The sequence below is a fragment of the Lactiplantibacillus daoliensis genome (assembly GCF_005405005.1).
GTDB classification, from domain to species: Bacteria; Bacillota; Bacilli; order Lactobacillales; family Lactobacillaceae; genus Lactiplantibacillus; species Lactiplantibacillus daoliensis.
On the sequence record NZ_BJDH01000012.1, the window covers coordinates 1 to 47,248 of the forward strand.

The following is a 47,248-nucleotide window of genomic DNA, read 5'->3' on the forward strand; positions in this document are numbered from 1 at the left end:
CATAAAATATGAATATTAATGAAAATACTGATTTAATAGGATTTATCGTGTGGCTAATTTGTTCTTGCAATTTGGGAAATAAAACTAATAGGAACGGCAATCGCCATTTTTTAATAAAAGCATTGTAAGACAAAATTTTATGTTCTCCCTTTTAATAAATCGTATATTAAATGATAAGTTATAACTGCATTAAATGTCAATTTAATGATTAATTAATAATCCGATTAAATTTTGTAATGTTAAAAACGATTTGTAATTATTCCCGTTGAATGTTGCGGTATAAAGGCTTTTAGTGCAAATGTGATTATTGTTTGTATTCAGATTGAATCTGAGATTAATATCTAGAGACTCCCTAAGGGCTTTAATTATACGATAACTTAATATTTATTTATCGCGATGTTTTGGACGATTGGAGTTTAAAATGGAATCACTTCTGGAAGATTGAGGTTGTGGAGATGATTTTTGATAATAAGTGAAGATAAATTCAAATTCCGATTCAAGACATTCATTCAATTCTAAGTATGAATTTCTTCCGCTTCACGTTACAATAAGAACAGCAATTATCGAAAATCTATTCACAAGGGATGTTAACGTATGAACGACGATGGTATCACAGTTTTTCCAGCAGATTATAATTCTTCGTACCATCTGATTCTGAAGCGGGGGACTGAACATTACGCTTATTACTACTTTAAAGTGGATAAACTTGATCAGCGGGTCATTTTTTATGATGACGTAGATCGTAGCGGGATTTCAATCAAAACACAGATTACACAGCTATTTATGCGTGACCTGATTAAAGCAATTGACTGGCATCCGGTCGGCAATAGTATCATTGTTGAAATTTATAACGTTGAGCGGCAGACGTCCAAGGCGACCCGCTTAGCCTGTGATATTTAAGCGAGGTTGTGAAAATGCAAGCGACGCAGATGCGACGGATTATTATGGCAGGAATTGTTGGCGATGCACTTGGGGTACCGTTTGAGTTTAAGCGTCGTGGAACTTATGTGGCAAATGACATGCAAGGTTTTATCACGTGGCATGAGTCTCGGGGGAGTTGGTCGGATGATACGGAAATGTCATTAGCATTATTGGATAATTTAACGGAATCTGAAGATTATGCGGCCTTATTTGATAAGTTTTAGGACTATATGTCGGCAGGTAAATATACACCGAGTGGTCGAGCATTTGGTGTTGGGAAGACATGTATTGTCGCTGTTAAAAATAGATTTATTAATCACATCACCCCAACCGAATGTGGTGATGCTTCAGAGTTTGCGAACGGCAATGGGGCACTCATACGACTTGCTCCGCTGGCGTTAGTCTTAGTAACTGAGGCGAATCAAGCGCAGTGGTTACAGTTGACGCGCGACTATACAACGATGACTCACCGCCATCCGCGGGCAATTCTAGGCAGTTATTTCTATCTAGAAATACTACACGGGTTATTTAATGGTGAGTCATTAGCGTCGGCTATTGCTAATGTAACGGCGATCTTAAAGCCAGCATTAACGCCGGATATTTTAGCAGAGTGGCCAGTTTATGAGCCATTTCTGTGACCAAATTTTGGATAGACGACTCGTGATAAGATTAAGCCAACTGGTTACGTTGTCGATACTTTTGGAGCGTCGCTCTGGTCAGTGACACAAGCGCAGACGCTTAAAGCGGCCATTTTGATTGCGGCTAATTTAGGTGGTGACACGGACACGGTAACTACAATTACGGCCACCTTGGCGGCTAGTCGTTTTCCAACTGATCCAGTTCCCTGGGTGGATGATCTGATGCAACCTGCGTGTATTTGGCAGGATTGATTGACCCATTTGTTGCCAAGTTTGCGACTAATAATTAAACGAAATAACTAGCCATCTAACAGTCAGGTATCGTGTACCGACTGTTAAATGTTTTTTTAGATTAGCAAAAAGGATTTGAAAAGATAGTACCTGTTTTCAATAATTACAGCATTATCCTTGAGTTGGCCAACTATTCTGTGAAAAATCGTGAAAATTATTAGTTTAGCGTTGAAACTAACCCAACGCATCGGTATACTTTAAAGCGTTGTTAATCGCCTTAACCTTTTCTTAATAGATTGGGTGGTGATTTTTTAACAATTGTTGGTCACTAAAACTGGTCGTTGCTGTTAGCGCTCAAACTCAAAATGGAATTTAGTTTGTGTAATTATTTAAATTTGAAAGTCAGACAAGTAGCTCCGGGACCGACACAACGATGTAAGTTGTCGTAGGTTTTTTAAACAAAAAAGGCCCCACAGTGGTATCCAGTCAAGGATTGCCATTGTGGGGCCTTTGTAACAGCAGGTTCAGTTAACTAAGCTTTGGGTGCATCAATGATCGGTGTTTCAACAGTTTCGACGTACTTGGCAGCGAGTGGTTCAGCAACCAAGTTGACACCAGCCTTGTTGAAAAGTTGGGTGGCAGCTAGGTCAGCCATGGCTTTAGCCACAACTTCCTTGGTTAAGCCATCACTAGCGTAGTGTAACTTTAAGTGGTGGATTTTCTGGGTGCTGGTTTTGAAGCTCATATCTAAAGTTTTCATTGATTAATTCCTCCTATTGTTGGGCAACGGGTGCGTCGTATTGATAAAAGCTCGTGATCTTAGCGACTTGAAAGGCTTGACCGGTTAAGGCTTCGAGTGTTTTGCCAAAAGTGGTCAGTTGTTCATTAGTCGCCGTTTGGGCGATGGCGGTGAATGCTTGCTTGCGCACGACATTTCCAGCGTCGACCATTTCCACGGCTAATGTTGATTTCAACCAAGTTTTGTTCATGAGTGAGACCTCCTAATATTTTGGTAGGCTGGCCAGCTTACATTAATACAGACGGTTACGTTGGCAAAATAGTGCAATTGAACGGGCACTTATTTTGAGCAAATCGTAAAAGTGTCCGCCGAGTCATGCCTTGATTTCAAGGCGACTCGGCGGACACTTTAAAAGTTAGATCGTGAAGTGACTGGTGGTTTTCAAAACTGCGGCCGTAAATGGTGCGTTAGCGATTTGGGCAACGAAATCACCGAGGGCGGTAATTTGGACTGCTGTGACGTTTTCAGTGACATCGTTAAATGTCCGTTTAGCGGCGTGATGATCTTCAGTTGCGACCGTGATAGCCAGGGTACTTGCTTGCCAATTTTGCATGGGTGAACCTCCTTGAGTGTTTTTGTAAGCTTACATGATATCAACGGCTAGACTGACCCAAAAGTGCAATTATTGTTCAGCCTCATAGAGTGCCTGTGCTTTTTGCAATAAACTGGCGCGCCAATTATAGACGGTACGGCGACTGACGCTATGCGTTGTCATGATTTCAGCGACGGTTTGTTCATCTAAAAAGAATTCAGTGAGGTAAATCCGTTCTCCTGGTCGACATTGATCAAGCAAACTTGTCAGTAAGTCGGTGAGTTGCCATTGACGTTCGCGCTTGGTCATCGGAGTGATGCTCAGCCGTTCCGCATTTTCAACGGCAACTTGGGATTGACTGCGGAGCGTTTGTTTCCGCAAATAATCTAAAGTCCGCCATTTGATGCGTCGGAAAGCAAATTTGCGAAAGTCAGCGAGATTTTCTGGTAATGCCGGTTCAAAATTTTGGTAGGCAGCTAACCAGGTGAGATGTGCAGTGGTGACGCAGTCTTCAAATTGCGGATGGCCCTTCGTCACGTTGGCCGCTTTAAGTGCGCCGTATAGGAGTCGCTGGTGGGCTGGTTCTGCTAGTAAGTCAAATGCTGCTCGGTTTTCAAGTCGATCAGTTCGCATGTCAATGCCTCATCTCGTTAGTTTGCCTTGGCCAAGGTTGACCCTAGCATACCGAGGCTGTGTTGAATTGACGAGTCAGCAAAAAGTGACGAAGTCTGTATAAGATTGGCCTAATTATGGCATTCTATTAATAATTGACCAGACATTAGAGATATAACTAGTATTTTACGTATACAACTGGTAAGCTGTGGTTAACTTGATTGGTTATTCCATTAGTAAAACATTAATTGCGTACACAATCTTGTGTAACTGCCGCCAAGTCGGCATTCTGGAGGAACTGTACTATGTTTAATAGTCACAATGCTCACCCCAGTTTTAATGATGACATCTGGTCCACGTACCCAAATCAGGTTGATTTAAGAAAGCCATTCAGTCTTTTGAAAGTTGCACATGCTGAAAATCACTTGAAACTTAACAATTATCAGACTTTTTGTCTAGTTGACATTAGTCGTGAGGTTTGTATCGAAAATGCGATTGTATTTGATTTTCAGCGTGGTATCTTAAAGACAACCCAAACGACACGGGAACTGATGCGGCAGTGTTATCGGCAAGTTGACTATCTGCATAGTCACGCTTTAAAACAACTGGCGCTTGCGAATGATGTCACGCCAATTAAGTTGCCATTTATTAGTGGAACAGTCTGTTTGTTGCCAATGACCTCGGCAATTCAACAGTCTAGCAGTTGGTTTAGCAGTACCCAGTTGACTGACTGTAATGTCGTTTCAGATCGTTGTACAGAGTTGACCTATTTTGACAAAATTCGGTTGATAATTCCACTAAGTGTGACACGTGTCAGACGTCAGCTTAGAGATAGCCGTAAGCTACAGCAAGTTATTGCAATCAGTGTGTCACTTCAGGAGCAAAATCCGGCTGACAATTGGTTTCTAACTAATGATGGTAAGTTACTTTGGTACTACGAGCGTGAGGCAATTCTCATCTATACAAAACATATATTAGAGATAAACGGTTTTCCGGCAACGGCGCAGGATATTCATGCCATTGCAGACAATTACTTTGGTAAATTCTAGCGATATTTGTTAAATTAGACATACTAGCGTGAACGAGGAGTCTGATTTAATGACAAAAAAGGTTACTAAAATTATGGCACAGAAACGGTCCGGTCGGTATAACGTCTATTTAGACGATAAGTATGCGTTTCCGATTAGTGAATCCGTCATGATCAAGTTTAGCGTGTTCAAGGGGATGGAAGTAGACGATGCCCTCGCTGCTGAAATGATTGCGGCGGATGACGTTGCCAAAGCTTACTCACGGGCGCTGGATTATTTGTCGCATCAATTGCGGACAGAAAAAGAAGTTCATGACAAGTTACGTGATGAAGAAATCGATGAAGATGTAATCACGGCAACAATGGCACATCTGCGTGAACTGCGTTTGCTGAGTGACGAGCAGTACGCGGCGGCATATGTTCGGACGGCTAAGCGGACTTCTGATAAGGGACCACGCGTCATTCGGCAAAAGTTACGTCAAAAGGGCGTTGGGGAACAACTTATCGATGATGCCTTAGCCGGGCAATTTACGGCCGATGATCGGTTAGAAAATGCCACTGAACTCGCAAAAAAGTTAGCCAAGCGATATCATAATCAAGCGTTTAAAACGATGCAACAAAAGGTGCGCCAAGGATTGATGACCAAGGGCTTTGATAACGAAATCGTCACAGCGGCCATTGACGCCATCGACTTAGAACCGGACGTTGATGAGCAATGGGACGCCTTGGTCAATCAAGGTGAAAAACTCTGGCGTCGAAATCGGAAATATGCTTTTTCCGAACGCTGCTTACGGACGAAGCGCAATCTTTACCAAAAAGGGTTTCTAATGGAAGATATTAATCGATTTATTGATGAACAAGTCGCAGATGAATGAAAGACGGTAAATAGATACGCGCGTCGCATTAAAATCTGTTATAATGTTTAATGAAATTCGATGAAATTTTCACCCTATGTTTTGGAAAGTTGGGCTAAACATGACGCGCGAAGCTAAAGGACCTAAGGAAGGCGACTTCATTACGATCAAAAGCTATAAGCACGACGGGAGTTTACATCGAACTTGGCGCGATACAATGGTACTCAAAACAAGCGAAAATGTCTTAATTGGTTGCAACGATCACACACTCGTCACCGAAGATGATGGTCGACGGTGGGTGACTCGTGAACCGGCAATCGTTTATTTTCATAAGCATTATTGGTTTAATATCGTGGCGATGATTCGCGATAACGGGGTTTCATATTATTGTAACCTAGCGTCACCAGCCGTTTTAGATAAAGAGGCTTTGAAGTACATCGATTACGATCTAGACGTCAAAGTCTTCCCCGATGGTGAACGTCGGTTATTGGATGTTGATGAGTACGAAGAACATGGCGCCAAATGGCAGTATCCCACTGAGACTGATCGCATTTTAAAAGCAAATGTGAAAGTTTTGGTTGATTGGATTAAGCATAAGAAAGGCCCATTTTCACAAGAATACATTGATATCTGGTATAGCCGTTATCAAGAATTATCACGTCGGCAATAGCTCCGCTGGCGGCGAGCCAGTAGCGTAATTAGTAAAAAAGACATCCGCTGGGTGTCTTTTTTTGTGGCAACTAGTCAAGTCCCCGTCAGTAGCTTGATTGTCGCGAAGATAGCAGTGTGTTAAGCTTAAATTCAGTGATTTTAACGAGGTGAAGTTAATGAGTGCGCTAGATTGTCTAACAATGTCCGGCACAAATAGATGCAAGTTTTAGGTCAGCGCGGATAGACAACTCAAACCAATGATCGTTTCTCCGTGGCTGTCCATCGCAAGGAGAAAACATGACAACTAATTTAAAACAATCAATCCAACTAGATCAAATTTTGACGACCGTCGCAACATATACACACAGTGATATTGCGGCACAACAAGTCATCGCCAGCCCGTTGGAGACTGATCTGACGACGGTTCAGACCCAATTACAATTAACACACGAAGCCCATCAGCTTTTGCTGAACTCGGTTACGTTGACATTTTTTAATCTGGACCAGTTAACAGCGGTACAAACAAAACTCGATCAGGGGCTCTTACTGAATGCCACTCAGCTGGGGCTAATCAGTGACTTCTTGACGAGTGGCCAACGTTTGATGACAACGTTACGTCAGCATGCGGCGCTAGCACCACAGTTGGTGGCCTTAATGACGCCGGTGACGGGCTTGAGTGGTCTGCAACAACGCTTAGCGACTGAGATCACTCATGACCAAGTTTCCGACCATGCTACTCCAGAATTGGCACGTTTACGGCAAAAAATCAGCCAGCAACGCCAACAAGTCCAAGCGGCGTTGACACAATTTGCCCAAAAACATGCGCAGGCGGTGCAAAGTCGACGCCTAATTACTCGTAATGATCATGTATGTGTGCAATTGAAGGCGAGTTATAAATCGCGTTTTGCTGGTAATATTATTGATCAATCAAGCACGGGATCAACGGTTTTCTTTGAACCAAAAATGGCGGTGCAACGTGGTCAGATTTTGGCACAACTCATTGCCGAAGAGAGTGCAGAAGTTTATCAGATTTTGGCCACCTTGACAGGCGATGTGCAACAACGATGGCCCGAACTGGTGAAAAATCAACAATTAATCAGTCAGTTAGATCAGCTAATGGCGCGTGGTCAATACGCGTTGCAGACAAATAGTTGCCTGCCAAAATTAAATACCAATCAGCATTTGAAAATTATTGATGGCCGGCACCCATTACTGGGATCAAAGGCTGTGCCATTGAATATCGAGCTTCAACCACAGCAAGGGCTAATGATTACCGGCGCTAACTCTGGGGGCAAGACGGTCGTGCTTAAAACGATTGCATTGTTTGCGCTCATGATTCAAGTTGGTCTTGAAATTCCAACTGCGGTAGGAACCGAGATACCAGTATTTACGCAGGTCTGGCTAGATATTGGGGACAATCAGAGTCTAGCTGCTCAGCTCAGTACCTTTGCGGCAGAGATGACGACTTTGGTCACCATGACGGATGCCATCAAACCGAATGCCTTAGTCCTACTTGATGAAATTGGTAGTGGGACTGATCCAGAAGAGGGGTCTGCCCTGAGTATCGCAATTATTGACTATTTGCGGGCCCAACAAGCGACGATTGTTGCTACCACGCATTTTAGCGCCATCAAACAATATGCTGTCGATTGTCCGACCTTTATGACGGCAACCATGGCGTTTGACCGGAAAACGTTGGCGCCAACTTATCAGATTTTATTGAATCAAGTTGGTGCCAGCGAAGCGATTTGGCTTGCAGAGCGGCTTGGTTTGTCACCAGCCATTTTAACGGCTGCGCGGCAACGATTAATGAATTAGCGTGCAATGAAAGTCAGTCCAGTTGGGCTGGCTTTTTTTTGCTTTTAGAGAGAGCTTAAAAATTGACTGGGCGTGAAAAGCCGACAACGTGCCACCAAGGGGCATAAATGGGTGAAAGCCTGACATTACTATCTTGGGTATCATTTGACCGAGGTAGATGCCAACGTGAGCAATCGCCCGGGAATTGTCCCCAAAGAAAATCGGCAGGTAATCGTTGCATTTGTGATAAACGGGTGTGGGCGAATTACCACTTGCATTTTGCCCAAAAGCTGGGTATATTTCATAATGTAACCTAAATTGGTAAGGAGGTCTCGGGCATGGCATTTATGAAGCTAGACAACGGTGAATTGTTAAAAAACATTCGTAAGTTTGCTAAGAAAAATGGGCTGACACTAGCGGAAGTTGCCACCTTGGCGGGGTTAAGCGCAAGTGCAATCTATAGTTGGAAAAAGCATACACCTTCAAAAGGAACCTTAAATGAAGTTGCCCAGGTTTTAGGGACGACTTATGCCAAATTGGTCGGCAAAGACGGTCACGCTGAAGATACGACGGCCGTGGATTTAAAGAAAGTTATTGAAAACCGTAAAAATCGTTTTGAATATCATGGCCAACCGATCTCTGAGGCTCAACTTAAAATTATTCGGAATGTGCTAAAGACGATGTTTGAACGGCGTCAAAATTAATTTTAATTTAATTGCGGGCAGATTGGGTGCAACCCTTGAGTAGTTAGTGTAAACTATTCACCAAGATTCAAGTTATTTTCGAGTCGTCAAAAAGCTTGCGGAAATGCTTGACGTGCCCAGTACTTTGGTGCACAATATCTTCAATCATTTAACAAGTTGGGAGATGGCGAATATGAAAAAAGTCACCACTGCGCTGGCCAAGAAAAATATTAACCAGCTATTAACGATCGTTAACCAGGGCCACGAATCAATTGAGGTGGAAAATCCCAATACACAAGATTCTGCAGTCATGGTCAGCATGAAAGACTGGCTACAGATTGTTGCGACCTTAGCCAAACAAAATAATCATGACATGGAATTCAGTTAATTAAAAAGTATGAACGAGTTGATCCCGTAGTGACGCCGTAATCGCGTGGCTATGGGATTTTTTACTAACTTTTTCAGTAATTTTTCCGCCTAGAGTGGGGAAAATCGGTCAACAAAAAACGCGCCACAACAATTGTGAGCACGTTTTTGGCTTAGTCTGCCTGACTTTCGGCGAACTTGGTTTTAATGTAATCGGCGGAAATTTGTAACTTCTTGAGTTCTTCCTCGGTCAAGTCTAATTGCACTTGTTCGACAATTCCATCGCGACCGACAACGGCTGGATAAGAGAGGTAAACGCCGTACTCTTCACGGTAGTTGGAAACAGGTAATTCAGTTAACGCATCATTTAAAATCACGTTGGCTAAACGAACCGCAGCCGTGGCCACGCCGTAACTGGTGTACTTCTTACCATGGAAAATAGCAAAGCCGCCTTGGCGCGCCGCTTTGTCGAGCGCTACTAAGTCTAAGTTACGATCAGCAGCAATTTTGGAGATTGGTTGTCCCAAGACACGAACGGTTGACCAAGCAGTGAATTGGGAATTACCGTGTTCACCCAAGTTGTAACCGGTCACTGAACGTGAATCTAGGTTCAACTTTTTGGCAACGGCACGTTTCATCCGGGCTGAGTCCAGCAGAGTTCCAGTCCCAATGACATGGTTCTTTGGCAAACCAGTGACAGCTTGGTAAATTGAGGTGATGACGTCAACGGGGTTCGTGATGGCGACGATAATACCGTTGAAACCACTAGCCTTAATCTTTTCAGCGACTGATTTCACTTGTGCACTCGTGAAAGGGAGTTCAGCAAAGCGGTCGTTATTTGGATTGTCTTGTAATTTGATGTTTCCTAAAGCAGAAATAATGACATCTGCGTCTTTCAAAGCGTCATAGTCATTGACAATGATATTGGTATGCATTGGCAAGTTAGGCATGGCATCTTCAAAGTCAATGGCATCGGCGTTAACTTTGTCCGTATTTGGATCAATTAAGACTAAATCGTCGGCAAAGCCGTTGGCAACGATGTAATGTGCGGCAGTGGAACCCACGTGGCCCATACCGATAACAGCTATTTTTCGTGACATAGATTAAAACACTCCTTTAAAATTTCTGTGCTTACTAACTAAATTACCATTATTCTCATTAAATTTAAATAGTTTTTAGAAGTAATTTCAGGATAGTATCGGTAGAATTGGAATTGGGTTATAATTAGGACACTCTGTGTTTGATGCAATTTCAAACATTTGACTGAAGAATACATATCGCAAAAGGGAGGGGCGACTGTGCTCAAACGCCTAAAAGACTCATCACTAATGTTCTGGTCGCTCGAGATTTTGATTGTGGCAGCGTTGATCTGGGTTTGCACGAAACTTGGATTCTTATTTCAGCCCATTGGGACTTTTCTCAACGTGGTCTTCATGCCAATTGTAATTTCGGGTTTCTTGTTTTATATGCTCAATCCGCTCGTAAAAATGCTCATGAAGGTCCATTATAAAAAATTTCGGATTTCTCGGACTTGGGCAGTCACGATTGTTTTTCTGTTATTGATTGGTGTTTTAGCCTATGGCGCCGTTTCATTGATTCCACGTTTGGTGTCACAGGTGACGCAATTAATTTATAACTTGCCAGGTTTAGCGGCCGAAATGCAAAAAGCAGCTACTAAGATGATTAATAATAGTACGATGTTGCAAAAAGTTGACGTGAGTTCATACATGAAGCAGCTCAATGGCCAGGTCAGCAAATATGCGCAAACCTTCCTGTCTTCGTTATCCACCAGTATTGTGACGGTCATCTCGACAATCACGAGTGTCACGATTATGGCGATTACGATTCCAGTGATCTTGTTCTACATGTTAAAGGATAGCGAAAAATTCATTCCAGCCATCAGTCGGTTCTTGCCACGGAAACAACGGCCTGAAATTGTGGGACTCATTCAAAAAATGGGTGATACCATTTCTAGTTATATTAGTGGACAAGTGATTGAATGTCTGTTTGTTGGGACATTTACGGCAATTGGCTATATGTTGATCTCGCAACCTTATGGCTTGTTACTAGGAGTTGTGGCCGGAATTGCGAACATCATTCCTTATCTCGGACCGTATATCGGGATCGCACCGTCGCTAATTGTGGCGTTCACGGTCTCACCGATGCAAGTGGTTTATGTGGTAATTATCGTGGTGATCGTGCAACAAGTGGATGGGAACCTCATCTATCCAAACATTATTGGACGAACATTAAAAATTCATCCGTTGACAATTATTATTTTACTGTTGGCCGCCGGAAATATTGCCGGAATTTTAGGCATGATTTTAGCTATTCCATTTTATGCCGTTGTGCGGACAATTGTGGTTTATCTCTTTAATATTGTTGAACTGCGAAACGAACAGGAACTACGCAAGCAAACCACGGTCTATCAGCCTCAGCCAGCCAAAGCGACGAAGGCGGATTTGAAGCCAACGAAGAAATAATCTCCTTGTATTGATGAGATGAAAACAGTCAAATAATGCAGTTTTAACCGGATCCAGTGTGAGCAACACTGGATTTTTTGTGAAAAAATCAGTAGAATATGTAAGGTTAAGGTAAGACTGCGTCTAAACGATAATTATAAGATAAAGAAACTGCTTTTTTAATGAAAGGAATTTTTATGAATAAATCAGAATTACAGGCTGCCGTTGACACGCGGCGAACCTTCGCGATTATTTCTCACCCTGATGCTGGGAAAACCACGATTACTGAACAAATGCTCCTCTTTGGGGGCGTTGTTCGGCAGGCTGGGACAGTTAAAGCACGGAAGAGTGGCAATTTTGCCAAGTCCGACTGGATGGAAATTGAAAAGAAACGTGGGATTTCCGTAACTAGTTCCGTCATGCAATTTGACTATGACGGTAAGCGAATCAATATTTTGGATACGCCTGGACATGAGGATTTCTCTGAAGATACGTATCGGACACTGATGGCCGTCGATTCCGCCATCATGGTGATTGACTCTGCGAAAGGGATCGAACCCCAAACGAAGAAATTGTTCCAAATTTGTAAGATGCGGGGCATTCCGATCTTTACTTTCATGAACAAGTTGGATCGTGATGGTCGCGAACCACTTGATTTACTAAATGAAGTTGAAGAAGTACTTGGAATTGAAACCTATCCAATGAACTGGCCAATTGGGATGGGCAAAGGGCTCAAAGGCTTATATGACCGGTACAATCACCGCGTTGAACTTTACCATAATGAAGCTCATGGTGAGACATTCTTACCTTTGGACGCTGACGGTAAGCTTGATCCTAGTAACGAGTTGACTAAAGATAGTATCTATCGAGATGTCTTGGACGAAATGGAACTCATTGAAGAAGCCGGTAACGACTTTGACGAAGCCAAGGTGGCTGCTGGGGATATGACCCCCGTGTTCTTTGGTTCTGCCTTGACTAACTTCGGGGTTGAAACCTTCTTGAAGACGTACTTAAATTATGCGCCTAAGCCAAATTCACATAAAACTCGTGAAGGCGAAATTGTGGCGCCAACGGACGATGAATTTTCAGGCTTCGTGTTCAAGATTCAAGCCAATATGAATCCTAATCATCGTGACCGGATTGCCTTTGTTCGGATTTGTTCGGGTGAATTTGATCGTGGAATGGATGTCTTCTTACAACGAACTGGTAAAAAAATGCGCTTGAACAATTCAACGCAATTTATGGCGGACACCCGTGAAACGGTAGAAACTGCCGTTGCTGGGGATATTGTTGGTCTTTATGATACTGGGAACTTCCAAATCGGCGATACGATTTATGCCGGTAAGCAAGCGATTCAGTTCGAAAAATTGCCACAATTTACGCCGGAACTGTTCATGCGGGTCACGGCGAAAAACGTGATGAAACAAAAGTCCTTCCACAAAGGAATTGATCAGTTGGTTCAAGAAGGTGCCGTTCAGTTGTACACGTCTTATTCAACTGGGGACTACATTCTCGGGGCCGTTGGTCAGTTGCAATTTGAAGTCTTCAAATTCCGGATGCAAAATGAATATAACTCTGAAGTTGTGATGGAACCACTTGGGAGTAAGACTGCTCGCTGGATTGATCCTGAACAATTGGACGAAAAAATGTCTAGTTCACGGAACTTGCTGGTTAAGGATCGTAGCGGTGCACCGTTATTCTTGTTTGAAAACGCGTTTGCGGAACGTTGGTTCGCTGACAAGTATCTAGACGTTAAATTAACTGCTAAATTATAAGCAATTGAAAGACCATTCGCGTATGAATGGCCTTTTTTTGTCCGGTCAATGCTGAAAATGCGCACTAAATTTCTTGAGCGCTTTCAACCGTTAGTTGATAATGTTAAACTGGGACTATTGCTTTTTTATCAAAAAAATTATATGAGACATTAGGAGGTCGTGTTCGTGAACATCTTAATTGCCCTGATTCCCGCACTGGGCTGGGGTTTAAACCCACTATTAATTTCAAAATTAGGTGGAAAACCAGTCAATCAGACCTTAGGAACCGGAATTGGCGCGCTGATCGTTGGTTTAATTGTTCAGTTGGCGGTTCGTCCAACTGTCGATGCGTCAACCTTTTGGCTAAGTGCGCTTTCAGGTGCCTTTTGGGTCCTCGGCCAAATTGGACAGTATACGTCTTACTCGCGGATGGGTGTTAGCACTACGATGCCAATTTCAACCGGTTTACAGTTAGTCGGTACGTCGGTGATTGGTGTCTTAATGTTTGGCGAATGGGCTGGTGATGGCGCTAAGGTTGTTGGCTTTGCGGCCATCATTTTAATGATTGTCGGGGTTGCACTTACCGCCGTGACAGATAGTCCTGACGGGCGCAGTGGCCTGATGAGCGGTTTGCTTATTTTAGTCCCAACGACGATTGGTTACTGGGTCTATAGTGCATTACCAAAGGCCGTTTCAGCTTCGGGAACCGCAATTTTCTTCCCACAAATGTTGGGAATGTTTTTAGCCGCGGTTGTGTATGCGCTGGTGAGTGGTCATGGTCGAGCATTTAAACAACGAACAAGTTGGTTGAATGCTTTTGCAGGATTAATTTTTGGCGTGTCGGCCCTGGCTTACATTTTTTCTGCCAAGGCCAATGGGGTCGCAACGGCATACGTGATTACGCAGGTGAGTGTGGTGATTTCAACGCTAGGTGGGTTACTAGTGTTGCATGAAACTAAATCGTCCCGTGAATTACGACTGACGATTATTGGCTTAGTGCTGATCGTTGCAGGTAGTGTGATGACGGCGTTTTTAGGCTAATTTTCACTGGTTAATGAACTAAAGAATGAGAGCTAAAAATTGCCGGTCCGTGCCACTACATCAATAATCAGGCACGGAAAACTAGTACAGTACTGCCGCTTCCAGTTGTTGCCGATAACATGCGGACGAGGGACCGGTTCAAGCCTCAAAAACGTCTTGAACCTCGCCAGGAAGCTTTGCCAAGACCGCAAATCTCCCGAACTGTCCGTGGTGTAAGATCGGCAAAAAACGCCGGTCAAACGCCACCTGCACGTCCGATGCTATCGGTAACAACCTCCAGCTAATCAGTAGTTTTGAGGGGATAAATCAGTTATTTATACTTAGTGGAGTCAGTCAAAATCGGTGTGCGGTGTCGGCAAGAATAGTCGGTGCTCTTGGCTGACTATTCTTGCGGGGCAATTCAAAGACGTGTTTTATCGGCTTTGAATTGAGGTACCAGACCGTACTGTGGCTGGCACCGTCCCCCACAGCACGCCGGTTTTGACTGACGGAGCGCTAAATTTAGGTGAGTCTACTTTAGACATTACTGGTACTGCGTACTGCTATATTCTTGAGACTTACGACCTGCAGTTGATAAAATTAAAGTTGCAAAAAAGCAAAAGCCAATCGGCTCTTGCTTTTTTAGTCTTTATAAACCGACACCATGAGGTTCAAGCCCAGTGAGGTACCGACCGGGTAAATAGCCGCGATTTTTGACTTGATACCAAACCACACGATTGTCATCGACAAGGCGTTCAGTCAAAATGACTTTTTCGCCATCAGCTACTGTGGTGAGATACCGGCCGTAAGGTTCAATGTAAGTATGCACTTGCTTACCAGGGACGAAGCTGACGATCCCAGTCTGTTGAACTTGACGTTGGTCCCGCGTCCGATAACTCAGTGGCAACTTCGGTAATAACTGATCACCGTTCGTCAGCTGCACTTGCGCTTCAGGAATCCACTGATTGTCACCAATGTTATACCAAGTGTCGCCAGCGTTTAATTGCACCCGCAGGTAGGTCTTATAGACGCTGCCTTGTTGCAGAGCAGTCAGATAATTAGTCGTGGTTGCTCCTGGATAAGGGAAGACACGGGTCCGGTGCCGAATTTGCACGAAACCGGTACTTAGATCAGTTTGACGCCAGTTTTGGTTGCGGTAGAAAAATAAGACTGTTTTAGAACTGGTCGTGTATTCACCAGTCACATCACCGACTGACCGTAGTAGTTTAAAACCAGCGACGGTTGGCGCGGCAACCTGATAAGGGGTTCCGAGTGGGCCACGCATCATCGTTGGTAAACCGATTAATTGGCGTTGGTCGATATCATAGGCATAGGCCCAAATTGGTTGTCCCGCCTGCCGTTCGTACGTCAAGATCAGTCGCGCTTGCGGTGCTGTAAACCAACGTGTGAGACCGTCAATGTGTACCAAATGGTAGCCAGCGATGTTGACATCCGGCAAATGAATTTCGTCACCAACATAGCCGGCAATCATTTCTGGTGCTTGGAGCTCATGACCGTCAGCATCTAAATGGTGCACGAGAATCAAGGCTTCAGTTTGATTAATGCTCGGTGTCTGATCTGTGGTGGTCGCGGTAATGCTGGTTTTGTCGGCCGATTCAGCCGTTGCAGTTGACTGGGGCCGATTTAAGCCCAGCAACATGCTTTTTAAACGGTCAAAAATATGCACGTGACCACTCCTTTCATAATTAATATAATTATTTCTAGTATAACGCATCCGTCCATCAGTTTGCACAGCTTAAGTAAAATGTAAAAGTCGATCTGGACTTGCTCGTGTATACTAAGATTAAATAGGGGGGATTTGCAGTGAATTTAAAACAATTACGCTACTTTTTAGCTGTGGCTGAAGAGGGGCAAATGACGGCGGCAGCCAAACGCTTGCACGTTGCCCAACCACCACTGAGCTATCAAATCAAGCAGCTAGAGTTGGAACTCGGCGTGACGCTCTTCAAACGGTTGCCTCAGGGTGTGATGGTCACGGCAGCTGGAGAGCTGTTAGTTGGCTATGCGCAGCAACTGACGCAATTGTCGGCCACGGCGGAGAATAAAGTTCGGGCGCTGGGCCGTGGTGTTACGGGAACTTTGAATCTGGGCACGGTCTCATCTTCAGGTGGCGTCATGCCTAATCAAAAGGTCCTTAACTGGCTACAACAGCATGGTGATGTGCAGCTAGAAGTCAGTGAGGGGAATACGTTTGAATTGTTAGATGACTTACATAAACGGTTATTGGATGTCGCAATTTTACGGACGCCCTTTAATCAACAACACCTAGTGTGTCGTTATTTTACGCCAGAACGGATGGTCGCGGTCTTGCCGAAACGATATACCGAATTTACACGTCGGCGTCAATTACGACTGAACGACCTAGACGGGTTACCACTGATCAAATACCGGCGTTTTAATGAGCTTTTCCACGTGGCTTTTTTAGAGCAAGATTTTGAGCCTAATTATGTGATGACCTGTGATGATGCCCGCACGGCGATGCATTGGGCCGAGCATCAGATTGGTGTGGCATTAGTGCCACGCTCACTGGCGGAGACTTATGATACGGGAGAAGTCTTGATTCGTTCGTTGGCAGATCGTCGTTTTGAAACCCGGTTAGTGCTAGCAACTACTCCGGAATCCTTGGCAACCCCCTTAGTGGCAGGGTTTATGGCTCAATTTCCACAAGCACAGGCTTTAGACTAATTTGTTGATTCAGCTATCTAATTTTTTAATGACAATATTTTTGTGAATCCTATTTTAATAGTGTTGGTTTCGGTTACACACTTTTAAACTGCTGACTATCTTATTTAGCCAATAAGTGGCTGATTGACTGACGTGGCTAGGATTACCACCGATTTTTTTAATGATTAGGAACTCCCCTGATAAAATGGTAAACTGACAAGTGAAATTTAAATGACGAAGGTGAGTTCTTGTGATTTATTCATTATTATTAATGCTCGGGGTCGGTGTTTTAGCCGGCGTTTTCGGGGCAATTCTCGGGATTGGCGGTGGGATGATTATTACGCCAGTCCTGACGCTTGCCATGGGATTGGACATTAAGTATGCCATTGGGGCTAGTATTATTGCGGTTATTGCAACGAGTTCGGGGTCGACAATCGCTTACTTAAAGGACGAAATGTTAAATTTGCGGGTGGCGATGTTCCTAGAAATTGCGACAACGGTTGGTGCGGTACTTGGAGCCATTTTAACTGGGCTGGTCCACGCCACGTTCCTGTACTTCTTATTCGGCGCCTTGTTAGTCTTTACCACCTATAATATGATTCGCAAATTGCTTGGCAAGGGGCAAGATGACCAAGCTGCGCATGCGGATGAATTGGCGACTAAGCTGAACCTGAACGGCACTTATTATGATAAGGCGTTGAAGAAACAGGTTGATTATCAAGTTCAGAATGTACCCGGCGGTTTTGTGATGATGTTTGGTGCTGGCTTGGCCAGTGGCTTACTTGGCATTGGGAGTGGGGCCTTCAAAGTGTTGGCCATGGATACGATTATGCACATGCCACTCAAGCCTTCTTCGGCCACTTCTAACTTGATGATGGGGGTAACCGCAGCGGCGAGTGCCATGGTTTACTTCTTCAATGGATCGATCAAAGCGGGAATTGCAGCACCGTTGGCGATTGGCATCTTAGTGGGCGCCTTAGTCGGAACCCGTATCATGCAACATTTGAAGCCCCGCTTAATTCGGATGCTCTTTGTCCCAATCATGCTTTACTTGGGCCTACAAATGATTGCTAAAGGATTCGGGGTGACCATCTAATGAGTGAAAAAGAGTCAAAAGCTAAAGAAATGCACCAAGTGGAATTAATCATCGGTCAGATTTTACGGATTGGGGTCATTGTTTCCGCAACGGTGATTGTGTTAGGCATCATCTTGATGCTCATTCAAGGCAGCGGCGGTTACCCGAATGGCATTCAACCTACGGGCTTTAAAGAAATTTTGAGTGGGGTACTCGCATTGCGGCCATTTGCCGTGATTATGTTAGGTCTCTTCCTATTGATTCTGACGCCAACACTACGAGTGGCTGTTTCCATCTATGCTTTTGCGGTTGAAAAGGACCACTTGTACGTCTGGATTACGACGGCTGTGTTAATTATCTTAATCATCGCGTCAGTTATCGGGTATTTTGGCGGTTAAAAATCAAATTTTAGATCAATTTTTAGTCGACAGGTTTGCTGTCACTGAAGATTGATCTTTTTTATTTAGAAACAAGGTCGTCGTAACTGTCCTTGGTGTTAAATTTTGAAAGCGCTATGATAGATCATAGATTAGTAACCTACATGGAGATGTCAAAATGAAAATTGCATTTGCCGATTTAGACGGCACATTATTGAATGATCAAAAACAAATTTCCAACACGACTGTCCGAGCGATTCGGCGCTGGCAACAAGCCGGTAATCAGTTCTTGATTGCTTCTGGACGTTACTATCGGGATGTTCAGGGCTTGTTAAACCAAGTTGACTTGAACTTGCCAATCATTGCCTTGAATGGGGCCGTCACACTTGACCGTGCCGGTGAGGTGATTGATGCTCAGCGTTTACAGGCCGATTCAGTTGTGCTTGAGCAGGTGCAGGCATTCTGCGAAGCACACCACTTAATCTATCTTGTCTATTGTACGGATGGGAGTTATGTCCGCCAGTATCCAGATTTAATTAATAACCTAGCCGAATTAGCGCTGGCGACAACTAAATCGATCTCAGACACAATTCATAAAATGCAATTTTATTTTGACCAGTTTTACGGCAAGTCTACGCCGGTCACGGTGCCGTTCGCGTTGGCACGACAACCCGCTGTGTTAAAATTTGAGATTTTTACGGGTGATCCGACAGCGTTGGACAGCTGTCGTGAGATAGTTGGAGATGCATTTGAAGTGAGCTACTCTTCACCACGTAACCTTGAACTAACAGCCAAGGGGGTCAATAAAGGCTTGGCGGTACAACATTATCTTGCTGGCGTAAAATCCGAAAGTGTCACCAGTTATGCTTTCGGTAACGGTCAAAATGACTTGAGCCTCTTCAAAGCAGTTGATCTCGGTGTGGCAGTGGCCAATGCGCCGGCAGCGATTCGAAAGGCCGCCGACAAAATAACGGTCACGAATAATTCTGCGGGTGTCGCGGCGGTACTTAACGCGATTTTAGATGATGCTGAAAAGTAGATACAGATCCGTGAACACAACACCATGTAAACAATTTAAATAATAAGAGAATACTGATAATTTATTAGTTGCGATGATACGATTGGCCTTTTTAGCTGTTTTAACTAATCAATTATTGCCCTAAATTGGTCAAAAACGAGCCCGAGAAAATTATTTATTAAGAAAGATAGTCGACGTAATTTTTTTGTGAATGATAGTTAGATAGTTAGCCAAACCTGTTGATATATAAACGTTTTTAATTAAATTGATTTGTGAAATGTGCGTTAACTTTAATGGTGAGCTCGCTTAATTATGACTAAATAATGATAAAAATTAGAATTTAGCATTGATTTTAATTTATTTATAATATACAATTACTTTAACTTTTCGAGGGAAAAGCACACACAAACTATTAAGTTAGAGGGGTTGGGGTTTTATGAATTTAAAGACAGCTGCTAAAGTAACTGCCGTTGCGGGGGCATCATTATTATTCCTCGCAGCCTGTGGTTCCAAGAGTAACTCATCGTCTGGCAAGCAAACTGCGACGATCACTGAATCGGCCGAATTGCCAACGATGGACTTATCTAAATCAACCGACGTTGTTAGTTCAAACATGTTGAACAATACCAACGAAGGGTTGTACCGGTTAGGCAAGAACAGTAAGATTACCCCTGGGATTGCCAAATCAACTACCATTTCCAAAGATGGTAAAACATATACGTTCACTTTACGGAAGAACGCAAAATGGAGCAATGGCGACAAAGTTACCGCTAAAGATTTCGTTTATGGTTGGCAACGAACCGTTAATCCTAAGACTGCGTCACAATACGCATACTTATATTCCGGTATCAAGAATGCTGACGCCATTACAAGTGGTAAAAAGTCAGTTTCTAGTTTAGGTATTAAAGCTGATGGCGACTACAAGTTGACTGTTAACTTGGAAAAGCCAATTCCTTACTTCAAGAAGTTGATGGGCTTTGTTAACTTCTTCCCACAAAACGAAAAAGCTGTTAAGAAATATGGTTCTAAGTATGGGACGACCAGTTCAGCAATGGTCTACAACGGTCCTTACGAAATGACTGGTTGGAAAGGGACTAACTTAAGCTGGTCTTTAAAGAAGAACAAGGACTACTGGGATGCTAAGAACGTCAAGATGAGCAGCATTAAGTTCCAAGTTGTTAAGGATGCTTCAACTGGCTTGAACTTGTTCAACTCAAACAAGGTTGACGATACCGTGCTTTCTGGGACCCAAGTTAAGAATTACAAGACTAACAAGAACTTCAAGTTACGTAAGACTGCTTCGATTTTCTACGTTGAATTTAACCAAAAAGACAAAGATTCCGGTCTTGCAAAAGCTTTCCAAAACAAGAAAGTTCGTCAAGCCTTATCAATGGCCATCAGCCGCAAACAATTCGTCAACGACGTGTTAGCAAACGGTTCAACGGCTGCTAAGGGCTACGTTTCATCCGAATTATCAAAGAACCCGTCAACGGGCAAAGATTTCGCGGATGATGCCTATGTTGCTAGTGGTGTTGAATATAACATGACTGAAGCCAAGAAGTTATTGAACGAAGGGTTGAAGGAATCTGGTCAAACCAGTTTGAAGATCAACTTACTTTCTGACGATACTGATGCTGCGAAGAAGTCTACTGAATATGTTCAAGGTCAATGGCAGAAACTTTCTTCCAAGGTTAAGGTAACCAACCAAAACGTGCCATTTAAGACCCGTCTCTTGCGGTCACAAAATGGGAACTTTGATACCGTTATCTCTGCTTGGAACGCTGACTTCACTGATCCAATCTCATTCTTGTCACTCTTCACGTCTGACAATTCATACAACAACGGTCGTTACAACAGCGCAGCCTATGACACTGCTATCAAGAATGCCAATGACAAAGACGCTAACAACGAAACCGCTCGTTGGAATGACTTGGTTACGGCTGAAAAGACTTTGATGGAAGATCAAGGGGTCGCACCAATCTATCAACAAGCCGAAGCTCACTTAACTCGGACGAGTTTGAAAGGTATCATTTACAACACGGCCGGTTCACAATACAACTACAAGTATATGTACGTTAAGTAAGGCAAAATCTGAAGTTATGAATGTGTGTGCTTTAACTGAACGAATGTGAAACGAAGGGGTAAGGATTGACACATTGTTAATCCTTACCGTTTTGTTTTATAATCAGAACTGTCATTATAATTTAAGGCTAATTTAATAGAATGCGAGGAATTCTAATGAGAAAGTATCTCTTAAAGCGGATATTTTACTTATTCCTGACATTATTCATTGTGGCGACTGCCACGTTCTTTTTGATGAAGTTAATGCCAGGGACACCGCTTCAAAATGAAGCCAAGTTGACTGCTAGCGAAAAAGCATCAATTTTAGCGCAGTACGGGTTGGATAAACCCGTCTGGCTCCAATATTTCATTTATATTGGGGGTATCTTCAAGGGTAGTTTGGGGCTATCTTTCCAATTCAGCGATCAAGCTGTTAGTTACTTGATTGGGAGTCGGATGGGCCCTTCAATGCAATTAGGTGGTCAAGCCATGGTTGTCGGGGTTATCTTTGGGATTATCCTCGGGGCCGTTGGGGCGATCCGGAAAGACACCTGGGCTGACCGTTTAGCGACGGTCTTGTCAATCTTAGGAATTGCGGTTCCTAGTTTCGTGTTAGCCATCTTGCTACAATATTACCTCGGTTTGAAATTGGGTTGGTTCCCAGTTGCCGGTTGGGAAGGCTTTGCTTACACCATCTTACCAACCTTGGCATTGGCTGCGAGTCCATTGGCCGAAACTGCCCGATTCATTCGGACTGACATGGTTGATGTCTTGAGTTCCGATTATATCGAATTGGCGAAAGCTAAAGGATTATCGAAATTCGGTATCGTTTATCATCATGCCTTGCGGAACAGTTTGATTCCAATGGTAACGTTGATCGGACCTTTAGCCGCGGCATTGATGACTGGGTCGATGGTTGTTGAAAACATCTTCTCTGTTCCTGGGATTGGGGAACAATTCGTTAAGTCGATTTTAGTGAATGACTACCCAACTATCATGGGTGTCACGATCTTCTACTCTGCTTTACTTTGCTTATTGTTATTGTTGACCGATATTGTCTACGGGATCATTGATCCGCGGATTCGCTTAAGTGGAAATGGGGACTAGTTAATGGTAGATAATCCAAATAATATTGAAATCAAACCCGGCGACTTCGAGCCATTAGACAAACAAGCCGGGCCAGACAACGAAAAAATCGCCGCACCTTCCTTAACTTTCGGGCAAGATGTTTGGCGGCGCCTGAAATCTAATAAGACGGCGTTTACCAGTTTTATCATTTTAATCTTGTTATTCTTGATGGCCTTTGGTGGTCAAGCAATTTATCACCAAAATCCGAATGATCAAGAGCCAAAGTATGCCAACTTGCCACCTAAGATTCCGGGTGTTGGGATTCACGGTTTGAACGGACACATCAACCAAGGTGGCACCGATGTTGATGCCTACAAGGCTGCTGGTGCTGGTTCAGACGTGCATTATACCTTAGGAACTGACTATTTAGGCCGGGATCTATTGGCACGGATTATGTATGGGACACGGGTCTCACTTGAAATTGCGTTAATTGCCACTCTGATTGATTTAACGATCGGAGTCGGGTTCGGGATCCTATCTGGTTGGATGGGTGGTCGAGTGGATATGTTCATGCAACGAATCATTGAAATCCTCTCGTCTATCCCATCATTGGTTGTCATGGTCTTGATGGCGACGGCCTTCCAGAAAACTGGGATGGCTTCAATCATTGCTGCTTTGGCGATCATCAACTGGACCACCATGGCCCGACTGACGCGGGCGCAAACGCTACAAATGAAGAATCAAGATTTTATTTTAGCGGCACGGACCTTGGGTGAATCTGCACCGAAGATTGCTTGGAAGCATTTGCTCCCTAACTTGTCTTCAGTCATCATTATCCAAACGATGTTCACGATTCCGAACGCAATCTTCTTTGAAGCGTTCTTGAGTTATATTGGGATTGGGATCAGTTCACCACAAGCGTCATTAGGGACTTTGATCTCTGATGGGCAAAAGAACTTCCAATTCCTCCCATATCAAATGTGGTACCCAGCCATTGTCTTGATTGTGTTAATGCTTGCCTTTAACCTGTTAGGTGATGGGATGCGGGACGCCTTTGATCCGAAGTCGAAACGATAGGGGTGTAGAAACAAAATGGAAAATCCTGAAAATATCATTGAAGTGCGGAATCTCCAAATTGATTTCCACACTTACGCAGGTGAAGTTAAAGCCATTCGTGATGTCAGTTTCGACTTGCGGAAGGGTGAAACCTTAGCCATTGTTGGTGAATCCGGTTCTGGTAAGTCAGTTACCACCCGGTCACTTATGGGGTTGTTAGCACCCAATGCCGTCATTAAAAGCGGTAGCATTATGTTCCATGATGAAGATATTATTAAAAAGTCTGAAAAAGACATGCAACATATTCGTGGTAAAGATATTGCCATGATTTTCCAAGATCCAATGACGTCATTGGATCCGACGATGCGGATTGGGCTACAAATTGCCGAACCGTTAATGAAGCATAAAGGGTTAAAGAAAAAGGAAGCCGTCGCACAAGCGCTAGAAATGTTGAAGTTGGTTGGGATTACTGATCCCGAAAACCGGATCAACGACTATCCTTATCAATTTTCAGGTGGGATGCGCCAACGGATCGTGATTGCGATTGCGTTGGTCTGCTACCCAGAAGTCCTGATTGCTGACGAACCAACCACCGCGTTGGATGTGACGATTCAAGCTCAGATTTTGGATTTGATGAAGGATTTGCAAAATCGGATCGATACTTCCATCATCTTTATCACCCATGACCTTGGCGTTGTGGCTGGGATGGCTGATCGGGTCGCGGTGATGTATGCCGGTAAGATTGTCGAATACGGAACGGTTGACGAAATCTTCTTCAATCCACAACATCCTTACACTTGGGGCTTGTTAAACTCGATGCCAACCTTGGATACGGAAGGTGGCTCATTGTCCGCAATTCCTGGGACGCCACCTGATTTACTTGACCCACCCGTTGGCGATGCTTTTGCGGCACGGAGTGATTACGCGATGAAGATTGATACGGAAAAAGAACCACCATTCTTCAAGGTTTCCGATACGCATTATGCGGCGACCTGGCTATTGCATCCAGATGCACCTAAAGTGACGCCCCCCGCAGAAATTGTCCGGCGTCAAAAGAAGTTCGCTACGATGCAAAAGCCAGAAGCACCGATCAAACATGAGACGAAGGAGTAATCAATATGCCTGATGAACGTAAAAAAATTCTAGAAGTCCATCATTTAAAGCAATATTTTAATGTTGGCAAAAAAGATGAAGTCCGGGCCGTTGATGACGTCTCCTTTGATATTTATGAAGGTGAAACGTTTGGGTTAGTTGGTGAATCCGGTTCTGGGAAGACTACGGCCGGTCGTTCAATTATCCATTTGTACGAACCTACTGATGGTCAGATCATTTTCAACGGTAAAGACGTGTCGAAGCTGCATACCAAGGCTGAAATGCACGAATTTCGGCGTGAAATCCAAATGATTTTCCAAGATCCGTATGCCTCATTGAACCCGCGGATGAAAGTTAAAGATATTGTCGCTGAAGGGATTGATATCCATAATCTCGCCAAGGATGATGCGGATCGAACGAAACGGGTTGAAGACTTACTGGAAACGGTCGGTTTGAACAAGGACCATTCGAGTCGTTATCCTCATGAATTCTCTGGTGGGCAACGTCAACGGATCGGGATTGCCCGGGCCTTGGCCGTAGAACCCAAATTCATCATCGCTGATGAACCAATCTCTGCGTTGGATGTGTCTATCCAAGCCCAAGTCGTGAACTTGATGAAGGAACTCCAAGAAAAGCAAGGTTTGACTTACTTATTCATCGCGCATGATTTGTCGATGGTTAAGTATATCAGTGACCGGATTGGGGTGATGCATTATGGGAAGATTCTGGAAATCGGCCCAGCGGATGAAGTTTACACGCATCCATTGCATGCCTACACCAAGAGCTTGATTTCAGCGGTCCCAGTACCGGACCCTGAATTCGAACGTAACCGTAAGCAAGTCGTTTATGACGCGTCACGTGAACATGATGACAAGCAACGGCGGATGGTCGAAATTGCGCCAGGACACTTTGTTCGGGCCAGTGAAGACGAAGTTGAAATGTATACGAAACGCGCGCAGGACGCTGGTCTTGTGACCGACTTTCCCCGTAACTAATTAAAAACACTGCTTGGCTAGGAATAGCTGAGCAGTGTTTTTGTTTCCGGTTTTTCGAGCGCATGTTATCAGTAACCACCAGAAGCGGCAGTGAGCGATTAGTTTTCACGACCTAATTGTTGACGTGCGGGTGCAGACCGGCAATTTTCAACTTTCAATCTTTAGTTCAGTAGCTATTTTGGGCTTAATTTAAGGCTTTAATTAACAAGTTGGCAACTGCTTTGGCAGAAAATGGGTTTTGACCCGTGATGAGCTGCCCGTCTTGAACGGCATATTCCGCGTACGCTCGGCGACGTTTAAAATTGGCACCATGTTTAGTTGCGACGGTTTGGTTTAAAAAGGGAACCACTTTGCGTTTGCCGGCCAAGACTTCTTCGGCCGTGGTGAAGCCGGTGACATTGCGACCAGAGATCAGGTATTGACCATCGGAATCTTTGACATTGAGTAGTCCAGCAATGCCGTGACAAACCGAAGTGGCATAACCGCCTTGGGCCAAAATTGACTGAGTAATGGTCTGTAACTCGGTATTATCTGGGAAATCCCACATGACGCCGTGTCCACCGGTATAGTAAATAGCAATATACTCGGTTGGATCGATGCTTGCCGGCGTTTGCGAATGAGTTAATGCCCGTTGCTGAAAATCATCCGAGTTATAACGGGCCATACTGGCCGCATCGGTGTATTTCATGCTGCGGGGATCAAGCGGGACGAAGCCGCCCTGGGGACTAACATAGTCCACTTGGTAACCGGCTTGATTAACGACGTCAATAAATTCCGTTGCTTCGCCAAGCCATAAACCAGTCGCATCGTTAGTGTCACCGTAATGTGTTGTATTCGTCAAGACAATTAATATTTTTTTCATTTTTCCACGCTTTCTATAATCGTTCATTAGTATCCATCACCGCTTGAACATGGGTCAATAGGGTTTCAAGTTGTTGAATTTGTTGCGATCGGTGTGTCAAGTAGTAATAGTTCTTAGTCCCGACGCGATGGTAGTCAATCAATCCAACTGCTTTTAACAGTTTGAAATGATGCGACACGGCCGGACGCGAGAGCGCGACGACATCCGTAAGTTCGTTAACGCGTAACCCGCGATGAATCACCTTTTTATCAAGTAATGCTAGAATAATCGCTTGGCGTTTAGGATCACCTAACGCGACCAAAAAATCACTGGAATGCTCGAATTCGTGTTTTAATTTGATTAGATCTGACATATAAATCATCCTTAATGGTTGATAATTTTAAACCATTAAACCATGATTTTGATAGGCTGTCAAATTTATACTATCAAGGATATGATACTTAATTATTCAATAATTAAGTATCAGAGTACATGTGTTGTTGTTCGAAATTTTGAACGATTATGATATTTTTACATGGATCAAATCCGCTGAACGTTGGGGGTGTTACTTGCAACTTTGCTTGTGAGTACGGATTGCCGTGGTGGAAATTGTTACAATTGACGTACTTAGTTGAGCACTCGGTAAGATAATAAGCATTAGACAACAGAACCTCACGTCATAACCGTAGCGGTTAGAACGTGAGGTTATTGCTTTAAATGTTTAATTAGTGCGTGGCCAATCTTTTGGGCGGAGCCGTTAACAGTCATTAGCGAGCCACATTTCACTAAAAAAGTTAGTCCAATTTCTAAGCTATTTTCGATGATTGTGGCTTTTTTTAGTGATTATAGGACGACATTCCAGCTAGGAAGCCTTGGATAATGTCGTAGAGGTCTGGTACCGCCAGCGAGCTTAACCAAATGATTCCCCAGAGTGTTGCCCATTTGTTAAAGGCTTGATTGAAAGTATGCCAGTTAATACTGCAGATTAGCCCAAGAAAGCCAATTAAGGTAATGGAAATCAGCCAATTTTCGGCAGTATTCATTGAAATATGGGTTTGAGCAAGCGTAATAATCCCAACAATCCCAATGACAAGGCTCATTAACAGGATTTTGGATACGGGATTAATGGTTGGGCCTTTTTCTAAGTGCGTCAGCAAGTTACTATCACCTTTGATTAACTCGTCTAAGGTCAGTCCAAATAGATCACTAATGGCAACGACATTGGCAAAGCTGGGTAAGGCTGTGCTGTTCTCCCACTTGGAGATTGATTGTCGTGATAGATGTAATTCTGCGGCTAACTGTGCTTGTGATAAATGGCGTGCCAGCCGTTGTTGTCGTAATTGTTGTCCTAAATCCATGGTGCATCCCCTCCAATAATTTTAGTGTATCAGGGTGGGCCTGGATGTAAAGCACATCGGGGGAACTTATTGGTTGCGGCCTTGGTATCATTGGATCTTAGCTGGTCGTTTCTCGTCCATTTGACCGTAAATTAATGATGGCTCATTGACGGTGACGTGTGTTCAGTCCGGTTCTTTCCAGTAATGTGAAATTGACTCCAGGCATAACCGCAACTTTGATTGGTTGAAAATGTTATTGAAACTATAAGCGTATTCGTTGAGACACCCGCGAATACCCGATATAATTAAGACCAATCAAACGAGGGAGGGTGGCAAATGAAAAAGATAATGATACCGTTAACTATTTTAGGATTAGCAGTGAGTGGCTATTGGCTGTGGCGCAGGCGGAAAAGTTTGAGAAATCAGACTGTAGAAAGTCATCGTCCGCCCGTTAATGAAAAAGTTGATACAAATGTCGCCGATCACGCTAATGAGGATTTGCAAGGCAGTTTATTAGCAGATCGCGATGAGGTCAAAGATTGGGTGATTGCGGTGAAGTGCAATGTCAACAAATGATGGCGAGATTACTTTTGACCAATCTTCAACCGGTTATCCGGTAAAAGGACTATGTTAACTTGTTGTGGTGCAAGTTGATATAGTCCTTTTGGATTAATCATTTAAACATTAGTAAGACTGATTTAAATAATAGAAAATGCATAATTAACTAGTGTTAATCAAGATGCCTGTTTGACAAGGAGTGCCTTTAAATAAATGTTAAAGAGTAGCTTGATGGTCAAATTCGGACAATGGTTAAACCGATTAACCAGACATGCCGTTATTTTTATATCAGTTCAAAAATATAACTATTGTTGTTTATATTTATAAGTATTTGATTAATATGCTTGTTCATTTGGATTGACTATATGTATAATTGGGGACATTCGACGGTGTCGAATAACAACTAGGAAACACGTGGGGGCGATGATTTAACCAATTTGTGGTTAGCAATCAAGCATATGAAACGAAAAATAATAATAACTTTTTTAATAGGACTCGGTTTAGGCGGCTTGCTTGGGAAAACTGTTTACGCGGAGGATTTACCGTTTCCAGATTCGTCAGTTGGTCACTATGTTTTTGGTGTGGGTTCCTACTACAATGCCTTTGCCGCCGGAAAGCTAACGATCAACAGTAGTCCCATTGCGACGCTAGAAGGACGTTACGCTGGTCGTCAAATCGTCAGTGCCATGACTGGCGCGGACAATGACGGCCGAGTTTGGAACAAATTGTCGCAGTTTTCACCAGTCTATGTTGCCAATGAAGTGCCTTATCAGAGTAATGACACCGATTTGAAAACGACCGGTCAAAACTTATTTGACGTTTTTAATCACCAAGATAAATTACCGGACACTGACAAAATTGTTATTAATAATTTACACGATCAGGCTAAAAACACTTGGACTGCGGCTGAAAAACGTCAGAATGCGGTCCTAATTAAGCATCTTAGCGACGAAAATGTCGGGGATGTGGGTTATTTCAAAGATAATACTGCGTCATTAAAAGCGGCTTATCAGCAAGAAACTGGCAAGACAGTCACTTTAGACCCCAATAAAGTCGATGCGACGGCTTATTTTGATGCGGCTGCGGATCAGATTCAGCGAATTTCGGATTATTACGCGAGTTTTAATGCCAAGCAAGCGACACTTGCGAATGGTGGTGTCGATGCGGTTACCGTTCAGAAGGATTTAACCGGTGATCGACCAGAAGTGACGATTAAGCTTAGTGATGGTTATGCAGACGCTTTTAAGGCCACGCCGCCCATGGTTTTCCTGAATTTATCGGGCTTACCACATGACGTTACGATTCATATTGAGAATATGACGACGAATGTGGTTAACACGGCTGCAACGAGTGACTCATCCTATGCGACTTACCAGTATGCACCATACATCTTTGTCAATTGGACCGGGGTCAAGAATACGATGCCGTTTTCCTGGGGCAGTGCGTATAAGTTCTCTGTGACGGATACGACGGGTAAAACGATTACCAATGATAAAAACGACGATGTGACGAACTCGGATGGGTCCAAAGCGACTGTCAACCAAATGCTTTCAAGTCATATCTTGAATAACTTTCCAAAGGCAAACACCTCTGCAGGTAGTTATTTGTCGGCGGATGCCGGGAGTGGGAGTGATTTGTTTACCGGGAGTATCATGGCGCCATCTGCGAGCATCGAAGTCGCTAATGTTGGCGCCACGCAATTCTTCTACGGGAGTGTTATTTCTGGGAAAGATGTGCTGATTGAAAACAATATGCTGCCGGCGCGGGTTATTGCTAGTAGCTTCGATGTCGAGCATATTTCGAGTGACAATATTAGTGAACTGGACCCCAGCAAGCCGCAGATCCCGGAATTGTCAAAAGTGACCTTGAGTCAAGGTAAGCCAGCGACCAATTTAAAAACTGCCAGTGGCGAAGCGACGACTGATTATACTGGGAAGCATACGGATGGCGAGATTCACCTATCGGCGTGGGTGACGCCTCGTAAGACCGCTTATCAGCTGTTTTACCAGTTGAATGATGGGACGTGGCAGCAACTGTCTAATTCGGCTATCAACGCGAGTGAAAGTAGTAACGACCTGGATCTGGGACCGTTGACCGCGTTAAAGAATGCCAATACGCAAAAATTAGTGACAACCGGTAAAACGGTGACGCAGGCGGCAAATTACGATCCGACACGAAGTTCGGCCACAAACCAGACAATTTCGACGGAGCTGGCACGCCAAAATCAGTTGAAGCTGGTCGTGATGCCCATGACCTCGGATCGAGGGACTGCCATCACGACTCAGAATGTGGCGGATTATTTGGCGACTTATCCCGCGACGACGATCAAGACGACTGAAGCTGGTACGGCTGCAGCAACGTTACCAGCGGTGTTTGATTTTGAAGCGGTAGCTGGAGAACGATTAATGACAGCGAGTCCGACCGTTGCGTTGACAAATGATTGGCAAGTGCCAATTAGTTTAAGCTTAGGCACGGGCGCGGCCTTAACGGCACCGTTGAGTGACGGGTCCCAGCCGTTGTCAAGTGACGATTGGATTCGATATACAACAACGGTCGACAAGGTTACAACAACGCGTCATTTGAGTGCAACTGCCGCAACGCTATTACCAGCAACCAGTCCACCTACATTAACTAAACAGTTGGCGTTTACGATGATGGTTGATCCGTCGGTGTATCCAGCGGATGTTAGCGCGGGACAACGCTATTTTGTGCCATTTAGATGGCAATTAAATTACGGCTTAACAGCCAGTTAAAAATTTTGGAGGAAATAATGATGAGAATTAAAACTTTATCTTTAGGTCTCGCAACCGTTGCGAGTGTTAGTTTATTGATGTTACCAGCACAAGCAGCAGATACCAATGCCTTAACTGGCAATTCGGTTGGTGAATTTGAAGTCGCCCAGGGGACGTTAACCTTGGATGCTGTACCAACTTTTGCTTTTGAAGGGACGACAGTCAAGACTTTAGTGACGTCAGGAGCCGATTTAGCTTATCAGAACGACGCTATTAAAAATGGCTCAACGACAGGGACCAAATTAACGGTCAGCGATTATCGTGGGTCAGATCAACCAGCGTGGAATCTAAATGCCAAAATGAGTCCTTTTACTAACAAAACTTCGACGATTACAGGAACCTTAGCTTACGCTACTGATAATAAAGCTGCTGGTGCCGTGACTGGTGATAACAGTTCTATTTGGAATGACACCGACGCAGGCACGGCTGGGGTTGGTACAGCAACTGCGGGCACGACGACCAGTACCAAGTTAACCTTGCCAAAAACGTCGAGTGTTTCGACGGGGACATATGATGCCGATTTGACTTGGACATTGAGTGCAACGGCCAGTGACTAGGCGCAGACTTTGGTGGTTGATCTTACTGAGTGTTGTCGGTTTGTTTGTCAGTTTACGGCCGGTAATTAGCCAGGCGACGACAGGTAATGGGGCTGGCTTTACGATTCAAATGGTGCCCAATCCTCGTCAGACAACGGGCGTTACGAATTATTTTGATTTAACCGTTAAACCAGGCCAGACGGGCACGCTCCAAATGCGGGTCATTAATTTGACTAAGGAAAACTTACATCTTCAGTTGGCTAGCAATACTGGTTATACGACGTGTAATGGTAACGAAGCGTATGATTTAGCAAAATTGGGCACTAGAAGCACGGCCCAGTACCACTTGAATGAATTGCTCAAGACGCCTGCCAAACTGACGTTAGCGCCCACTGCCACTAAATTAGTGACCGTGCCGTACCAAATTCCGGAAACGGGTTTTGATGGTGTTTTAGAAGGGGCTTTTTACTTTCTTAACTTATCGAGTGGGGTGAGTCAGTCAACTAATCAGAGAGGCTTTTACTTGCACAACCGCTATGCGGTCGCGTTGGGACTCGTCCTTCGCCAAAATACGACGCCAGTGGTGAAACCCAAGCTGGTGCTCAAAAAGATTGGCACTGGGATTGAACAGCGAAAAAAGTTTAGTCCAGCCATTAGTGTGAAGCTTGCTAACGTGGCGCCGCAATTACTCAAAAAGTTAACAATTGATGGCCGAATTTATGATCAGAATAGTCGTTTGAAATATCGAACCAAACGGACTGGTTTAGGCATGGCACCAGCTTCAAACTTTGACTATTTGATTAATACCGGAAATAAGCGTTTATCAGCTGGTAAGTACCGGTTACGGCTAGTTGCTACCGCCGGCAAAAAGCGATGGGTCTTTAACCGTCAATTTACGATTACTAAGGCAGCCGCAGATCAGGCTAATGCCGAGACACCACGCGATTGGCGTTGGCTCTGGTGGTCGCTGTTGATTGTGCTGGTCTTATTAGTGCTTTGGTTAGCTTATCGATTTGGTAAATATCAAGCGGAAAAGAAGTCAGCATAAATAGCTAGTTTAAATACTAATAAACGAAAAAAGTGGTTCTTGCAGATTACAACGCAAGAACCACTTTTTATGTCGATACTCAGGCAAAAAAAACTCGCAAGCCAATAGTGACTTACAAGTTTTGACCTGATTATTCAGTTGCTTTTGGTTCTTCCGCAGCTAAGACGATTTTACCGTCTTCAACTTTGGCAACCATATTCTTGACATCGCCGTGGTCCAAGTAGAAGTCCGCGATTCGATCTTCAATCTGTTCCTGAATAACACGCCGTAATGGACGTGCACCCATTTCAGGATTGTAACCAAGGTCAACGAGCTTTGCTTCGACTGGTTCGGTGACATGAACATGTAAGTCTTGGTTGGCTAACATGCCGTTGACATCGTCAATCATCAAGCCAACGATCTTCATCAAGTTTTCTTTCGACAAAGCATTGAATTGAATGATGTCATCGAAACGGTTCAGAAATTCGGGCTTGAAGTAGTTACCCAATTGACTCGTAATGTCATGGGTCTTACCCTCAGCGGCAGCGCCGAAACCAACGTTTGCTTCGGAATCACCAGTCCCAGCATTAGAAGTCATGATAATGATCGTATCCTTGAAGCTGACCGTCCGACCTTGTGAATCGGTTAAACGACCATCGTCTAAGATTTGTAAGAACATATGCATGACATCAGGGTGGGCCTTTTCGATTTCATCCAACAGAATCAAGCTGTACGGATGACGCCGAACTTGCTCGGTCAACTGACCGGCTTCTTCATAACCAACATAGCCAGGCGGTGACCCAATCAATTTAGCCACTGAATGTGGCTCCATGTACTCACTCATGTCAAAGCGAATCATGGCATCCTCGGAACCAAAGAGTTCCTTAGCCAATTGTTTAGCTAGTTCAGTTTTACCAACCCCAGTAGGGCCGACGAACATGAATGAACCGATTGGTCGACCAGTACCGTTCAACCCAATACGGTTACGACGGATGGCCCGCGAAACAGCTTCAACGGCCTTATCTTGACCAATAACGTTGCCTTCAAGATCACTAGCCAAGGTCTTCATCTGTGCTTGTTCCTTAGCTTGTAACTCGCCAACTGGAATGTCGGTCTTTTCTTCGACGATTTGTTGCATATCCTCGACAGTGACAGTGGCGGTGTCTTCTGCAGACTTAGCACTGTTTTCGTCGGGTTTAGCTTTTTCGAGTTTGGCAACTTGATCACGGTAATAAGCCGCTTTCTCGTAGTCTTCCTTCTTTAAAGCGTCTTGTTTTTGCGCTTCAGCACCATCAATTTTTTCTTGAATCGTCTTAGGATCAACGGTCTTCAAGGTTAAGTTCTTACGTGATCCGGCTTCATCTAGTAGGTCAATCGCCTTATCAGGTAAGAAACGGTCTTGAATGTAACGGTTGGATAACTTAACTGCCGCGACAATCGCGTCCGCATTGTATTTAACGTGATGGTAATCTTCGTACTTCTTTTGAATCCCTTGTAAAATCTTGATGGATTCTTCAACGCTCGGTTCGTCAACCGTGACTGGTTGGAAACGACGGGCGAGGGCTGCATCTTTTTCAATGTCACGATATTCGTTTAACGTAGTGGCCCCAACTAATTGGAAGTCCCCCCGTGCTAAAGCGGGCTTCAAGACATTCCCGGCATCCATGCCACCTTCGGCATTGCCGGCACCCATAATTTCATGGATTTCGTCAATGAAGAGCACGATGTTCGGGTTCGATTGAACTTCCTTCATTAGTTGCTGCATCCGTTGTTCAAATTGACCCCGAATCCCGGTGCCTTGAACAAGAGAAGCCACATCCAAACGAATGATTTCTTTATTTAATAGTTTTTGGGGAACTTGACCAGAAACAATCTTCTGGGCTAAGCCTTCGACGACCGCCGTTTTACCAACCCCAGCTTCACCAATTAAGACCGGGTTGTTCTTAGTCCGCCGGTTCAAAATTTCGATGACGCGGTTGATTTCGTTGTCACGGCCGATCACTGGGTCGATTTTTCCCTGCTTAGCTTGATCAGTTAAGTTGTAGCCATATTGCCCAAGCAGACCGCCACCGTTTTGCCCACGCCGGTTGCCCCCGTTATTGGGACCAGCAGGCTGGGTTGGTGGGGTTTGTTGCTGTTGCCGATAGCCGTCGCCAGAATTGACGTCGCCGCCTTGCATAGCGCGGAAGATATCGTCAAGACCGCCAAAACCAAATGGATCTTGTGCCATATCAGTACCTCCAACTCCATTATTTGGTTGCTGTTCCTGATTTTTGAGCAGTTGATAGCAATTTTGGCAAAGATTAATTTGCCGCCGCTGACCGTTGACGTTCGTATATAAATGAATCGTCGCTTCGTTCTTATGGCAATTGTCACAAAGCATATTGCTGTCACACACCTTTCCTATCAGAAATATCACTAAATCGATGATCGATGCTAGTGAAAGGGCCAAAAGTCCTTTGACCTTTGTTGACCTTTGACTATTAGTATAGCGATTTTTTTAGGTCACGCAAGTTTTAAGTCTCAACGTCAAAACTGGATATTGATTCTTTAGCTGACCGGGTTTAAATCTCGTTTATCAACAATTTAATTATTTCTGAAGCATTTTGCCAGCTCGATTAATTTGCTTGTCAATTAAGATGAACAGTTGTATATTTAACACCTAATCGGAACAAGCCAGTCAATGAACCGTCTGACACTATTATAGTCTAAAAGTTGATTTTCGCACGGAAGTCGTCTGACCTGTTCTGATGTTAGTTGATGACAGGACTTAATTGATCTGATTATAAGGGGGTAAAGACTGTGGCAACGGATTTCCATCAGTTAATGGAAGACTTACGCACTGGTAAGCAAGCAAGCTTTAGTGTCGAGCCGAAAGACTTTATGAGCTTTCACGCCGCCTATATGAGCTACGAATACCGAAAAAGAATCATTGGTATGGCTGACTTAGACGGGCACGTCGTTTACCATTTTGATAAGGATGGTAAGGCTACCAATTAATCGCAATTTGATGAATGAAAGGGCTTGTATTTCAATTGGATAATTGCTATCATCAATACTAAGGGCTCTAGAGCAAACGTGTTGGCGGCAACTCGGCTTGACTCGGGACCAACTTTAAAATTTTACATCTTCGAAGGAGATCGAATAGTTATGGAAAAGAAAGATTTTCACGTAATCGCAGACACAGGTATCCATGCACGTCCCGCTACTTTATTGGTACAATCAGCAAGTAAGTTCAACTCAGAAATTACGTTGCAATACCAAGACAAGTCAGTAAACTTGAAGTCCATCATGGGTGTTATGTCACTCGGTGTTGGTAAAGATGCAGACGTTACTATTTCAGCTGAAGGCGCTGACGAAGCAGATGCTGTCGCAGCTTTAGCTGATACTATGAAGAAAGAAGGCTTATCTGAATAATGGCTGAAAAGGTACTCAAGGGAATCGCGGCCAGTGATGGTATTGCGATTGCTAAGGCCTATATGCTAGTTGATCCAGATTTGTCATTCGAAAAGACGACGGTTTCAGATATTGATGCCGAAATCAAGAAGTTACATGACGCTTTTGATGCTTCTAAGGCTGAATTGCAAGTTATCAAAGAAAAAGCAACTCAAAGCTTAGGTGCCGAAGAAGCGGAAGTTTTTGAAGCTCATATCACTATTTTATCTGACCCCGAAATGTTAGGACAAATTGAAGGCAAGATTAAGGATGATAAAGTCAATGCTGAAGAAGCTTTGAAGGAAGTTACTGATACTTTCATCTCAATGTTCGAAGCAATGACGGATAATGCATATATGCAAGAACGTGCAGGCGATATTCGCGATGTGACGAAGCGTGTTATGAGCCACTTGTTAGGGGTTACCTTACCAAGTCCCGCATTAATCGATTCCGAAGTTATCGTGGTCGCTCATGATTTGACACCTAGTGACACGGCTCAATTGGACCGTAAGTTCGTTAAAGGTTTCATCACCGATATCGGTGGACGGACAAGTCACTCAGCAATCATGTCACGGACGCTTGAAATTCCAGCTGTTGTTGGCTCTGAAACAGCAACAACTGACATTAAAGCCGGTACGACGGTTATTCTTGATGGGATTAATGGTGAAGCGTTAGTTGCACCTACTGATGCTGAAATCAGTGACTATCAACAAAAAGCCAAGGATTTTGCTGCTCAAAAGGCCGAATGGGACAAGCTCAAGAACGAAGCCACCGTTTCTAAAGACGGTAAGCACTTCGAATTGGCTTCAAACATTGGGACACCTGACGACATGGATGGCGTTTTAGACGCTGGTTCAGAAGCCGTTGGGTTGTTCCGGTCAGAATTCTTGTATATGAATAGCGCCGAATTACCTGATGAAGACACCCAATTCGAAGCCTATAAAAAGGTTGTCGAAGGGATGCAGGGTAAGCCAGTGATCGTCCGGACCATGGATATTGGTGGGGACAAGCATTTACCATACTTGCCACTTCCCGATGAAATGAACCCATTCTTGGGATATCGTGCCATTCGGATCTCACTTGATCGTGATGATATTTTCCGGACCCAATTACGGGCGTTACTCCGGGCATCGCATTATGGTCAATTACGGATTATGTTCCCAATGATTGCTACCTTGGATGAATTCCGCCAAGCTAAGGCCATCTTCGAAGAAGAAAAGGCCAAATTAGTTAAAGCGGGCACCCCAGTTGCGGATGATATCAAGCTAGGTATTATGATTGAAATCCCAGCCGCTGCCATCTTAGCTGATCAATTTGCTAAGGAAGTTGATTTCTTTAGTATTGGGACCAACGACTTGATTCAATATTCGTTTGCTGCTGATCGTGGTAACGAACGTGTTTCATACTTGTATCAACCATACAACCCATCGTTGTTGCGTTTGATCAAGCATGTTATCGACGCTGCTCACGCAAATGGCCGCATTGCGGGCATGTGTGGTGAGGTTGCCGGTGATCAAGTTGCCGTGCCATTATTGATGGGCCTAGGCCTAGATGAATTCTCAATGAGCTCAACTTCAGTATTGAAGACCCGTTCATTGATGAAGACCATCGACACTAAGGAAATGGCTAAGTTAGCAGACAAAGCCCTTAACGAATGTGTCACTAATGAAGAAGTTAAAGAATTAGTTGAAAAGAACGTTTTCGGTAAGTAAACGTCTTTATCAAAGAGGTGGGTCTTCAGTGATCTGCCTCTTTTTTTACATAAAATTGCCATGAGAAACGGCCAAAGTTTGAACTATGTCAGATGTTGTCACAGGGAACTCTTAATTTATCTTAAGATTATTTGCAACTCCGATACCGAACCAATATAATTGTTATAATTAATTATTGAGACTGGATGAACTGCGCTCAATCAGGTGGACTTAAGGACTGATTGAAGCAACGAGCGCTAACAGTGTGTCAGTTAGTGGTCGGAAATAAAGGGAGAATCTACGTGAATATCGGGATATTTACAGATACGTACTATCCACAAGTGAGTGGGGTAGCAACGTCAATCAAAGTGTTGCGTAATCAACTCGAACGGGCTGGCCATCAAGTGTATATCTTTACGACCACTGATCCGCACGTTGATAAGAATATTTATGAACGGAATATTTTTCGGTTCACGAGTATTCCTTTCGTGTCATTTACTGATCGTCGAATTGCGGTGCGTGGCTTATTTAAAGCTTATCAGGTCGCTAAAGATCTGGGCTTAGATATTGTGCATACTCAAACGGAATTCTCGATGGGCATGATTGGTAAGTTCGTGGCCAAGCAACTCAAAATTCCATGTATTCACACTTATCACACCATGTACGAAGATTATCTGCACTACATTGCAAATGGCAAATTGTTGAAGCCTTATCATGTTAAAGAAGCCACGCGGGCCTACTGTTACCATCTGAATGGCGTCGTGGCGCCAAGTCATCGGGTTTCTAATACGCTTAAAGGCTATGGGGTGAAAGCACCGGTTCGAATTATTCCCACCGGGATTGACATTAATCAGTATGAGCAGACTCCGGATGGTGACTATCGTGAAAAATTAGGTTATGCGCCTGAGACGCCGGTTTTGCTCTCGTTGAGCCGCTTGGCCTATGAAAAAAACATTCATGAAGTGATTGCGGCTTTGCCAAAGGTAATTGAACAGGTTCCAACCGTGCAACTTTGTATCGTCGGTGATGGGCCGGCCAGAGAAACGTTGGAAAACCAAGTGAAAGATGCCGGGCTGAGCGAACACGTTCAGTTTACTGGCGAAATTGATAACGATGAAGTGTACAATTATTATCAAATGGCCGATCTATTTGTTTCTGCGTCCAATTCAGAGTCACAAGGGTTGACGTATATTGAAGCCATGGCAGCGGGATTAAAGACGGTCGTAGCTTCAAGTCCTTACACAGATCAGCTTTTAGATGATCCTTCGTTAGGGACGACTTTTAGTAGTGAACGGACCTTGGTACAGGATGTTATCCGTTATTTGCAGCATCCACATGCCTTTGATGATCCGAAGCCACGGCAGAAGAAACTGTATCAAATTTCAGCTGAATATTTTGGTAAACAGGTCATCAATTATTATCAAGATGTCCAGTTGGCCTACTCGGAAACGAATAAGTCTGCGAATATCAGCGATTAAGGGGACGAAATATGTTAAACATCACCATGTTTTCGAAGGCTGACTCTGTCAAGGGTCAAGGAGTTGGTAGTGCGTATTTGGAATTAATGCGGCTATTACAAACACATTGGCAGGATGAGTTCAACATCAAGATCAACCGTTATGGGCGTTCCGCGATTTCCCATTATCATACGGTGAATCCAATGTTTTACCTGTCGACATTTATGCCAAATCGGGGTCGAAAGATTGGTTATGTCCATTTTTTGCCGGAAACACTGGAAGGTAGTTTGAAGTTACCTAAGCCATTCCAAGCGATTTTTAATCGTTATCTGATTTCCTTTTACAAGCGGATGGATCATATCGTGGTAGTCAATCCGACCTTTATTCCTAAGCTAGAAGCTTATAATATCAGTCGTGCGGACGTGACTTATATTCCGAACTTTGTTAGCAAACGTGAATTTTATGAAATGACTAAAAAGAAACAGTTACAATTGCGACAAAAATATGGCTACGATCAGGACAAGTTTATGATTCTTGGGACTGGTCAGATTCAAGATCGGAAAGGTGTGCCAGATTTTATCGAACTTGCTCGCCGTAACCCAGATATTCAATTTGTCTGGGCAGGTGGGTTCTCATTCGGTCGGATTACGGACGGGTATCAAGAATTAAAACAAGTTGTTGATAATCCACCGGCAAACCTATCTTTCCCTGGAATTGTTGATCGTGAAAAGTTAGTTGATTACTATAATATGGCGGATTTATTCTTGCTGCCCTCGTATAATGAGCTCTTTCCAATGTCTGTGCTGGAAGCCTTCAGTTGTGGGACGCCGGTTTTGCTGCGAGATTTGGACTTGTATCGGGCAATTATTGATGGTTATTACCAAGCTGCAAGTGACGTTGATGATATGCAGAAGCAGATTGATCATTTACGCGATAATCCAGCGGGAATGCAATTCTTGCATGATAAGGCAGTCTTGGCGTCAAAAGATTATTCAGAAGAACGGTTGGCACGAATCTGGCATGACTTTTATCTACAACAAGCAAAAGAGGGGTAGCCATGACTAGAAAAAATGTGTGGTCATTGCTGGTCATGGTGTTACTCGGGGTAGGGATTTCATGGTACTCCTTGCGTAATGTCAATATCAGTAACATGATGACCGATATTGCACAACTCAATTGGTGGTGGCTGCTGGTGGCCCTCGGCTGTGTCGGCCTGTATTTTGGGCTAGAAGCAGTTGTCGTGCAAAAGTTCGTCCGACACCGCTACAAGCACTATTCATTCCGTAGCGCACTGCGCGTACCATTAGCGGAACAATTATTTAACGGGATCACGCCATTTTCTTCGGGTGGACAACCCGCGCAAATCTTTGTGATGGCCCAATCAGGAATTGATGCAGGTCGGGCGAGCTCTGTGGCATTGATGAAATTCGTGGTCTTTCAAGCAATGGTCGTGCTGAATTTCTTGTTTGCAATGTTAATTGGGTTTAATTACTTAGCGGCCAAGTTAAGTTATTTGTCCCTATACGTCTTTTTTGGCTTTCTAATTCATTTTGCCGTCATTGTTGGCTTATTGTTGGTGATGTACTGGTATAATTTCACAAAGCGAGCCGTGAAAGTCGTGTTAATTCCGGTCGGTTGGTTCATGAAAGCTGAACGGTTCGGAAAATTACAAGCAAATATTAGTGAAAAAATCGACTCATTTTACGAAGAGAGTCTGCGGATGACCAAAGATTGGCGAATGCTGCTGGAAGTCAGTGTGATCACATTCCTGCAACTGCTGTTCTACTACCTGATTCCGTATTTTATCATGCGGGCAATGGGGTATACTGGCATCAATGTCATCATGGTGACCAGCCTGAACGTGCTGATTTTCTTGGTCACGTCGCTCTTTCCAATCCCAGGTGGTGCCGGTGGTGCCGAGTTTGGATTTACTGAACTCTTTGCCAAGTTTATTCCGAGTCATAGTAAGTTGATTTTGGCCATGTTAATTTGGCGAATTTTGACTTACTATTTAGGCCTGTTTTTGGGGATGATTGCGATGGCCATGCGACCAGAAAAAGCTGAAGAAATTAAGGTCGACGAGCTATCGGAAAAATAAGCAGGAAGCGCTAGCGAGCAGCCGGCGCTTTTTAATTAGTCAAAAGGGAATGATTTAGGTGAAATTAGGGGAAAAACGAGTCTGGTTAGGATTTCTGGCGATAATTATTGGGTTAAGTGCGGTTACTTTGACTGCCAGTGCGAGCGGTGATCCGGCCAATGAGCTGAAAGCGGCCTACATTGTCGATGCCGATACCGGGCAAGCCGTGTATGCGGATCATGCGGAGACTAAGCTGCCGATTGCGTCGTTAAGTAAGTTGATGACGCTTGATTTGGTCGTGCATGCGGTTAAAAGTGGTCAAATTAAGTGGACAGATAATGTTCCGATTAGCGATCAGGTTCGTAAGCTGGCTGAGAGTGCCACCTTGTCAACGATGCCAATGGCTGAACACGACAAGTTCACGGTTAAGGAGCTGTTCGCGGCCACTTTAGTTGGGTCTTCAAATAGTAGCGCAATCGCACTTGGTGAGTTAGTTGGCGGCAGTAACGCTAAGTTTATTCAATTGATGAATAAACAGGCTAAGTGCTGGCAACTTGAGGCTCATTTTGTTAGTGCTTCGGGGCTGGATAATACCGATTTAACGAAATATCACTATAACTTGCCAGGAACTAGTGATCAGGCTCAAAATTTGGTCTCTGCGCACGCAATTACGACGGTTGCAAGACATTTATTGCGGGATGATCCAGAAGTGATTACGATTGCGAACCAAGCCGCTGTCAAAGTTCGTAATTACCGTGTGCCGACGTCAGTTAAAATTCTTAAAGGGCAGTCGGAATATGATGCCACGGTCCCAGTGGATGGGTTAAAAACGGGTTATACCGCGAAGGCGGGGGCTTGTCTAGTGGCGACCTTCAAACAGGGTGGTCATCGGATGATTGCAACCACCCTAGGCGGCGCATGGCAGTACAGTGCGAGCGCAAACTTGCGAGCCCAAGTTCAACAGCAGGAGCGTTATCAACGGATTACGCCAGCAACTATTGACTATCAGATTCCTGGAACCAGTACTAAGGTGAAATTGATGGCGAAGACGGTCCAACGACGCTGGGTGAATGTTCGGCAACCGTTACAACAAACTGAAGTTCCGGTTTTACCGTTAAAGGCGAGTCAACCGAATTATTTAGGCAAACGGATGACGGTGATGCAGTTGCGGTTAACCGATCCGACCGCTGGCACGATGACAACTGTGGATTATGTCACGGCCCATGCTCATGCATTACCTGGCCCAATGCAGTTGGCGACTACGGTGAAAACTAGTGCGCGGATTCAATCGTTGCTGCCAGTTGAATACTAAAAAATCACGTTAACTCACTTGCATCTGATCTGCAGCGTGAATTAACGTGATTTTTTTGTTGTTCAGAAGTTAGTGTTGATTGGCGGGGTCATGGATATAGGCCGTCAAGCGATCCATCGCTTTTTGCAATTTTTCCATGCTAGCAGCATAGCTGAGTCGAACATAGCCTTCGCCTTCAGCACCGAAGCCCGTCCCAGGAATAATTGCCAAATGGTTTTTACGTGCTAAATCTTTACAGAAGGCCATCGAGTCTTGTTCGTAGCCCGCGGGTATTTTAGCAAAAATATAGAACGCACCAGTTGGGCGAGCAATCTTGAAGCCCAGACCGTTCATGACCTTATAAACGAAGTCACGGCGCTTTTGATATTCAGCACGCATTGGCAATGCATCGTCCATGCCGTTTGCCAAAGCCTCAATCCCAGCCTTTTGGGCGATGGTTGTTGCGGCGGTGACGAAATACTGATGAACTTTCTTCATCTGTGCCGTTAATTCCTTCGAGGCAAATAGGAAGCCGATTCGCCAGCCGGTCATTGCGTGTGACTTAGAAAGGCCGTTGATCAAAATTGTTTCGTCAGGCAGGTAGTTTGCAATTGAGACATGGTCACTGCCATATGTTAGTTCACTATAGATTTCATCAGAAACGACCCACAAGTTGTGGCGCTTGAAGCAGGCAGCTAATGCCTTAACTTCATCGGCGACATAGGTGACCCCAGTCGGGTTGTTCGGGTAGTTCAAGACGATGCCTTTAAAATGTTCATCGGGATGGGCAGCAATGAAGTCGTCAACCATCTTCGGGGTGATGACAAAATCGTTGACGCCAGTGTCCATAAAGAGTGGGGTGGCACGGGCTTCCTGAATGATCGGAATGTACGCCGGGAAGATTGGCGAGGGGATGATGATGGCATCGCCAGGATTACAGATGGTCGTTAAGGCGGTGGCAATGGCTTCAGTTGCACCGACAGTGACTAACACTTGGTCTTCAGGGTCATAATGATTGCCGTACTTTTTAGCTTGGAAATTCGCGGCTGCTTGACGTAGCTCAAGTAAGCCGGCCATCCCAGTGTAGTGTGAAAAGTTTTGATCAATGGCTTCTTTAGCAGCAGCTTTGACATGTTCAGGTGTATTGAAATCCGGTTCGCCGAGTGTTAATTTGACCATGTCAGGAATTGCACTGACTTCTTCGTCGAATTGACGAATCGTTGAAACTTGAATTTGAGCAATGGTATCGTTGAGATCATCTCTAAATAGTGTCATGATCAGGACTCCTTTTATATTTTTATAACTTGTCTTAATTTTATCACAACTAAGACCCGACAAAGCGGGACATTGCGGTATAATTGACTTGGGAAAAATTAGGGTAAAACGGGGCTTTATATTAAAAAGGCGTGTTATTAGTCCCATTTTTTGCTAGAATAAAAACAAAACTTAAGGAGCGAGATTATTATAATGGAAAAATCTGAATTATCTGCAATTCTCAAACGACTCGAAGCAATGCGGACGACGGAAGCTGCTGAGGTCCAATCACGGCGCTTTGAAAAAGAAGGCGTTGAACGTGGTCAAGTCGCTTACGACCCCGCTACCTCAACTTATACTTTACAAGAGTTCAATCCAGACCAAACTTTTGAATTTGATAACATCGATTTAGTTGCGATTGAACTATACGATTTGTTAACGGACAATTAACATTTCCGCCAATTAGATATTTTATAGACTGGTCCATATTATGCGTTGAAACTTGAAGAATTGTTGAAGAATTCTTCAAGAGATTGCGATTTAGCACTCAACCGTTATAATATGGATTTGTTAATAGCAATGACGGAGGAATTATGATGCCCAAATTTATAAAAAACACGGTTGGTAAGGTCAATACCACGCTTGGCTTTTTTACGCTGACCGTGGTCTTATTTTGGCTAAAGACGTATATCGCGTATCAGCATGAGTTTACGCTAGGGGTCAGTGGGACTGTTCAACAGTTTCTACTGATTTTAAATCCATTCCCAACGGCCATTGTGCTCTTGGGGATCGCGCTATATTTCCGGGGCCGTTTGAAGTATTGGTTATTGATGATTATCGATGCCTTACAAACGACCTGGCTTTTTGCCAATATCTTGTACTACCGAGAGTTTTCAGACTTTATGTCTGCCGGTGTGATTAAGAGTTCCGGTGCTGCCAGTAATAATCTTGGGACCAGTTTGGGTCAGATTATCCATGCAACCGACTTTTTAGTTTACGCGGATGTGGTCTTATTGATCCTGTTACTGGTCTTTAAAGTCATTCGGATTGATCCACGACCGTTTAAGATTCGTTATGCAGCAACACTGACCATGATTGGGGTCGCGTTGTTCGCAGTTGACCTAGGCATGTCAGAACATGACCGTTCTGATTTACTGACTCGGACATTTGATAATAACTATATCGTGAAGTATTTAGGTTTAAATACGTATGCGGGCTATAGTTTTTACCAAACGGAAAAGGAAAGTGCAACTCGGGCACAGGCCAGCAGTAGCGATATGAAGAGTGTGTTAGCCTATCTGAAGAAGAACCGGGCTGGCGATAACGTGAAGTACTTTGGTAAAGCCAAAGGTAAAAATGTTTTTGTGATCCATTTGGAAAGTTTCCAGCAGTTTTTGATTGATTATAAGGTCGATGGTAAGGAAGTCACACCTAACCTGAATAAGTTCTATCATGATAAGAGTACGCTCAGCTTTGATAATTTCTATCATCAAGTGGCACAGGGGAAGACCTCGGATGCCGAAATGATGATGGAAAATTCATTGTTCGGGTTGCCAACGGGATCGGCTATGACACAATATGGGACGTCGAACACGTTTCAAGCTGCACCGGCGATCTTGTCGCAAAAAGGTTATACGACCGCTGCGTTCCATGGCGATGTAGCCAGTTTCTGGAATCGTGATAATGCGTATAAGTCTTGGGGCTATAATTACTTTTTCTATTCTGCATATTATAAGGAGAAAGCCGATTATAAAATTGGTTATGGTTTGAAGGATAAGATCTTCTTACGTGATTCGGTTAAGTATCTTGAAAAGTTACCACAACCGTTTTATGCTAAGTTGATCACATTGACTAACCACTACCCATATCCATTGGATAAACAGAATGTGGATATTCCGAAAACGACGACCGGTGACTCAACAGTGGATGGTTACGTCCAAACGGCGCATTATTTGGACCAAGCTTTTGCTGAGTTCATCGCTTACCTGAAGAAGGCGGGACTGTATAAGAATAGCATGATTGTCTTATATGGGGACCATTACGGGATTTCAAATAATCACCGACCAGCCATTGCCCAACTCTTAGGTAAGAAGTCGATTACGAACTTTGATTTGGCTCAGTTCCAGAAGGTGCCATTCATGATTCATTCAGAAGGCATCGAAGGCGGCATCAACCACACATATGGTGGGGAAATTGATGCTTTACCGACGATCTTTGACTTACTGGGAATTAAGAACTCAAATTATATTCAATTTGGGACTGATCTGTTGTCATCACAACATAATCAGACGGTGGCCTTTAGAAATGGGGACTTTGTTTCGCCAACGTACACGAAGTTGGGGAGTACTGTCTATGATTCTAAGACAGGTAAGAAGTTGTCGGATTTGACTACGGCACAAAAGCAAGCAGTCAAACAGATGCAAAATCATGTGACGACAGAACTATCGTTATCAGATCGTGTCATCCAAGGGGACTTGCTACGCTTCTACACACCTAAGGGCTTCAAGAAGGTCAATAAGTCGGATTACAACTATAAAGTTACTAAGACCCTGAAATCGTTGAAGGAACTCCAAAAAGAGAAGAAGACGAGTGTCTTAAGTAAGAATAAGAATAAATCAACTGTTGATTTGTATCAGACGGATGCGCCAGAACTTTCAGATTCAAGTAGTTCTAGCAGCAGTTCAAGTAAATAGCAGTCAAGTGAGGGACGATTACTTCGGTAGTCGTTCCTTTTTGTTTTGCGAAGCGTTACTTCTATAAATTAGGAACAGTTGCATTTTAATTGGGGTCACTATGTTTAGTTTTAGTCGGGAGATTTTATGACTTGAAGTTCTTGTGAAAGCGCCGTAAAATATGTCCTGTTGTTACGTTTGGGATGTATTTGAATTTTTCTGAAATTAATTGGTAAAAATACTTGACCCATGTCGTAATTATTGATATTATATTTCTTGTCGTTAAGAACGACATGCAACAATACTCATCATTATGAATATATCAGGACGTTTAAAACGTTATCTTGAATTTTTATTCAAAATGATTTATAAAAAGTTGTTGACATGTTCTTCTGATGATGATAAACTTTAGTAGTTGTGTTGAGTTATTCAACCAACGAATTAGACCTTTGAAAACTGAACAAAGTTTCGACAAATCAAATGTGTAGGGTCTAGCAATCTTCGAG

General features: G+C 43.9%; 43 protein-coding genes and 1 pseudogene. 33 read left to right on the forward strand and 11 right to left on the reverse strand.

Going from position 1 to position 47,248, the window contains the following annotated elements:
* Window positions 1-594 precede the first annotated feature (594 nt).
* Window positions 595-900 carry a hypothetical protein gene (locus tag FFM64_RS11520; protein ID WP_137608183.1) on the forward strand — a complete coding sequence of 102 codons (306 nt, stop codon included), beginning with the start codon at window positions 595-597 and terminating at the stop codon, window positions 898-900.
* Between the two features lie 44 nt (window positions 901-944).
* Window positions 945-1,811 (forward strand): annotated as a pseudogene (locus FFM64_RS12410) (ADP-ribosylglycohydrolase family protein).
* A gap of 511 nt (window positions 1,812-2,322) precedes the next feature.
* On the opposite strand, the gene FFM64_RS11540 reads toward FFM64_RS12410, so the two are convergent.
* From FFM64_RS11540 to FFM64_RS11555, 4 genes are all read right to left on the reverse strand, one after another.
* Window positions 2,323-2,550: a DUF2922 domain-containing protein gene (locus FFM64_RS11540; protein WP_137608187.1), complete on the reverse strand. Its 228-nt coding sequence runs from the start codon at window positions 2,548-2,550 to the stop codon at window positions 2,323-2,325.
* A gap of 13 nt (window positions 2,551-2,563) precedes the next feature.
* On the reverse strand, window positions 2,564-2,779 hold the full coding sequence (locus FFM64_RS11545; RefSeq protein WP_137608188.1) for a DUF1659 domain-containing protein: 216 nt from the start codon (window positions 2,777-2,779) through the stop codon (window positions 2,564-2,566).
* 165 nt (window positions 2,780-2,944) lie between these two features.
* Window positions 2,945-3,142, reverse strand: coding sequence for a hypothetical protein (locus FFM64_RS11550; protein ID WP_137608189.1), 198 nt, complete (start codon window positions 3,140-3,142; stop codon window positions 2,945-2,947).
* 69 nt (window positions 3,143-3,211) lie between these two features.
* A complete protein-coding gene (locus tag FFM64_RS11555; RefSeq protein WP_137608190.1) occupies window positions 3,212-3,754 on the reverse strand; it encodes a sigma-70 RNA polymerase sigma factor region 4 domain-containing protein in 543 nt (180 codons plus the stop codon).
* Window positions 3,755-4,038: 284 nt separating this feature from the next.
* On the opposite strand from FFM64_RS11555, the gene FFM64_RS11560 reads away from it, so the two are divergent.
* The 6 genes from FFM64_RS11560 (at window position 4,039) to FFM64_RS11585 (ending at window position 9,133) form a co-directional block, all read left to right on the forward strand.
* The gene (locus tag FFM64_RS11560; protein ID WP_171000398.1) at window positions 4,039-4,782 is read left to right on the forward strand and encodes a hypothetical protein; all 744 of its coding nucleotides are present in this window, start codon (window positions 4,039-4,041) and stop codon (window positions 4,780-4,782) included.
* Between the two features lie 49 nt (window positions 4,783-4,831).
* A complete protein-coding gene (recX, locus tag FFM64_RS11565) occupies window positions 4,832-5,635 on the forward strand; it encodes a recombination regulator RecX (protein WP_137608192.1) in 804 nt (267 codons plus the stop codon).
* 100 nt (window positions 5,636-5,735) lie between these two features.
* Window positions 5,736-6,284 (forward strand): nucleoside tri-diphosphate phosphatase, encoded by a 549-nt coding sequence (gene ntdP / locus FFM64_RS11570; protein WP_137608226.1) that lies wholly within the window; start codon window positions 5,736-5,738, stop codon window positions 6,282-6,284.
* 278 nt (window positions 6,285-6,562) lie between these two features.
* The gene (locus tag FFM64_RS11575; protein ID WP_137608193.1) at window positions 6,563-8,083 is read left to right on the forward strand and encodes an endonuclease MutS2; all 1,521 of its coding nucleotides are present in this window, start codon (window positions 6,563-6,565) and stop codon (window positions 8,081-8,083) included.
* A gap of 317 nt (window positions 8,084-8,400) precedes the next feature.
* Window positions 8,401-8,766 carry a helix-turn-helix domain-containing protein gene (locus tag FFM64_RS11580; protein ID WP_137608194.1) on the forward strand — a complete coding sequence of 122 codons (366 nt, stop codon included), beginning with the start codon at window positions 8,401-8,403 and terminating at the stop codon, window positions 8,764-8,766.
* A 172-nt stretch (window positions 8,767-8,938) separates the two neighbouring features.
* On the forward strand, window positions 8,939-9,133 hold the full coding sequence (locus FFM64_RS11585; protein ID WP_137608195.1) for a type II toxin-antitoxin system Phd/YefM family antitoxin: 195 nt from the start codon (window positions 8,939-8,941) through the stop codon (window positions 9,131-9,133).
* A 151-nt stretch (window positions 9,134-9,284) separates the two neighbouring features.
* Here FFM64_RS11585 and FFM64_RS11590 read toward each other — a convergent pair whose 3' ends face one another.
* Window positions 9,285-10,211 carry an L-lactate dehydrogenase gene (locus FFM64_RS11590; RefSeq protein ID WP_137608196.1) on the reverse strand — a complete coding sequence of 309 codons (927 nt, stop codon included), beginning with the start codon at window positions 10,209-10,211 and terminating at the stop codon, window positions 9,285-9,287.
* Between the two features lie 198 nt (window positions 10,212-10,409).
* On the opposite strand from FFM64_RS11590, the gene FFM64_RS11595 reads away from it, so the two are divergent.
* The 3 genes from FFM64_RS11595 to FFM64_RS11605 all read left to right on the forward strand — a co-directional run bounded on the left by FFM64_RS11595 (window position 10,410) and on the right by FFM64_RS11605 (window position 14,368).
* A complete protein-coding gene (locus FFM64_RS11595) occupies window positions 10,410-11,594 on the forward strand; it encodes an AI-2E family transporter (protein WP_137608197.1) in 1,185 nt (394 codons plus the stop codon).
* 176 nt (window positions 11,595-11,770) lie between these two features.
* A complete protein-coding gene (locus FFM64_RS11600) occupies window positions 11,771-13,348 on the forward strand; it encodes a peptide chain release factor 3 (RefSeq protein ID WP_137608227.1) in 1,578 nt (525 codons plus the stop codon).
* A 165-nt stretch (window positions 13,349-13,513) separates the two neighbouring features.
* Window positions 13,514-14,368: a GRP family sugar transporter gene (locus FFM64_RS11605; protein WP_137608198.1), complete on the forward strand. Its 855-nt coding sequence runs from the start codon at window positions 13,514-13,516 to the stop codon at window positions 14,366-14,368.
* Window positions 14,369-14,996: 628 nt separating this feature from the next.
* Here FFM64_RS11605 and FFM64_RS11610 read toward each other — a convergent pair.
* Window positions 14,997-16,034 (reverse strand): MucBP domain-containing protein, encoded by a 1,038-nt coding sequence (locus FFM64_RS11610; protein WP_137608228.1) that lies wholly within the window; start codon window positions 16,032-16,034, stop codon window positions 14,997-14,999.
* Between the two features lie 137 nt (window positions 16,035-16,171).
* Between FFM64_RS11610 and FFM64_RS11615 the strand changes: the two genes are divergently transcribed.
* From FFM64_RS11615 to FFM64_RS11655, 9 genes are all read left to right on the forward strand, one after another.
* Window positions 16,172-17,053: a LysR family transcriptional regulator gene (locus tag FFM64_RS11615; protein WP_137608199.1), complete on the forward strand. Its 882-nt coding sequence runs from the start codon at window positions 16,172-16,174 to the stop codon at window positions 17,051-17,053.
* A gap of 229 nt (window positions 17,054-17,282) precedes the next feature.
* Entirely contained in the window at window positions 17,283-18,128 is an 846-nt protein-coding gene (locus tag FFM64_RS11620) for a sulfite exporter TauE/SafE family protein (protein WP_137608200.1), read from the forward strand.
* A complete protein-coding gene (locus tag FFM64_RS11625; RefSeq protein WP_137608201.1) occupies window positions 18,128-18,505 on the forward strand; it encodes a DUF1634 domain-containing protein in 378 nt (125 codons plus the stop codon). Before FFM64_RS11620 ends, FFM64_RS11625 begins: the two co-directional genes overlap by 1 nt.
* A 157-nt stretch (window positions 18,506-18,662) precedes the next feature.
* Complete coding sequence (locus FFM64_RS11630) at window positions 18,663-19,523, forward strand: Cof-type HAD-IIB family hydrolase (protein ID WP_137608202.1); 861 nt, start codon at window positions 18,663-18,665, stop codon at window positions 19,521-19,523.
* Window positions 19,524-19,938: 415 nt separating this feature from the next.
* Entirely contained in the window at window positions 19,939-21,585 is a 1,647-nt protein-coding gene (locus tag FFM64_RS11635) for a peptide ABC transporter substrate-binding protein (RefSeq protein WP_137608203.1), read from the forward strand.
* 155 nt (window positions 21,586-21,740) lie between these two features.
* Window positions 21,741-22,670, forward strand: coding sequence for an oligopeptide ABC transporter permease (opp3b, locus tag FFM64_RS11640; RefSeq protein ID WP_137608204.1), 930 nt, complete (start codon window positions 21,741-21,743; stop codon window positions 22,668-22,670).
* A gap of 3 nt (window positions 22,671-22,673) precedes the next feature.
* Window positions 22,674-23,708 carry an ABC transporter permease gene (locus tag FFM64_RS11645; protein WP_137608205.1) on the forward strand — a complete coding sequence of 345 codons (1,035 nt, stop codon included), beginning with the start codon at window positions 22,674-22,676 and terminating at the stop codon, window positions 23,706-23,708.
* 15 nt (window positions 23,709-23,723) lie between these two features.
* Window positions 23,724-24,800 (forward strand): ABC transporter ATP-binding protein, encoded by a 1,077-nt coding sequence (locus FFM64_RS11650; RefSeq protein WP_137608206.1) that lies wholly within the window; start codon window positions 23,724-23,726, stop codon window positions 24,798-24,800.
* Between the two features lie 5 nt (window positions 24,801-24,805).
* A complete protein-coding gene (locus FFM64_RS11655; protein ID WP_137608207.1) occupies window positions 24,806-25,774 on the forward strand; it encodes an ABC transporter ATP-binding protein in 969 nt (322 codons plus the stop codon).
* A 184-nt stretch (window positions 25,775-25,958) separates the two neighbouring features.
* On the opposite strand, the gene FFM64_RS11660 is transcribed toward FFM64_RS11655, so the two are convergent.
* From FFM64_RS11660 to FFM64_RS11670, 3 genes are all read right to left on the reverse strand, one after another.
* Window positions 25,959-26,636 carry a type 1 glutamine amidotransferase domain-containing protein gene (locus FFM64_RS11660; RefSeq protein ID WP_137608208.1) on the reverse strand — a complete coding sequence of 226 codons (678 nt, stop codon included), beginning with the start codon at window positions 26,634-26,636 and terminating at the stop codon, window positions 25,959-25,961.
* A gap of 13 nt (window positions 26,637-26,649) precedes the next feature.
* Entirely contained in the window at window positions 26,650-26,988 is a 339-nt protein-coding gene (locus FFM64_RS11665; protein WP_137608209.1) for an ArsR/SmtB family transcription factor, read from the reverse strand.
* 463 nt (window positions 26,989-27,451) lie between these two features.
* On the reverse strand, window positions 27,452-27,973 hold the full coding sequence (locus FFM64_RS11670; protein ID WP_137608210.1) for a helix-turn-helix domain-containing protein: 522 nt from the start codon (window positions 27,971-27,973) through the stop codon (window positions 27,452-27,454).
* A gap of 315 nt (window positions 27,974-28,288) precedes the next feature.
* On the opposite strand from FFM64_RS11670, the gene FFM64_RS11675 reads away from it, so the two are divergent.
* The 4 genes from FFM64_RS11675 to FFM64_RS11690 all read left to right on the forward strand — a co-directional run bounded on the left by FFM64_RS11675 (window position 28,289) and on the right by FFM64_RS11690 (window position 32,886).
* Window positions 28,289-28,528 carry a hypothetical protein gene (locus FFM64_RS11675; RefSeq protein WP_137608211.1) on the forward strand — a complete coding sequence of 80 codons (240 nt, stop codon included), beginning with the start codon at window positions 28,289-28,291 and terminating at the stop codon, window positions 28,526-28,528.
* A gap of 491 nt (window positions 28,529-29,019) precedes the next feature.
* Window positions 29,020-31,263, forward strand: a complete 2,244-nt coding sequence (locus FFM64_RS11680) for a hypothetical protein (RefSeq protein ID WP_137608212.1) — start codon at window positions 29,020-29,022, stop codon at window positions 31,261-31,263.
* Window positions 31,264-31,283: 20 nt separating this feature from the next.
* Window positions 31,284-31,859 (forward strand): WxL domain-containing protein, encoded by a 576-nt coding sequence (locus tag FFM64_RS11685; RefSeq protein ID WP_171000399.1) that lies wholly within the window; start codon window positions 31,284-31,286, stop codon window positions 31,857-31,859.
* Window positions 31,852-32,886 (forward strand): WxLIP family cell surface protein, encoded by a 1,035-nt coding sequence (locus FFM64_RS11690; RefSeq protein WP_137608214.1) that lies wholly within the window; start codon window positions 31,852-31,854, stop codon window positions 32,884-32,886. The genes FFM64_RS11685 and FFM64_RS11690 overlap by 8 nt, the downstream gene beginning before the upstream one ends.
* 130 nt (window positions 32,887-33,016) lie before the next feature.
* Here the strand turns inward: FFM64_RS11690 and FFM64_RS11695 are convergent, their stop codons facing one another.
* Window positions 33,017-35,248 carry an ATP-dependent Clp protease ATP-binding subunit gene (locus FFM64_RS11695; protein ID WP_137608215.1) on the reverse strand — a complete coding sequence of 744 codons (2,232 nt, stop codon included), beginning with the start codon at window positions 35,246-35,248 and terminating at the stop codon, window positions 33,017-33,019.
* 419 nt (window positions 35,249-35,667) lie between these two features.
* On the opposite strand from FFM64_RS11695, the gene FFM64_RS11700 reads away from it, so the two are divergent.
* The 7 genes from FFM64_RS11700 (at window position 35,668) to FFM64_RS11730 (ending at window position 42,837) form a co-directional block, all read left to right on the forward strand.
* Window positions 35,668-35,865: a hypothetical protein gene (locus FFM64_RS11700; RefSeq protein WP_137608216.1), complete on the forward strand. Its 198-nt coding sequence runs from the start codon at window positions 35,668-35,670 to the stop codon at window positions 35,863-35,865.
* Between the two features lie 150 nt (window positions 35,866-36,015).
* On the forward strand, window positions 36,016-36,282 hold the full coding sequence (locus tag FFM64_RS11705; RefSeq protein WP_137608217.1) for a phosphocarrier protein HPr: 267 nt from the start codon (window positions 36,016-36,018) through the stop codon (window positions 36,280-36,282).
* Window positions 36,282-38,012, forward strand: coding sequence for a phosphoenolpyruvate--protein phosphotransferase (gene ptsP, locus FFM64_RS11710; RefSeq protein ID WP_137608218.1), 1,731 nt, complete (start codon window positions 36,282-36,284; stop codon window positions 38,010-38,012). Before FFM64_RS11705 ends, ptsP begins: the two co-directional genes overlap by 1 nt.
* A gap of 281 nt (window positions 38,013-38,293) precedes the next feature.
* Window positions 38,294-39,469 (forward strand): glycosyltransferase family 4 protein, encoded by a 1,176-nt coding sequence (locus FFM64_RS11715; RefSeq protein ID WP_137608219.1) that lies wholly within the window; start codon window positions 38,294-38,296, stop codon window positions 39,467-39,469.
* 11 nt (window positions 39,470-39,480) lie between these two features.
* Window positions 39,481-40,503 carry a glycosyltransferase family 4 protein gene (locus tag FFM64_RS11720; protein WP_137608220.1) on the forward strand — a complete coding sequence of 341 codons (1,023 nt, stop codon included), beginning with the start codon at window positions 39,481-39,483 and terminating at the stop codon, window positions 40,501-40,503.
* A gap of 2 nt (window positions 40,504-40,505) precedes the next feature.
* Window positions 40,506-41,546 (forward strand): lysylphosphatidylglycerol synthase transmembrane domain-containing protein, encoded by a 1,041-nt coding sequence (locus tag FFM64_RS11725; protein WP_137608221.1) that lies wholly within the window; start codon window positions 40,506-40,508, stop codon window positions 41,544-41,546.
* Window positions 41,547-41,604: 58 nt separating this feature from the next.
* Window positions 41,605-42,837 carry a D-alanyl-D-alanine carboxypeptidase family protein gene (locus FFM64_RS11730; protein WP_137608222.1) on the forward strand — a complete coding sequence of 411 codons (1,233 nt, stop codon included), beginning with the start codon at window positions 41,605-41,607 and terminating at the stop codon, window positions 42,835-42,837.
* Between the two features lie 69 nt (window positions 42,838-42,906).
* On the opposite strand, the gene FFM64_RS11735 is transcribed toward FFM64_RS11730, so the two are convergent.
* Window positions 42,907-44,091 (reverse strand): pyridoxal phosphate-dependent aminotransferase, encoded by a 1,185-nt coding sequence (locus tag FFM64_RS11735; RefSeq protein ID WP_137608223.1) that lies wholly within the window; start codon window positions 44,089-44,091, stop codon window positions 42,907-42,909.
* A 192-nt stretch (window positions 44,092-44,283) separates the two neighbouring features.
* Here FFM64_RS11735 and FFM64_RS11740 point away from each other — a divergent pair, with 192 nt between their 5' ends.
* The gene (locus FFM64_RS11740) at window positions 44,284-44,520 is read left to right on the forward strand and encodes a YkuJ family protein (protein WP_137608224.1); all 237 of its coding nucleotides are present in this window, start codon (window positions 44,284-44,286) and stop codon (window positions 44,518-44,520) included.
* A 146-nt stretch (window positions 44,521-44,666) separates the two neighbouring features.
* Entirely contained in the window at window positions 44,667-46,763 is a 2,097-nt protein-coding gene (locus FFM64_RS11745; protein ID WP_137608225.1) for an LTA synthase family protein, read from the forward strand.
* Window positions 46,764-47,248: the final 485 nt, after the last annotated feature.

What these genes read in the sequence shown, in the direction of transcription:
- FFM64_RS11520 (WP_137608183.1), top strand. Translation starts at nt 595, where the DNA reads ATGAACGACGATGGTATCACAGTTTTTCCAGCAGATTATAATTCTTCG.
- FFM64_RS11540 (WP_137608187.1), bottom strand. Translation starts at nt 2,550, where the DNA reads ATGAAAACTTTAGATATGAGCTTCAAAACCAGCACCCAGAAAATCCAC.
- FFM64_RS11545 (WP_137608188.1), bottom strand. Translation starts at nt 2,779, where the DNA reads ATGAACAAAACTTGGTTGAAATCAACATTAGCCGTGGAAATGGTCGAC.
- FFM64_RS11550 (WP_137608189.1), bottom strand. Translation starts at nt 3,142, where the DNA reads ATGCAAAATTGGCAAGCAAGTACCCTGGCTATCACGGTCGCAACTGAA.
- FFM64_RS11555 (WP_137608190.1), bottom strand. Translation starts at nt 3,754, where the DNA reads ATGCGAACTGATCGACTTGAAAACCGAGCAGCATTTGACTTACTAGCA.
- FFM64_RS11560 (WP_171000398.1), top strand. Translation starts at nt 4,039, where the DNA reads ATGTTTAATAGTCACAATGCTCACCCCAGTTTTAATGATGACATCTGG.
- recX (WP_137608192.1), top strand. Translation starts at nt 4,832, where the DNA reads ATGACAAAAAAGGTTACTAAAATTATGGCACAGAAACGGTCCGGTCGG.
- ntdP (WP_137608226.1), top strand. Translation starts at nt 5,736, where the DNA reads ATGACGCGCGAAGCTAAAGGACCTAAGGAAGGCGACTTCATTACGATC.
- FFM64_RS11575 (WP_137608193.1), top strand. Translation starts at nt 6,563, where the DNA reads ATGACAACTAATTTAAAACAATCAATCCAACTAGATCAAATTTTGACG.
- FFM64_RS11580 (WP_137608194.1), top strand. Translation starts at nt 8,401, where the DNA reads ATGGCATTTATGAAGCTAGACAACGGTGAATTGTTAAAAAACATTCGT.
- FFM64_RS11585 (WP_137608195.1), top strand. Translation starts at nt 8,939, where the DNA reads ATGAAAAAAGTCACCACTGCGCTGGCCAAGAAAAATATTAACCAGCTA.
- FFM64_RS11590 (WP_137608196.1), bottom strand. Translation starts at nt 10,211, where the DNA reads ATGTCACGAAAAATAGCTGTTATCGGTATGGGCCACGTGGGTTCCACT.
- FFM64_RS11600 (WP_137608227.1), top strand. Translation starts at nt 11,771, where the DNA reads ATGAATAAATCAGAATTACAGGCTGCCGTTGACACGCGGCGAACCTTC.
- FFM64_RS11625 (WP_137608201.1), top strand. Translation starts at nt 18,128, where the DNA reads ATGAGTGAAAAAGAGTCAAAAGCTAAAGAAATGCACCAAGTGGAATTA.
- FFM64_RS11630 (WP_137608202.1), top strand. Translation starts at nt 18,663, where the DNA reads ATGAAAATTGCATTTGCCGATTTAGACGGCACATTATTGAATGATCAA.
- FFM64_RS11635 (WP_137608203.1), top strand. Translation starts at nt 19,939, where the DNA reads ATGAATTTAAAGACAGCTGCTAAAGTAACTGCCGTTGCGGGGGCATCA.
- opp3b (WP_137608204.1), top strand. Translation starts at nt 21,741, where the DNA reads ATGAGAAAGTATCTCTTAAAGCGGATATTTTACTTATTCCTGACATTA.
- FFM64_RS11645 (WP_137608205.1), top strand. Translation starts at nt 22,674, where the DNA reads ATGGTAGATAATCCAAATAATATTGAAATCAAACCCGGCGACTTCGAG.
- FFM64_RS11650 (WP_137608206.1), top strand. Translation starts at nt 23,724, where the DNA reads ATGGAAAATCCTGAAAATATCATTGAAGTGCGGAATCTCCAAATTGAT.
- FFM64_RS11655 (WP_137608207.1), top strand. Translation starts at nt 24,806, where the DNA reads ATGCCTGATGAACGTAAAAAAATTCTAGAAGTCCATCATTTAAAGCAA.
- FFM64_RS11660 (WP_137608208.1), bottom strand. Translation starts at nt 26,636, where the DNA reads ATGAAAAAAATATTAATTGTCTTGACGAATACAACACATTACGGTGAC.
- FFM64_RS11665 (WP_137608209.1), bottom strand. Translation starts at nt 26,988, where the DNA reads ATGTCAGATCTAATCAAATTAAAACACGAATTCGAGCATTCCAGTGAT.
- FFM64_RS11670 (WP_137608210.1), bottom strand. Translation starts at nt 27,973, where the DNA reads ATGGATTTAGGACAACAATTACGACAACAACGGCTGGCACGCCATTTA.
- FFM64_RS11675 (WP_137608211.1), top strand. Translation starts at nt 28,289, where the DNA reads ATGAAAAAGATAATGATACCGTTAACTATTTTAGGATTAGCAGTGAGT.
- FFM64_RS11685 (WP_171000399.1), top strand. Translation starts at nt 31,284, where the DNA reads ATGAGAATTAAAACTTTATCTTTAGGTCTCGCAACCGTTGCGAGTGTT.
- FFM64_RS11695 (WP_137608215.1), bottom strand. Translation starts at nt 35,248, where the DNA reads ATGCTTTGTGACAATTGCCATAAGAACGAAGCGACGATTCATTTATAT.
- FFM64_RS11705 (WP_137608217.1), top strand. Translation starts at nt 36,016, where the DNA reads ATGGAAAAGAAAGATTTTCACGTAATCGCAGACACAGGTATCCATGCA.
- ptsP (WP_137608218.1), top strand. Translation starts at nt 36,282, where the DNA reads ATGGCTGAAAAGGTACTCAAGGGAATCGCGGCCAGTGATGGTATTGCG.
- FFM64_RS11720 (WP_137608220.1), top strand. Translation starts at nt 39,481, where the DNA reads ATGTTAAACATCACCATGTTTTCGAAGGCTGACTCTGTCAAGGGTCAA.
- FFM64_RS11725 (WP_137608221.1), top strand. Translation starts at nt 40,506, where the DNA reads ATGACTAGAAAAAATGTGTGGTCATTGCTGGTCATGGTGTTACTCGGG.
- FFM64_RS11735 (WP_137608223.1), bottom strand. Translation starts at nt 44,091, where the DNA reads ATGACACTATTTAGAGATGATCTCAACGATACCATTGCTCAAATTCAA.
- FFM64_RS11740 (WP_137608224.1), top strand. Translation starts at nt 44,284, where the DNA reads ATGGAAAAATCTGAATTATCTGCAATTCTCAAACGACTCGAAGCAATG.
- FFM64_RS11745 (WP_137608225.1), top strand. Translation starts at nt 44,667, where the DNA reads ATGCCCAAATTTATAAAAAACACGGTTGGTAAGGTCAATACCACGCTT.